We start from the raw sequence: 53,607 nt of genomic DNA on the forward strand, positions 1-53,607 counted from the left end.
CCGGTTTCGGCCATGACGCGGCTGGCGCTGGCGAAGGCCTGTTGGGGAGAGGCTTCGTAACTGCCGAAGGGCATGTCGACGAGGACGACGCTGTGATAGCTGCCGCGCACCACGGCGGCGCCATGGGCGATCATCATGTCGAGCGTGACCGGCAGGGTGGAGGGGAGGCCGTAGATCACCTGGCCCAGCGAATCGCCGACCAGCAGCATGTCGCAATGCGGATCGAGCAGTTGCGCCTGCCGCGCGGTATAGGCGGTCAGCATCACCAGCGGCTGTTCCGTCTTCCCCTCGAACTTGCGGCGCTGGATGGCGGGCACCGTCAGGCGCTTCATCGGCGCGGGGGTGGGGTTGGCGCGGCTGGTCGACGTGTCGAGCGTGAAGGTCGTGGACATGGGATGCGCTCTACCGCAGCGGGGCGCGGGGCGCAAATCGGGGCCGTCTCCAATCCGTCCAGGGCGGCATTGAAAAATGCGGGGAGCGACAGGGCCGTGTCGCTCCCCGCAGGGGGTGAACATCGTTGGATGCCAGCCCCTATCGAGAGGCCTTGGGCATCGTCAGAACGAGAATTTGATCGTACCGCCCCAGGTCTGCGGGTCGCCGGGCTGACCGGCGATCAGGCCGGTATTGCCCGGCGCGACCTGGAGATTTTCGATATAGTTCACGTCGAAGGCGTTGCGGACCCAGCCGAAGATGTCGAACCCTTCACCCCGGAAGCCGGCGCGGAAGTTGGTCAGGGCATAGCCCTTCACCTCCGTATAGATGGACGGCGAGGCGTTGGAATTCCAGTGCGACCGGTAATTGCCGTCGACGCCCAGATAGAGCTGGCCGTCCTTGTCCAGCAGCGTGACCGGAATGTTATATTCCGCGCCGTAGGAGAAGGCCCATTTCGACACGCCGGGGAGACGCTCGCCGGAAATGTCGACAAATGGGGGGCTGACCTGATTGGCCGTTGCTGCCGATCCGGGTGTGCCGGTGTAGGTGCACCTGCCGGTCACCGCAATCCCGGTGCTCGACCCGCCGCTCAGTTCCGGCGGCGGCGGCGCGTTGCAGAACTTCACATATTTGGCATCGGTGTAGGCGCCGTTGGCATAGGCGGTGAAGCGGTCGCTGGCGACGACCTTGAAATCTGCCTCGATACCCTGGGACCGTACCTTGTCGGCGTTGGCGAGATAGCCGCGCGTCGTGCCGAACTGGCCGCCGTTCACCGTCGCCTGGAAATTCTCGATCTCCGTGCGGAAGGCGGTGAGGTTGAAGGTCGCCCGACGGTCCCAGAACTGGGTCTTGAGGCCGACTTCGAAATGGTTGACCCGTTCCGGCTTCACCGTGCCCACGGCATAGTTCACCGTATTGTCCGAATTGAGCGGCAAGCCATTCTGGTTGATGCCCAGCGTCTTGAAGCTCTTGGCATAGGTCGCATAGGCAAGGATGTCCTGCGCGATCTTGTAGTTGACGTTGAAGTCGTAGGTGAAGTTCCAGGCGCTGTCGGACGGCGCGCTGAGTTGCGGTTGGTAGACGCCGCACTGCGCCGTCAGCACGGCATTGCCCTGCGTGGCGGTGGGTGCGCAACTGTTGATGACCGCTCCGGAGCCAGTGGTGACCACGCGCTGGTAGAAGCCCGACTTCTTGTCGTAGTTCAGACGCGCGCCCGACTGGATGGTCAGGGCGTCGGTCACCTTCCAGCTCAGCTGGCCGAACAGCGCCGCGCTGGTGCTCTTGAGCCACTGCGTGTTGGTGGCGGTCAGCCCCTGAAGGATGCTTGGATTCCCTGCATTCGCGCCGGTCAGGCTCCAGCGGCTGGCGTCCGCGCCCTGCTGCTCCGTGCCCTGCGTGTCGATCCGCTGCTTGAAGCCGAACAGGCCGACCACGAAGTCGATCTTCTGGCTTTCGTAATTATAGCGGAATTCCTGGCTGTACTGGTCCTGCTGCGAGGGGTTCTGCGATTTCGAAACGACCGACAGGCCGGTGAAGTCGCGGTCATTCTCCGGCTTCCAGTCCCAGAAGCGCCACGCGGTGACGGAGGTCAGCGTGCCGGGGCCGACATCCCACTTTATCCTGGCGGAGACGCCGCCGATCTTGTTGCCAGCGTTCAGGTTGCTGTCGAGATCGGTCAACCGGTCATAAGGATTGCGGCTGGGCACGGCATAGTTGCGGCCGGGATAGGCGGGGTTCGGGTTGGCGTTGATCGCCTTGACCAGCTCATCATATTGGCGCGTGATCGGGCGCTGCGTCGTGCCCACCCGCACGAACACGGTGCCGCAGCATTCCGGGTCCTGTTTGCTGTAGTCGCCCGACAGGGTCAGGCTGAAATTGTCGGTCGGCTTGAACAGCAGTTGTCCGCGAATGCCCAGATTGTCCTGCTCGTTGATCCAGCGCTGGGACGTGACGTTGTAGATCGTCCCCCGGCGGCTGGTCGCGGCGACGGCGATGCGGGCGGCGATCGTGTCGGACAGCGGGCCGGAAATGGCGGCCTTCGCCTGCTTGTAATTGAGATTGCCGACGGTCAGTTCGGCGCGGCCCTCAAAATCGAAGGTCGGCTGGTTGGTCGTGATGTTGATCGCGCCGGCCGTGGTGTTCTTGCCGTAGAGCGTGCCCTGCGGACCGCGCAGCACTTCGACCTGGGCGACGTCCAGAAAGTCGAAGGTCGCGGCGGCGACGCGGCTGTTGTAAACGTCATCGACATAGATGCCGACGCCCTGCTCGAAACCGTCGCTGGTCAGGCCGAACGGCACGCCGAGGCCGCGGATGTTGACCGAGGTGTTGCGCGGGTTGGTGGTGTAGACCTGAAGCGTCGGCGCCAGTTGCTGGAGCTTCACGACGTTGAAATTGCCGGTCGCCTCTATGCTGTCGCCGCGGATCACGGAGATCGCCAGCGGCACCTCCTGCGCGGTTTCCGCACGGCGGCGGGCGGTGACGATGATCACTTCCCCGCGGGCAGTGGCTTGTTCGGCGCTGTCCGCAACGGGTTGAGCCGCGTCCTGCGCAGATGCGGTGGACGCAATAAAGGATGCGCTCGCCACGCCGGCGAGCAACAGAAAACGCGCAATCATTGTATATTCCCCTTCCGGATGTCCGGTGAATGTTGATCGCGGCCCCTGCGGTGATCCGCTCAAAGCCGTTGGTCTGGGAATGGAAAATGTGGCCCACCCCTTGCCACCTGTTATCCGGCCCTTTGCGGGCCTTGTTCAGCAACCCTGAATCTTCTTGCTCCCCCCGCTGTTGTTTCAGGCGGTGAGGCGCGTCTTTTCCGTCACGTCGATCTGCACGACGCGTGCGTCATGCACGGTCAGCGTGACAGATCCGAAACGAAGCGCCTCCAGCACGCTGCGCACCTTTTCGATGCTGACCGCAATGTCGTGGCGCTGCCCGTCACTGCGGCCGTTGCGGGCGAATTCAATCGATCGGTTTTCACTCATAAACACCTCTTAGCCGCTCTTTATCTCAACTGTATTGATAGACAAAAAAGCAAATATAAGGGGCGCTCAAGTTTCTCTTGTCGCGCCCCAAAAGCATCGTTTGGAAAATGGGTCCGGTTTTCCGTGGAAACGATGCGATAACAAAAAACTATAGATTTAACCGTTGACCCGCAGCGCCGCCAATCGCCGCTCCTGATGCGCCAGCGGGATGGCGGGCCGTAACTGGCGCATTGCAGAAGCCTGCTCATGCGCATTGTCGATCAGTTTTTCGAGCAAAGCCTGGCCGAAGCGCCATTCGCCCAGGCCCGAATCCGCATTGATATGGCCGCAAAAGCCCGCATCGACAAAGCTGCTGCCCCAATTCTTGCCGATGCTGTGGGCGCGTTCGAAGAAGATATAGGGATCGTTGCGGCTCGCCACGACGATCGAGGGAAAGGGCAGTTGCGCGCGGGGCGTGGGGCCGAAGCCGCCGATCGTCTCGGGCGTTTCCATCCGGTCGCAATCGGGCGGCGCCACCAGCAGCGCGCCGGTCACGGGCCAGCCATAGGCCTGGCTCTGCAAGGCGCCCCACCAGGCGACCGCAAGGCAACCCAGGCTGTGCGCGGCCAGGATGATCGGCCCCTCCGCCGCCCGGATCGCAGCGTCCAGCCGCGTGACCCAGCTATTGCGGCTGGGGCTGGCCCAGCTTCCCAGGTCGACCCGCTCGCAATCACCGCGCGTCTTTTCCCACAGCGTCTGCCAATGACCCGGCCCGCTATTGTTGAGACCCGGTATGGTCAGCACGACCGGCTGGCGCGCGTCTCCCGAATGTCCGAATCGCTCCATGGTCAAATCCTCGTCCTATTGTCGAGGGAGAGATAATTCTATTTATCCGGTAGACAATGGTCAAGCGGCAAAATGTGTCGGAATTTGGGCAACCCGATTCATCTGAGGTTCATATAGTGGAAAGGGTCGGGGACTACCACCTTTGCGCCGCCCGAAACCGCCGGAACGCCCCTTACCAGGGGTAGATCAGCCCATAATAGTGAAAGACGCTGCGGCCGTAAGCGTCGTCATAATCGGGTCGTTCGTCCGGCAGATGGCGGGGCGCTTGGTCCAATATGTCCCTGGCCAGGTCCACCACATAGCCGCCCTTGTCCGTGTCGTAGCTCAGCATCGACCAGGGCAGCGGATAATGATCGTTGCCGATGCCCAGGAAGCCGCCGAAGGACAGCACGGCATAGCGGACCTGCCAGCTGCGCTTGTCGACCATGAAGTTGGAAATGTGGCCCAGCCGCTCCCCCTGGCGGTTGTAGACAGTGGTGCCTTCGATCCGGTCGGATGCGATCAGGTCGCCATGATTTTCCCTCGCCATGTCAGACATCGTCACTCTCCTGCGAAGAAATCGCGTTATGCTGACCGAACCAAGGGGGACCGGGCGGGTTCCCCGGGGCAGACGAGATGATATGCGAACAGGAGGACGGTCATGAAGATCAATCGCAGCGGATCGGCGGTATGGAGCGGCGGCCTGAAGGACGGCAAGGGCGCGATTTCGACCCAGAGCGGCGCGCTGGATGCGCATCCCTATGGCTTTGCGATGCGCTTCGAAGGGGTGCCGGGCACCAATCCCGATGAGTTGGTCGCGGCGGCCCACGCCTCCTGCTTCACCATGGCGCTGTCGCTGATATTGGGCGAAGCGGGGCTGACGGCCGAGAAGATGGAGACCAACGCCGTCGTGACGCTGGAACAGCAGGAAGGCGGCTTTGCCATCACGGCGAGCAAGCTGAGCCTGAAGGCGACCATCCCCGGCGCGGACGATGCGCGGTTCCAGGAACTGGCCGCCAAGGCGAAGGCCAATTGCCCCGTGTCCAAGCTCTTGAATGCGGAGATCAGCCTGGACGCGGAACTGCTAGGCTAAAGGCGTGCGCCTGGCGCGGACATGTTCGCGCCAGGCGATGTACAGGCCGCTCCCCACGATCAGCGCCGCGCCGATCCACGTCGTCGCGATCGGCCAGTTGCCCCAGATCGCCCAGCCGAGCAGCGTCGTCCAGACGATGGAACTGTAGTCCATCGGCAGCACCACGGAAACGGGGGCCCAGCGCAGCGCCGCGGTCATGCAGATCTGCGCGATGCCGCCGGTCACGCCGATCAGCAGCAGCAGGCCCCATGTCATGGCGTCATGGGCCTGCCCGTGGAACAGCATCGCCACGCCCAGCGGCGGCAGGGAGAGGAGGGTGAACCAGAAGACGATCACCCCGGCGCTTTCCGTGCGGCCCAGTTCGCGCAGGACCAGGCTGACGCAGGCGGTGACGAAAGCGGCGGCGAGCGCGACCGCGACGCCGATAGCGGGGAAGTGCCCGGCATCCGGCCGGACCATCACGATCACGCCGAGAAAGCCGATGAGCACCGCGCTCCACCGGTGGATGCCGGTAGCCTCGCGCAGGATGAGGGCGGACAGGATCGTGCCGAAGATCGGCATGGTGAAGCCGATGGTCACCGCTTCTGCCGGCAGCAGCAGGATATAGGACAGGAAGTTGAGCACCATGCCGGTCAGGCCGATGATCATGCGGGTGGCATGGACGCCGATGCGTCGCGTGCGGATCGATCCCATGCCGCTTGTCATGGCGATCCAGGCGAATACCACCGGCAGCGCCAGGGCCTGGCGGTAGAACAGCGATTCCACCACATGGACGCCGCGCGCGTCGGCCAGCCTGACCGTCACGAACATGATCGAAAGGCAGATCACCGCGACCAGGCGCAGGCCAATGGCGGTGAACGGACGATGTGGGCGATTGGATGGGGGTGGGGGCGGCATGCGAACGCCTTAGCCCCGCTGCGGGAGGACGCAACCGCCCAAGGAGGGATGGACGGGTCCGGAATGCGGGAAATTGGCCAAATCCAAGACATTCCCCTCCCGCAGGCGGGAGAGGTTAGGGGTGGGTGCGAGCGCAGCGAGCTTCTGACTTAGCCGTTGAAAATTCACGCTGATGTCGCGCCAGCCCATCCCTTAGCCCCCTCCCGCCTGCGGGAGGGGGAATGTCCGCAATCCACCCCAATCAGCCGCTCGGCGCGTTAAGGAGCGTGCGGCGTTAAATCGGACGCAGGCCGCGCTTCAGCTTTCCGTGTCGCATCCTTTCAAGCAGAACCGGTTCCCGTCCTTCGACGGGCTCAGGACAGGTTTTTCTGCACGATGCCCCCCATTTTGTCTGCGCCGTTTCACTTCACCGGTTTGCGAAAACGCAGCGTCATCCGGTCGCTTTCCCCGATGGCGAGATATTTCGCCTTGTCGACCTCTCCATTGCGCAGGGTCGGCGGGAGCGTCCAGACGCCCTTTTCCCAGTCGGCCGTGTCCTTGGGATTGGCGTTGACCTCCGACGATCCGGCATATTCGAAGCCGGCCGCTTCAGCGAGGCGGCGGATGGTCGATACCTTGAGGTAGCCGCTGGTCTTCTCCAGCGCCGTATCGCGCCCTTCGGGCAGGCGATGGTCGACGATGCCCAGCGTCCCGCCCGGCTTCAGCAGGTCGTAAAAGGTCTTGAACGTGGCCGTTTCGGTCCCGCCCATCACCATATTGTGCACGTTGCGGAAGGTCAGCAGCGTGTCGACGCTGCCCGCCGGAATGAGACCGGTCTGGTCGGGGAAGGGCACGACCTTCACCTTGTCATAGACGTCCGGCTTCGCCGCGAGGAACGCCTTGTAGCCGTCCAGAGAGCGGCCGGTCGGCTGCAGCGCGTAGAAGGTGCCCTTTTCGCGCAGCAGCGGCGCCAGGATTTCCGTGTACCAGCCGCCGCTGGGCGCATATTCGACCACTGTCTGGTCCGGCTTCACCCCGAAGAAGGCAAGGGTTTGGGCCGGATGGCGGTAGGCGTCGCGAGCGGCATTGGCCGGGGTGCGGCTGGGGGCGGCGACCGCAGCCGCGATCGGATCGGCCGCCTGATGATGGTGCGCATGCTGCGCGGCGAGGGGAAGCAGCGGCAGGGACAGGCCGGTCAGCAGCAGGGCGGCGCGGGCTAGACGGTTCATCGGCATTCCTCTCTTTCTGGGGAATGTCCGATGTGCCGGTGATGCAGGCTCCGCGCAAGCAGGCCGGCGGGAAATATGCCCGCCGGCAGCAGATTGTCGTAATATGCGCTTATGGGCAGGTCGTTACAGGCAGGCTTCCAGGAAAGGCTGGTCGAAGCCGAACTGCCGCGCCTTGTCCAGCGTGTAGGGACGCAGGCCCATGGAACGATATTCCCCGATGATCTTCCCGCTGTCGTCCTCGTCATGATATTCGAACTTGAACAGTTCCTGGGTGACGATGACGTCGCCTTCCATGCCGATCACCTCGGTCACGTTGGTGACGCGGCGGGAGCCGTCGCGCAGTCGCTTCACCTGCACGATCAGGTCGACGGAGTCGGCAATCTGCTTGGAAATCGCTTCCTTGGGGATCTTGATGTCGCCCATCAGGATCATGTTCTCCATACGGCCGAGGCATTCGCGCGGGGAGTTGGAGTGGAGCGTGCACATGGAGCCATCATGGCCGGTGTTCATCGCGGCGAGCAGGTCGAAGCACTCCGCGCCGCGGATTTCGCCCAGGATGATGCGGTCGGGGCGCATGCGCAGGGCGTTCTTGACGAGGTCGCCGATGGTGATCGCGCCCTGGCCCTCCAGGTTCGGCGGGCGGGTTTCAAGCGGCAGCCAGTGCGGCTGTTGCAGGCGAAGTTCGGCCGCGTCCTCGATGGTCAGCACGCGCTCGCCGGGGTCGATCATCTTGGAGAGGGCATTGAGCATGGTCGTCTTGCCCGAACCCGTACCCCCCGAAATCACGATGTTGAAGCGGCAGGCGCCGGCGATCTTCAGCGCGGTGCACATCTTCTGGCTCATCGCGCCCCATTGGGCGAGCATGTCGAGCGTGATCGGCTTGGCGGAGAATTTACGGATGGAGATGGCGGTGCCGCGCAGGGATAGCGGCGGCACGATCACGTTGACGCGGCTGCCGTCGGGCAGGCGGGCGTCGGCCAGCGGCGTGGTCTGGTCGACGCGGCGGCCTACCTTGTTGACGATGCGCTGGGCGATCTGGAACAGATGCTCTTCGTCGCGGAACTTGATGGGCGCGATCTGGAGCTTGCCCTTCTTTTCGATATAGGTCTGCTCCGGGCCGTTGACCATGATGTCGCTGACGTCCGGATCGGCCAGCAATTCCTCCAGCGGGCCCAGGCCGAGCAGTTCGTCCACCAGCACCTTTTCCAGCGCGAACTGCTCGCGGCGGTTGAGGGTCAGCTTCAGTTCCGCCAGCACCTCCATGATGATCGGGCGGAATTCCTCGGCCAGCTCATCCTTGGTCAGCGTGGCGGCGGCTTCGGGATCGACGCGCTCCAGCAGGCGGGGGAGCACCTGCTCCTTGATCTTGTGGACCGAGGCTTCGAACCCCTGCGGTCCGGCATCGGCGGCATGTTCGGCATTGGCGCGATCCGACAGGCGCTGCATCGCGTCGGCATTGCGCTGCATCTGGCTTGTGGGCGCGGAGAGCGGATCGAGCGGGGCTTCCGGGGGCAGGGCCGTCATGTCCAGGGGCGGGAACTGCTCGCCGCCCTTGATCTCTTCCTTGGGCGCGCCTCCCTGCATCGGTCGGGCAAGGCCGAAACCCGGCTTGATGCCCGCAGGTCCATTTTTCCGTCCAAACGCGCTCATAATTCTCCGCCGAAATGATGTGCATCAGCCATGGTTGTTAAAGGTGAATAGCGTGGAAACTTTGATAAATGGCTAATGCGTCGGGTGGCCGGGCGCCGCAGCGGGGCGGGGCCTGCTTGGACATTCGAATGGCGTCTGCATTCGGCTGGCGGGAGGATGATGCTTGCCCACAAGATGCGAACTGTTGGCGTGGTGGCTGACATCCAGTCTTCAACGATAGGGCATTTCGGTCGTTGATGATCCTGATGAGAGCCATGTTCGGCCAGTCTGGAATGCCAAAGGGCCCCGTTCCGACTTGGAACGGGGCCCTTTGACTTTTAGCAGCGGTCAGTTTGGCTTATCAGCCGGCATGCTCCGCAAGGACGGTGAGGCCCTTTTCGTTCACCTCGGCAAAGCCGCCGCGAACCGGGATGATTTCCGGGGCGGCGCCGGCGTTGGCGAAGATCTGGATCGTGCCGTCACGGACGGTCGACATGAAGGGCGCATGGCCCTCCAGCACGCCGAAGTCGCCATCGGTGCCGGGGACGACCACCTGATAGACCTCTTCCGAGCGGACGAGCTTTTCCGGGGTCACGAGTTCGAAATGCAGTGCCATTGTCTTACTGAGCCTTTGCTGCATCAAGGGCGACGGTCATGATCATCTGAATGCCCTTGCCTTCATTGTAAACGATGTTGGGACCATCAAGAATGACGATCATATGCCCGCCGGGACGTTCCGCATTGAGGACCAGCAAATCCCGCATGAAATTGCCTTGCATCCCAGATCGGCTTTTATCGATCGTCCAGCCTATGGTCGACCGCAATTTGGTCGTCCAATCATATCTTGCCGTCAGCGAGAGCATGGTGTCGGCCAGCGTCACCTTACAAGCCGGCACCGAGGCGGAAGTAGCCAGCCACATCTTGCCTTCGGGCACGGCGACGGAAGCGTAGATGCCTTCCTTGCCAAATAAGCGGCTAGCCATGGTCTCCACATCGGCCGGAGGAATGGCCAAGGTGATACCGACGTTCTTCAACAGCTTTTCGTTCTTCGCGGTCAAATGGTCCCGCTCGGTAAGCTGTTGCGCGCAGGCTCGAAATGCTGTTTCCAGCGCGCTGGTCAACTGGGAGGCCGTCGTCTTGGCCGGTGTTGCCGATTGCAGCAAAGCTAGTGCAAGGACGACGCCTCCCATCATTTGCCTTACGCCGCTTCCGCAGCCAGCTTCTTCGCCTTTTCGATGGCTTCGTCGATGCCGCCGACCATGTAGAAGGCGTTTTCGGGCAGATGGTCATATTCGCCTTCGACCACGGCCTTGAACGACTTCACCGTATCCTCGATCTGGACGAACTTGCCCGAAATGCCGGTGAAGACCTCCGCGACGTGGAAGGGTTGCGACAGGAACTTCTGGATCTTGCGGGCGCGGGCGACGGTCAGCTTGTCCTCTTCCGACAGCTCGTCCATGCCCAGGATCGCGATGATGTCCTGAAGCGACTTGTACTTCTGGAGGATCGCCTGAACCGCGCGGGCGGTTTCATAATGTTCCTGACCGACGACGCGGGGTTCCAGAACGCGGCTGGTCGAGTCCAGCGGGTCGACCGCCGGATAGATGCCCAGTTCCGAAATGGCGCGGTTGAGAACGGTGGTGGCGTCGAGGTGCGCGAAGCTGGTGGCCGGCGCCGGGTCGGTCAAGTCGTCCGCGGGGACGTACACGGCCTGCACCGAGGTGATCGAACCCTTGTTGGTCGAGGTGATGCGCTCCTGAAGGGCGCCCATGTCGGTGGCGAGGGTCGGCTGATAGCCCACGGCCGAAGGAATGCGGCCGAGCAGAGCCGACACTTCCGCGCCCGCCTGGGTGAAGCGGAAGATGTTGTCGACGAAGAACAGCACGTCCTGACCTTCCTGGTCGCGGAAATATTCCGCGATGGTGAGGCCCGACAGGGCGACGCGCGCGCGGGCGCCCGGCGGTTCGTTCATCTGGCCGTAGACCAGCGCCACCTTCGAACCTTCGCTGATTGCGTTGCCGTCGGCGTCCTTGGCGATGACGCCTGCGTCGAGGAATTCGTGATAAAGGTCGTTGCCCTCGCGGGTACGCTCACCGACGCCCGCGAAGACGGAAGTGCCGCCATGGCCCTTCGCGATGTTGTTGATCAGTTCCTGAATGAGCACGGTCTTGCCGACGCCCGCGCCGCCGAACAGGCCGATCTTGCCGCCCTTCGCATAGGGAGCGAGAAGGTCGATGACCTTGATGCCGGTGACGAGGATCGAGGCGTCGGTCGACTGGTCGACGAATTCCGGCGCCTTGGCATGGATCGGGGCGGAGAGGGTGGTGCCGACCGGGCCGCGCTCGTCGATCGGTTCACCGACGACGTTCAGGATGCGGCCGAGCGTGGCCGGGCCGACGGGAACGCTGATCTGCGCGCCGGTGTCGGTCACTTCCTGACCGCGGGTCAGGCCGTCGGTCGAGTCCATCGCGATGGTGCGGACGGTGTTCTCGCCCAGATGCTGGGCGACTTCCAGCACGAGGCGCTGGCCGTTGTTGCTGGTCTCCAGCGCCGAGAGAATGGCCGGAAGTGCATCGGGGAAGGTGACGTCGACGACGGCGCCGATGACCTGGCTGATGCGGCCTACATTGTTGGTGGTTGCCATGACTACTGTCCTTGCCTGCACTTAAAGGGCTTCGGCGCCCGAGATGATTTCGACGAGTTCGGTGGTGATCGCGGCCTGACGGCTGCGGTTGTACTGAATGGTCAGCTTGTTGATGAGGTCGCCGGCGTTGCGGGTCGCATTGTCCATGGCGGTCATCGACGCGCCCTGTTCGGACGCATTGTTTTCCAGCAGCGCCTTGAATATCTGCACCGTGACGTTGCGCGGCAGCAGGTCGTCGAGGATCGCTTCCTCGCTCGGTTCATATTCCACCGTCGCGCCGATGGCGTTGCGGTCGGCGTCGGCCGGGATCTTCACCGGAATGATCTGCTGCTCGGTCGGGATCTGGGCGAGCGCCGACTTGAAGCGCGAGAAAAAGAGATGCGCGACGTCGAACTTGCCGTTCAGATACATGTCGGTCAGTTCGCGGGCGATCTCCTCTGCCTGCGCATAGCCCGGTTCCTTGACGCCGGTGGTGTCGAACTGGGCGACGATCATGCCGGGGAAGGTGCGGTTGATGACCGGACGGCCCTTGCGGCCGATCAGGTAAAAGCGGACGGTCTTGCCTTGCTGGATCAGTTCGTCCGCCTTGGAGCGGGCGGCCTTGACGATGTTGGCGTTGAACGCGCCGGCAAGGCCACGGTCCGAATTGGCGACGACCAGCAGATGGACATCGTCCTTACCGGTGCCGGCCAGCAGCGGGGAGGCGCCTTCGCCCGAACCCCCTGCGATCTTCGAGGCGAGGCTGGCGACGACCGCTTCCAGGCGGCTGGAATAGGGGCGGGCGGCTTCGGCGGCGGCCTGCGCCTTGCGCAGCTTCGCGGCGGCGACCATCTGCTTGGCCTTGGTGATCTTCTGGGTCGATTTGACCGACCCGATGCGCAGCTTCAGTTCCTTGAGGCTAGCCATAGTTCAAACATTCCGAGCAAGGGCCAGACGGCCCGCGAGACCAAAGAAACCGACGCCCATGGCGCCTTCGAACCAGCGCATCGCGCTGCTCTGCCCGACCTTGCGCCCCGCCTTGGTGGCGAGGATCGCGAGAAGGGCGCACCAGAAGAAACCCAGTCCATAGACGATCGCGATCAGCAGCATGCCCTGCCATGGTGCGTCCGGACCGGTGCCGACGAACTGCGGCAGCGCGGCCAGGAAGAAGATCGCGACCTTCGGGTTCAGCACGGTGCTGATGAATCCCTGCGCGAAGGGCGATCCGCCGATCCGCAGCCTGGGCGCTTCCGATGCGGGCGACGGCTTCACCGCGCCGCGCAGCATCGAAAGGCCGAGCCATGCGAGATAGATCGCGCCCGCGATCTTCACCGCCATGAAGAGGCCCGGCACGGCGTTCAACACGCTGAGGAAGCCGAAGCCGCAGAGCGCCATGTAGAACAGCCCGCCAAGCTGGATGCCGCCGATCGCCGCCATTCCCGCCCTCAGCCCGCGCCGCGCCGCGTGACCAGCCACCAGCATGGTGTCCGGTCCCGGCAGCAGCACCAGACCGATTGACATCACGGTCCAGGCGAGGAGGGAATGGGCGGTGAGCATTGCGAACTAGCGGTTCTCTTCCTTTTTCACCCGTCATCCCCGTGGGGGGGCCATCTCCCTTGCGTTGCGTCTGGGCGCTCGGTCGGGAGATGGGTTCCCGCTTTCGCGGGAATGACGGGGTGGTGCGTTATGCGAAGGTCTTGCCGAACGAGTCCAGCGCGGCCTTCAGCTTCGCCTTGGGCTCGTCGCCCAGATCCTTGCTGTCGCGGATGGCGGCCAGCACCTCGGGATGGTCGTGGCGCAGATAGGCGAGCATCAGCTCTTCATAGCGCGTCACGTCCTTGACCGGGATGCTGTCCAGATAGCCATTGGTGCCCGCGAAGATCGACGCCGTCTGCTCTTCGAAGGGCAGGGGCGAGAACTGGGCCTGCTTGAGCAGTTCGGTCAGGCGCGCACCGCGGTTCAGCAGCTTCTGGGTCGAAGCGTCGAGGTCCGAGCCGAACTGGGCGAAGGCCGCCATTTCGCGATACTGGGCCAGCTCCAGCTTGATCGAGCCGGAAACCTTCTTCATCGCCTTGGTCTGCGCGGCGGAGCCGACGCGCGACACCGACAGGCCGACGTTGATGGCCGGACGGATGCCCTGATAGAAGAGGTTTGTTTCGAGGAAGATCTGGCCGTCGGTGATCGAGATCACGTTGGTCGGAATATAGGCCGACACGTCGCCCGCCTGCGTTTCGATGATGGGCAGCGCGGTCAGCGAGCCGGCGCCGTTGGCGTCGTTCATCTTCGCGGCGCGCTCCAGCAGGCGGCTGTGCAGGTAGAAGACGTCGCCCGGATAGGCTTCGCGGCCCGGAGGACGGCGCAGCAGCAGCGACATCTGGCGATAGGCGACGGCCTGCTTGGAAAGGTCGTCATAGACGATCACGGCATGCATGCCGTTGTCGCGGAAGAATTCGCCCATGGTGACGCCGGTGTAAGGGGCGAGATACTGGAGCGGAGCGGGTTCCGAGGCGGTCGCGGCGACGACGATCGAATATTCCATCGCGCCATTTTCTTCGAGCTGCTTGACGATCTGCGCGACGGTCGAGCGCTTCTGGCCGACGGCGACGTAGATGCAGTAGAGCTTCTTGCTCTCATCGTCGCCCGCGTTGATGCCCTTCTGGTTGATGAAGGTGTCGATCGCGACGGCGGTCTTGCCGGTCTGGCGGTCGCCGATGATCAGCTCGCGCTGGCCACGGCCGACGGGGACGAGGGCGTCGATCGCCTTGAGGCCGGTCTGCACGGGTTCGTGCACCGACTTGCGGGGAATGATGCCCGGCGCCTTGACTTCGACGCGCTTGCGTTCGGTGTACTGGATCGGGCCCTTGCCGTCGATCGGGTTGCCGAGGCCGTCGACCACGCGGCCAAGCAGGCCCTTGCCGACGGGCACGTCCACGATGGTGCCGGTGCGCTTGACGGTGTCGCCTTCCTTGATCTCGGCATCCGAGCCGAAGATCACGACGCCGACATTGTCGGCTTCCAGGTTGAGCGCCATGCCCTGCACGCCATTGGCGAACTCGACCATTTCGCCCGCCTGGACGTTGTCGAGGCCATGGACACGGGCGATGCCGTCACCCACGGTCAGCACGGAACCGACTTCGCTCACCTGCGCTTCGGTGCCGAAATTGGCTATCTGGTCCTTGATGACCTTCGAAATTTCTGCGGCGTTGATATCCATGTTCAGCCTTTCAGCCTTTCATCGCGTGGGCGAGACTATTCAAACGGGTGCGGATGGAGGAATCGATCATCTGGCTGCCGATCTTGACGACCAGCCCGCCCAGGATCGCGGGATCGACCTTGGCATCGAGCGCGACGTCGCGGCCGACGCGGGCGCGCAGGCCCTGTTGCAGGGCGTTGACCTGTCCGGCGTCGAGCGGATGGGCGCTCGTCACTTCGGCGCGAACCTCGCCCTTGTGATTCGACAGCAGCGTCTCATAGGCGCGGATGATCGCGGGCAGCTGGGAAAGGCGGCGGTTCTGCGCCAGCACGCCCAGGAAATTCGTCGTCAGCGGGTCGAGGCCCATGGAGGATGCGACGGCGGCGATCGTCTTACCCGCTGCGTCGCGGCTGAGGACGGGGCTGTTCACCAGGCCCTTGAAATCGGCCGATTCGGCTAGTGCCGCCTTGAGCGCAGCCAAGCTCGCCGCGACGGTGTCGAGCGTCTTGCCGTCGCGGGCCAGATCGAACAGCGCCACCGCATAGCGGCCGCTGAGGCTGGCCTGAATACCGCCGGTCGTCTCCACGCGCTTACCGTCCTCCACTTGATTCTGGCATTTTGAATTGCCGGTCATGCAAAAAGGGGGCGCGGTTCTGTCCGTCCCGGTCCCCTGTTGGGGGGCCGGTTAGCAGTGGGATTGTGACTATGCAAGCCATGGAACGCGATTCGACCGTCAGTATGAAATCATCGCGATTTGACTGAGTTTTTATATGGGACGAATCGTTGGTCGCCGCCCCGCTTTTATTTCCCCTCGGGGGTGAGCCGACCCTTTTGGCAATGGTAGACGATCCGTTCATTGGGTTGGGCCGGAAGCAGAGCGGCGAGATCGTTCTGCAGCGTGGCGATTTTCCCCAGCAGGGCAGAATCGCTCCCGCAGCCCTTGATCGCGCCGCCGCCCAGCGCGCGGGCCTTTGCCATGGTGTCGATGTCGGGCAGCCAGCGCTGGACCCGAAGCGTGCCCGTTGCCGGATCGAAGCGGCTGACGGTCACGAAATTATGGTCGTCGGGAACGGCCGCGCGCTGCCAGCCGGTGCCGGAGGAGACATATTGGGTGTCGCCGTCGACGCAGCCTCCCTCCGCCCAGTGGAATCCGATGTCATTGGGTTGGGATATGGTGAGCCGGCTGCGATTCACGTCCACCCGGCAGACATTGTCGCCGGCCCAGGCATAGGCGTTGTTGCCCATGACGTTCGCGTCCTGCGGCAGTTCGATGCGTTCTTCGATACTGGAGAAGCTGGGCTTCAGGAAGAACAGTCCGATCGCCGCGAACAGCAGGACGCCGCCGCCCGCCAGCCACCAGGTGGCGCGCCGTTCCCGGCCCTGGCTGTAGAACAGGCCGCCTGCGCCGAGGCCGAGCACCGCCAGCGCCAGCAGCACGGCGGCGCCCGCCATCGCATTTTCCCGGGCGGAAATGACGTCGCGTTCGGCCGTGTCGCGGGCCTTGTCCAGCGCGGCTTCGCGAGCGTCCGCGCGGGCGCGTTCGGATTGCTCGCTCCGCGCTTCCTCCCGCTGGGCGAGGGCGGCTTCGGCGGCGTCCGCCTCCGCCATCGAGCGGCAGGGAACGACGGTGTGCAGCGACGATATGCCGGCCTGCCGCAGGAAGGAGGCGACTTCCCGCCAGGACACGGCGAAGCCGAACTCCGCATCATTGCCGTCGGAGACCGATCCGAAACTGTTGACCCCCAGCACCCGGCCGCAATCGTCGACCAGCGGCCCGCCGCTATTGCCTGCGGCCAGCGGCGCGGTGTGCAGCACCGTATCGAAATTCTGGCTGGCCCTGCCTGAGGACACAGTGCCGCTGGTCTTCACCGTGCCGAGCGGTTCCACCAGTTGCTTGAGGCCAAGGCCCTGCGCGCGGTCCACCGTGCCGGGATAGCCGATGGCGGTGACATGCTGCCCGTCGCTCACCGCCCCGGCGTAGAAGGTGCTGACCGGCAGGCTGCCTTCCTCCAACTGGATCAGCGCCAGGTCGTTGCCGGGCGAGAAGGCGATGATCCGGCCGCCATAGGTCTTTGTCCCCTCCGAAGGGATGACGCCGATGACAAGGTCCTTCTCCTCCCGCGTCAGTTCGACCACATGGGCGTTGGTGATGATCTTGTCCGGCGCGACCGCGAAGCCGCTGCCATGGCCCACGAAATAGGCGTCGGAGCCGTTGGTCGCGACCAGCACGACGCGGACAACGCCGCGGGCGGCGGCTGCGATGTCCTGCTGTTCGGCATGCGCGCCGGAGGGCCCGGCAAGAGCCAGGAGCGCGGCCAGAACAGGGGCGAGGCGACGGAATAGTGCGACCATGGTTGGCGGCATTCATATGCGATGGTGGGATTGAGGCAATGCGCAAAAAAGCGTGGAGCCGCTTTTTGAGCGCAAGCGGCGGGAAGGCTGATGCGTCGGGCGCGGCTATCCCTTATTCATGACCGAGATGAGACAGCCCGAAGCCCCGATCCACGCCATGCCGGACGCAGATGCCTGCTGGGACGCCTTTCTGGGGCGCGACCGGAGCTTCGACGGGCGGTTCGTGGGCGCTGTGCTGACCACCGGCATCTATTGCAAGCCGAGCTGCGCGGCGCGGCATCCCCGGCGGGAGAATATGATCTTCCTTGCCGACCCGGAGGCAGCGCGGGCGGCGGGTTTCCGCGCCTGCCTGCGCTGCCGCCCCGACGAGGTCGGGCGCGACCGGCTGGCGGTGGAGGCGGCCATCGCCTTCATCGCTGCCGCCGAGACCCCGCCCTCGCTGGAGGAGGTGGCGGCGCATGCGGGCTATGCGCCGCATCATTTCCACCGGCTGTTCAAGCGCGAAACGGGGATGACGCCGGCCGCCTATGCCCGATCGCTGCGCACCGAACGGCTGAAAAGCGCGCTGGAGGAGGGGAGCAGCGTCACCGGCGCGATCTATGAGGCGGGCTATAATGCGCCCAGCCGCGCCTATGCCGATGCGGAACGGCATCTGGGCATGACGCCCAGCGCCTGGAAGGATGGCGGGCGGGGCGTGGCGATTCGCCATGCGGTGGTGCAGACCGGCCTGGGGCCAGCGCTGGTCGCGGGGACCGAGCGGGGGCTTTGCCGGATCAGCTTCGACGAGGATGAGGCGGATTTGCGCCGGCGCTTCCCCAAGGCGGAGATCCTGCCCGCCGACGAGGGGCTTTCGGCCCTGGCGGCGCAGGTCGTGCGGTTGATCGACGATCCGTCGGAGCCGCCGGACTTGCCGATGGATGTGTGTGGGACGGCGTTTCAGCAGGCGATATGGGCGGCCTTGCGCGCGATCCCGCCGGGGGAGACGCGCACCTATGGCGAAATTGCGGCGGCCATCGGCAGGCCAGGCGCCGTGCGGGCCGCCGGGACGGCTTGCGGCGACAACAATCTGGCCGTGCTGATCCCTTGCCATCGAGTGTTGCGGAGCGATGGGAGCCTGGGCGGATACGCCTATGGCACGCCGCGCAAGCAGGCCCTGCTGGAGCGCGAAAGCCGGGGCTGAAACCACGCTTTTCGCTTTTCTTTCAGCAGACTGTCGGCCATGAGTGCCGCCGGGGTTCAACGCCGTTGCAGGGGGTGGCGTGACGATTCGGGTGTTGAAGGGGCTGCTGCTCCTGGCGGGCGCGTTGGCGATCATGCCGGGTACGGCGCAGGCGGCGTGGTTGCAGGCGAACAGCCGGCATTTCACCATCATGAGCGACGGCAGCGAAGCCAGGCTGCATGAATTTGCCGAGAAGCTGGAAAAATTCGACGGCCTGTTGCGCCGCGTGACCGGCGTCGACGATCCGGAGGCGGGCAGCCCGGTCCATGTCTATCTTCTGTCCAACGACGCCAAGGTGAAGGCGCTGGCGCGCAATCCCAATATCGGCGGTTTCTACACGACGTCGGATCGCTTCGCTTATGCCGTCCTGGCGCGGGGCGCGAAGACGAGCGATTATGATGTGGGTGCCGAGGACATATTGTTCCACGAATATACCCATCATTTCATGCTGCATCATTTCCCGGCGGCTTATCCGGCGTGGTATGTGGAGGGTTTCGCGGAATTTTTCTCCGCCGTGAAATTCCCCAAGGACGGGTCGATCCAGTTCGGCCGCATCCCGATGGCGCGGGCGCCCACGCTGGTGCAGGATTCGCCCTATCCGCTGAAGGACCTGTTCGCCCGCGATACGGACGGGCTGGGGCTGCGGGACGGAGATCGCTATTATGGCACGGCCTGGCTGCTCACCCATTATTTCCAGTATAAGGCCGACCGGCGGGCGGAAATCAGCCATTATCTGAAGGATCTGGCGGCCGGCGTGCCGGATATGAAGCTGGATGGCTATTTTGCCGGGGGCGTCGAGGGGCTGGAAAAGGACCTGAAGGCCTATATGCGCCGTCCCTTGTCGGCATCGCGGCTCGATCCCAGCGCAGTGACGGTGGGAGCCATCGCGATCGGCCCGGTCGATCCGGCGCAGGGTGCGCTGATCGAGGATGAATTGCGGCTGATGAACCATCCCCGCACCGAAGATTTGCCCGACATCGTCCGTGCGATCCGCGCCACCGCCGCCAAATTCCCGTCCAGCGCCTATGCGCTGGCGCTGCTGGCGGAGGCGGAGTGGGAGGCGGAGGAGAAGGCCGCGGCGCTGGCCGACGCCGATCGCGCGATCGCGCTCGATCCCGGACTGTCGCGGGCCTATAGCGCGCGGGCGCGGGCATTGCTGGAGCGGGCGCAGGACGATGACAAGGAGGAGGATTGGAAGGCTGCGCTGAAGGCCATCGTCAAGGCGAATCGCGCGGATACGGAAGACCCGGTGCCGCTGGCGCTGTTCTACCGCTATCATGCGATGAAGGGCGGGCTGATGCCGGACATCGGCTATGACGGCCTGGCCAAGGCCTTTCTGCTGCTGCCGCAAAGCCCGGAATATCGGATGACCTATGTGCAGGCCCTCGCATTCCGGGGGGACTATGCCAAGGCATCCCAACTGCTCGACCCGCTGGCCTATTCGCCGCACCCCTCCGGCACGCGCGACGCCGCGCTGGCCCTCAAGAAGCGCTTCGATGCCGAGGCCGCTAGGAAGAAAAGCCCTTCAACCGCTCCATGATCGCGCGGCGCTGGGCCTTGCTCATCCCTGCCCAGCGTCGGATTTCGTCCGTCGTCCGTCCGCAACCGGTGCAGATCCGCCCGGGCTTGTCGAGCTTGCAGATGTTGACGCAGGGGCTTTCCATGGGTGTTCGGGCCATCACATGAAGCTGTACGGGTCGACGTCGACCGCCACCCTTGTGCCTGATTTCCAGCTGAGGTTGCCCAGCCATTCCCGGATCGCGTCCTGCACGTCGACCTGCCGCGTCGCGTGGATCAGCAGGCGGTGGCGGTGCCGCCCGCGCAGCACGGAAAGCGGGGCCGGGGCGGGTCCGTAGACGCGCATCCCCTCGATCGAGGGCGCGGACTTGCCGATCAGCCGCGCGACCTCGGCGGCTTCGTCCGCATCCTCGCTGGACACGATGATCGCGGCGAAGCGGCCGAAGGGCGGGGCGTTGGCGTGGCGGCGATTCTCCGTCTCCACCTCGTAGAAGCGCTCTGCATCGCCTGCGATCAGGGCCTTGATGACCTCTGCCTCCGGCATGCGGGTCTGGATGAAGACGCGGCCCGGTTTCTGCCCGCGCCCGGCGCGTCCGGCGACCTGCACGATCTGCTGGAAGGTGCGTTCCGACGCGCGCAGGTCGCCGCCTTCGAGGCCCAGATCGGCATCGATCACGCCCACCAGCGTCAGGTTGGGGAAGTGATAGCCCTTGGTGACGAGTTGCGTGCCGATGATGATGTCGACGGCGCCCGCCTCCACCGACTTCACGAATTCCGCGACCTTGGCGGGCGACCAGAGCGTGTCGGAGGTGACGATGGCGGTGCGCGCATTGGGCCAGAGCGCCTTCACCTCGTCGGCGATGCGCTCCACGCCGGGACCGCAGGCGACCAGCGAATCCTCCTCCTTGCATTCCGGGCAGAAGCGCGGGGCGGGGATGACATGGCCGCAATGGTGGCAGGCAAGGCGGTGGGTCAGCCGGTGCTCGACCATCCAGGCGGTGCAATTGGGGCATTGGAAGCGATAGCCGCAATGACGGCAGAGCGTCAGCGGCGCATAGCCCCGGCGGTTGAGGAAAAGCAGGCTCTGCTCGCCCTTTTCCATCGTCTCGTCGATGGCGCGGACCAGCGGCGGCGCGATCCAGCGGCCACGCTCCGGCGGGTCGGTGAGCAGGTTGATGCCCTCTATGTCCGGCATGGCCGCGCCGCCGAAGCGGGAAGGCAGCTTGATTTCCCTGTAGCGGCCAAGCTCGACCTGATGCCGCGTCTCTATGGCGGGGGTGGCGGAGGCGAGGATGACCGGGAATTTCTCGATGAGGCCGCGCATCACCGCCACGTCGCGGGCATGATAGTGGACGCCATCCTCCTGCTTGAAGCTCGCCTCATGCGCTTCGTCCACCACGATCAGGCCCAGATTGGGATAGGGCAGGAACAGGGCGGAGCGGGCGCCGACCACCACCGACGCCTCGCCCGCCGCGATCGCCCGCCAGGCGCGCCGCCGCTCGCTCTGGCGCAGGCCGCTGTGCCAGTTGACGGGGACCGTGCCGAAGCGCTTTTCGAAACGTTCCAGAAAGGGCTCGGTCAGCGCGATTTCGGGGAGCAGCACCAGCACCTGCCGTCCCTCGCGGATAGCGGCGGCGATAGCTTCGAAATAGACTTCCGTCTTGCCCGATCCGGTCACGCCGTCGAGCAGGAAGGGGGCGAAGGCCCGTTCCCTGACCGCTTCGATGAACTGGTCGGCGGCCGCGCCTTGCCCATCGGACAGCAGCGGCGGGGCATGATCGGGATTCGGCATGGGGAAGGGGGTGTCGACGCTGACCTCCACCGCTTCGAAGGCGCCCGCCTTGATGAGGCCGCGGATCACCGCGTCGCTGACTCCCCCGATCATCGCCAGCTCGCGGATCAGCCCCTGCCGCTCGCCGATGCGCTCCATCGCCTGGGTGCGCTGTTCGGTCATGCGGTCAGGAAGGTCGCCCGTGGCGCGATATTCGATGACGGTGCGCGCGCCCTCCAGCGCCGCCATGGATGCCAGCGTCATGCGCAGCACGGCGGCGATGGGGGCGAGATAATAATCCGCCGTCCACTCGATCAGGCGGCGCAGCGTCTCCGGCACCGGGGGCGCGTCGACCGGGCCGACGATGTTGCGCAGGCGGTTGTCGCCCACCGTCTCGATTTCGGGAAAGCTGTCCTCGTCCCACACCACGCCGACGATCTGGCGCGGACCCAGCGGCGCGACGACGATGCTGCCGGGCTTGACGTTCATCCCATGCGGCACGCGATAGTCCAGCGGCCCCAGGGCGGCGTTCAGCAGGATGACACGGGCGCGCGAACTCATTGCCCTCTCCCTAATGGCAGGGGCGGTTGAGGCAAGCCCTGGAGCGCGTCAGATTTTCCAGCTCAATGTCAGCCAGGGGATGTGCGCCACCGCATCCGGGCGGCCGTCGCGGAACGTCTGCTGCCGCATATAGAGCAATTGCGCGTCCAGCGCCCTGGCGATCGGATGGCGCAGGCCGATCTGGTTGCGCATCACGGCAAGGCCCGGCCTGTCGCCGGGGCGGGCGCGGTTCAGGTGGAACATCAGCTCGGCCGCCGCGATCAGCGTCCACCGTTTCGCCGCATCCAGCGGCACCGAAGCCTGCATCCGTTGTCGCAGCCGCCAGCTTGCCCTGTCGGTGGTATCGAAAAAGCGCTGTTCGATGCGGGTGCGGCTCATCCAGATGCCTTTCGTCAGCGTCACCTGCTGGAACAGCCGCATTTCCTGTTCCGGTTCGGAGCGGAAAAAGGCGACGCCGCCGCCGATCTGCACCGCCCCGGCGACGCGATGGTCGATCAGGACGCGCACCGTCTGCTGCCCGCCATTGGAGGATGCCTGGCGGAAGCGCTGGCTGAGGTCGAGCGACACAAGGTCCGAATCGCTTGCCTGCACGACCAGCGATTCGGTCGTCCACAGTTGATTTTCCTGGCTGGCGGCGAAGGCGGGCGAGGCGGCCAGGAGGCCGACGGAGATCAGCGCGTCCGATATGTGGCGGGGACGCTGGCGGCGGGGCATGGATCGGTCCTTTGGAAAGGTGCCGCCGTCATAATGTTGCGCCGGGCGGAAGGTAAAGGGGCAGCCTCCGGCAATAATGGCTAATCCGTCATGGAGCCGCTAAAGGAAACGCGATTCGTCCCTTCCTCTGCCGGAGCAGATCCATGAAGTTCTTCGTCGACACCGCCGACACCAATGAAATCCGCGAACTCGCCGCCACCGGCCTGCTGGACGGCGTCACCACCAACCCCTCGCTGATCCACAAGTCGGGCCGCAAGTTCCTGGAGGTGGTGGAGGAAATCTGCGGCATCGTGGAAGGCCCCGTGTCGGCGGAGGTCGTCGCGCTCGACCATGAGACGATGATGAAGGAAGCCGCGGTCTTGCGGAAGATCGCCGGCAATGTCTGCATCAAGGTGCCGCTGACGATCGATGGCCTCAAGACCTGCAAGGCGCTGACTGGGGATGGCGTGATGGTGAACGTCACCCTCTGCTTCTCGGCCAATCAGGCGCTGCTGGCGGCCAAGGCGGGCGCGACCTTCATCTCGCCCTTCGTCGGGCGACATGACGACAATGGCTTCGACGGCATGAAGCTGATCGAGGACATTCGCCTGATCTACGACAATTATTCCTTCGCCACGGAAATCCTGGTCGCAAGCGTGCGTCACCCGATCCATGTGCTGGAAAGCGCGAAGATCGGCGCCGACGTGATGACCGCGCCGCCGTCCGTCATCAAGGCGCTGTTCAACCATGTGCTGACCGAGAAGGGCATTGCCGGCTTCCTGGCGGACTGGGAAAAGACCGGCCAGTCGGTCCTCTGATCCGAGTTGGGGGTTTGAGGAAGGGCGCGCAGGCCGGTCCTGCGCGCCTTTTTTGTCGCAACCTTCGCCGGGGAGCGTCATTCTCCTGCGCAAAGGAGAGGCACGATGTTCGTCGCGGTCTATTGGTGGCGCGTTCACCCCGGCAAGGAGGATCAGTTCCGCAAGGCCTGGCGCCGGGGAACCGACCTGATCCGCGAAAAATATGGCAGCTACGGTTCACGCCTGCATCGCGATGCCGACGGGCGCTTCGTCGGCTATGCCGAATGGCCGGACGAAGCGAGCTGGCGCGCGGCTTTCGATCAGAAGATGGTCTATGACGATCCCGAGACGCGCGCCGCCTTCGTCGACGCCATAGCGGAGGTGCCGCCGGACGCCGATCCCATCTTCACCATGACGGTGACCGACGACCTGCTGTTGCGTTCAGCGGAGGGGCGTGGCGGCGGCGACTGACCGATCGGACTAGGCGCGCCTCCCTTGCGCGTCCCTTCCTTGCGTCTTCCAGCCAGCCCCCTAACACCTTTGACCCTGGCGGCTGTCCCGATGCGCCGATGCGCCGGTCGAGACAGGCTCTATCACCATCAGCGCCTGCCAGATCCCGGAAAAGAGGAGGGAAAGCATCGCCGCCAGCGCATCCTGTCCGGCCTTGCCCGCGCCGACCGCGCTGGAGGCCAGCCCGTCCGTTGCCTATCGGCGCGACATCGATGGGCTGCGCGCATTGGCGGTGCTGCCGGTGCTGTTCTATCATGTCCGCCTCTGGCCCTTTTCCGGAGGTTTCATTGGCGTCGACATCTTCTTCGTCATCTCCGGCTATCTGATCGCCTCGATCATTGCGCGGGAGCTGGCGGAAGGCCGGTTCAGCCTCACCGATTTCTATGTGCGGCGCATCCGCCGGATATTCCCCGCCCTGTTCGCGACCATCGCCGTCACCATCATCGCCGGCAGCCAGATCCTGCTGCCGCTGGACTATCGCGCGCTTGGCCTGAGCGCCGCGGCGACGGTGCTGTTCGCCAGCAACCTCCATTTCGCGCGGCATAGCGGCTATTTCGGCAGCGCCGCGGAAGAAGCGCCGCTGCTGCACACATGGTCGCTGGCGGTGGAGGAGCAATTCTACATCCTCTTCCCGCTGCTGATGCTGTGTGCCTTTCGGGCGGGCGGGCGGACGCGGCTCCTGCTGGGGGTGGCGGCGCTTCTGTCCTTCGCCACGGCGCTGCTGCTGGTCGACCGTGCGCCGGTGCTGGCCTTCTACCTTCCCTTTCCCCGCGCCTGGGAGTTGCTGGCGGGCGCGTTGCTGGCGACGGATATGCTGCCGCCGCTGCGGAACCGTTGGGCGGCGCAGCTCTGCGCGCTGGCGGGGGTGGCGTCGATCGGCTGGGCGCTGTTCGGCTTTTCCAGCGCGACGGCCTTTCCGGGGCTGAACGCGCTTTACCCGGTGCTGGGGGCGCTACTGATCCTGCATGCGGGGCAGAGCGGGTCGGCGGTCAGCCATCTGCTGGGCGGCGCGATGCCCGTGGCGGTCGGCCGCATCTCCTATTCGCTCTATCTGTGGCACTGGCCGCTTGTCGTCTTCTGGACCTATCGCACGGACGGCGACTGGCGGTTGCGGGAGCAGTTGCTCATCATCCTGCTCTCACTCCTCCTCGCCGCTTTCTCCTGGCGCTTCATCGAGGAGCCGTTCCGCCGGGCCCGTCGCTTCACGGCAGGCCGCGCCTTCGCGCTCGCCGGCGCGATGATGGCGGCGGGGTGCGGAGCGGGCGCGCTGCTCTACCTGTCCGGCGGCCTGCCTGCGCGAGTGGCGCCCTCCGTCGCCGCGCTCGATGCGGCGAGCCGGAGCATGGCCTATCTGCCGGAGCGCTGTTCGGGCATGGCGGCGGTGCGGCACCGGGCGCTGTGCGCGGTGGGCGCGCATAACGGCACGGCGCCCAGTTTCCTGCTCTGGGGCGATTCCCACGCCCATGCGCTGAAACCCGCATTCGATCAGGCAGGCGATGCGCTGGGTCTGTCCGGACGGATCGCATCCTATCCTGCCTGCCCCACCCTGCTGGGGCTGGATCGGCTGGACCAGCCCGCCAGCCATGATTGCAGCGCCTTCAACGCGCAGGTGCTGGCGATGCTGCGCGACAGTCCGACGATCCACACGGTCTTCCTGGTGTCCCGCTGGGGTCTGTGCGCCAACGGACGCCGCCCCGAAGGCGGCACGCCCTGCTATCTCGGCCGGGACGGGAATGACGACCGGAGCCTCAAGCGCGACGCTTTGCTGTTTCGCGCGGGGCTGAAGGAAACGGTGCGGACACTGACCGGCATGGGCAAGCGGGTCATATTGGTCGCGCCCATTCCGGAATTCCGCCGCAACGTGCCGGAAAGCCTTGCGCGGGCGGAACTCTACAGCGAACCGGCGCAACTGGACCTGCCGCTGGCGGATTATCTGCGGCGGCAGCGCGACGTGTTCGGCGCCTTTGACGAGATGCGGCGGCGCTTCGCGGCCGGCGTCGTCTATCCGCACCGCCTGCTCTGCGGCACCGGCCATTGCGCGACGATGATGCATGGCGTGCCGCTTTATTCCGACGACGACCATCTGTCGCGGCAGGGCAGCCTGCTGCTGAGCGGCATGGTCCATGAAGCGATGCGGCCGATCCGGGAACGGGCCGGCCGCCCCGAAAAGCGCTGAACTGGCGGAAAATGGCGACCCCGACAGGATAGCCACAATTAGTCTGAAACAATGGCTTGCGTTGGCAAACGCCATTTTTCGACCCACGCATTCCCGCCGAGTCCCGCAGCAGTTGGCAAACCAATTTGGGCCGGAATCTGCGTCAACAGACCCGGCCCTGCATAGCGAAAGGAGGGTTCCGCTATGACTGATGTACAATACTGCGAAATCTGTGAGCAGGAAACCGAGTGGGATTATTCAAAGGAATTTGGCGATCACGATTGGTGTAAGTCGTGCGGCATCAGCAAGGAAATGCTGGAGGGGGTTAAGGCTCCAGGCGGATGCGAGCTGCACCCCGATGGCACGCACGAATTCGGATTTGGCTTAGCGGGCGGCGGGATGGGGAGCTACTCCGTGTGCAACGAGTGCTGCGCCATTTTCGATGTCGAACTGTGGCCGGAGGATGCAGCATGAAGGAACAATATCGCGTCTGGTGCCCAGACAACGGAGAAGCCGAGGACGATTGCGTCCTACTGATGGCCTACGACCATGAGGAGGCGGCGCGCGAAGTGGTCGAGAAATCATACCACGAAGAGCCGTTTGATTGTCCGATGACTGTTCATGTCCGCTGCACCTTTGGCGGCGATGATGGTGAGCTGAGAATTTTCAGCGTCCATCCGGAACCGACCATCAGCTTCTATTCGTATGAGGTACGGTCATGACCATCATTGATGACCCGCTCAGCAAAATCGCTGACGCCATCGCCATATCCGACGCCGCCGAGAAGGCCTGTCCTGTCAATAAGGGCCGGTGTGGCTTCAATGACAAATGCCCCCTTTGTGGCGCGAAGGCGAGCGAAACATGTTTCCGAACTGCGGCGGCCGACTATCGGGCCATGAAGATGGTTCGCGAGGCATACGCGCACCTGTCCTATCCCCCGCGAAAGGTCCGGCGGCATGGCTGATTGGACCCCGCTATCTCCTGCCTGCATGAAGTGCGAGCGCGTGACCGGAAAAGATACCTGCTTTCCCGGCCCATGCGTCTACTTCCATGAGCAGAACAAGCCCGGCACCAAGGCGAACCAAATCGCGCAGATCGATCGCATCCGTCGCGGCTTGATCTCCCACCCCCACAAGGATCACCCCCATGTCTGAGATGATGAAGCTGGCTGAGATTGTGGAAAAGGCGAACGGCCCGGATCAGGAGTTGGATGCTCGGATATGGTGCGTTCTCAACGGGGCGCGGTATAAGAGCCATTGGCAGGCATACCAAAGCGAAGAAACGCAGGTGGAGTATACTGAGCCGGGGAAACGGACATTATTCACCAGCAACAGGGGCAATCACGCCAAGCAATGGACGGGTTCTCTCGACGCGGCGATGACGCTCGCAGATGCTGCGGACGACCCTCTCGATATTCTGGAGGAGGCGCTCGCGTCGGCCCGCGAAGAACGTGACGGCATATATTTCCTGCCGCTTCATATCTGCGCCGCCGCCCTGCGCGCCCGCGCCCACCTTGAGGGGGAGTGAGATGGACGATAACGAGAAAGCCAAGGCGGAAGCTCGCTTCATGATGACCCGCCGCATCGGGCAGGCGCGCTTTGATGAGCAGAAGCGGATCGGGGACCGCATCGAACAGATGATTTACGAAGCTAAATCGATAGAGACGACTGAAGTCCTCGTTGCGCTGGCCCGGTACGTTTTTGAAGGTGGAAAGCCATGACCGGCACCCTATCCCAGAAAGGCCCTCATGATGGACGGTAAGGTGGATCAGGATGTGCGGGAGGCGGCTGCGGACTATGCTGATGAGCATATACGGCTGCTTGGCCTTTCTGATGACATTGTGGCCGGCAAAAAGGACGACACTGCGCTGGTCCAAACCTTCGCCCGCATGAAGGAAGCCGGTCGCCAAGCTGGGCTTAGGGAGGCTGCTGAGGTGGTAGAAAGCCTGCCATGGGACGAAAGTCGAGTGGGCAATGCGAACTTCGATGACACGAAGGAATATGCCGTGGAGGCCATCACCGCCCTTATAGAGCCAGAACCATGTCCGCCCCCACCCACTTCCTCCTAGGCGGCCTTCTCATGCTTGCCGCTATGGGGATAGCGATTATCGTTTATGGGGTGGGGCATTAGGGGTAGGGTGAGGGGATGATCATTCCAGCAACATGGAAGCTGCCAGAGGGCCACTTCAGTGTTGCCGCGTTCGCCACCGCTGAAGAAGCGCGGCAACATGTGCAGATGGATTTGGTGAACCGCGCTGATGGCAAATTCGCCTTCTACCTGACCGACAAGCGCGGTGCGTGGGAAGTGATTCGCTACCCGATATAAGCTATTCCGCCGAGTCGCGGTTTGGTATAAGGGGAGGACGCGGCGCTGTGGCCCAGCGTGACCAGCGGTATCCCGACCATCATCGCCTCCATGAAATTCAGCGTATAGCTGGCCGGATATGTGCCGAGCGAATAATAGACGCGGTGAGCGCTATAATATCGCTGCATGTCATCATATGTCGCGGTGGGGCGAGAGAACTCGGACGGGGGGTTGCCGTTCCCATAGAGGACGCGCGGGAAGGGGGCCGTTGCCTGCTCATAGAATTCAAAGTTGGCATGGGCCAAGCGACGGGTTGCCTGCTGGTAGAAACTGAGGACGGTCTTTTCATGCCCCGACCAGACCGGGAAATCTTCCTCGAACTTGCCGAACCTTATGAGTGCATCGGCGCCAGCGTATCCCGGTATATTGCTTTCATTCGGTGAGTACCGAACAATCTTTATCCTGTCTCGATGTTGAGACATCCAGCGTTCCAGCGGCGGGCTACTTTGCCCGATCGTGCGAAAAATAACCGGCTTTTTGTTGTCGGCCGGGATCGTCTCGACAATGCTGTGATCGTGTACGACGAGGATGACGTCGAAGAGATCAAGGAACGCTGCCGATTGCACGCAACTCTGGGGCGTCAGCTTATCCCTGTTCCATAGATCAAGGGCGCCCGGCACCTGGCGCGCGGAGGGGATTGGCGGGCGAACAGCAGAAACCGGCTGCAAAGGGTCGCTCCACCCACCCGTAGAAAATACTGAGAAACCGGCATGGCTCAGGATTTTGATATCGTCATATTCGAGATAGCCGTGACAGCCGATGTAAAGAATCTTCTTGTTCATCATGGACCTACGCTTAACGGTCCATACGGCAACTCGCTAGGGCTTACCGCAGAGCGTATCCCACTTGGCATTGTGCGCCATGATCTCATCGACAGTGGCTGGAGTATCGTAGCTGTTCGCTGCGGTCTCCGGCTTCGTCTTGCTAGGTGTTGCGAAGCTGATCGCCTTGAACGCGGTGCAGGAGGTATCAACAATCCTCGGGGTTTCGCGCGTGGCGCAGGCAGGCAGCATCGCGCACAGCAGGATTGTGACGAACGGCTTCCTCGGCATTGATCGCCTCCAGGGTTCGGTTGAGGGTTTCGTGCAGATCATCGCGCTGTTGGATCGCTCGCCCTGATGCGGTAGCATCTTTGACCGCTTGACGCTGCGCCTGGATAGCCCAGAGGTAGAGGCCGGCCGCGACCGCAGCCAGGACCAGAACGGCTAGGGCGATCTGTGCAGTCCGAGATCCTTTTACGAATTGATAGGCGGCCGAAATCCAGATCATGCACTCAAATCCTTCCAGATCGCGCAGGCGGCGAGGATCAGGATACCGATCACCGTCCCGGCGCCAATGAAGAAGCCTGCGACGAATATCATTGGCTGATCCTCTCGATAGTAGCCGCCTTGTCGGAACTGCCCTTGGACGAACCCAGCCAGAAGCCTACGGCCAGCATGACGACATTCTTGAGCGTCTCCTCCAGCCCTTCGGACCAGTGGTTGAACAGCGCGTAGCCGAAATAGACCATGATTACGGCGGTGATGATGGCGCGGGGGAGGTCTTTGACGGTCATATCCCGATCACCCCCTTGATGATGGCGAGCCGCGACTGTCGGTCGGCAAGGCCGTTCACCCCGCCGTTGATCTTCTTGGTGATCGTCAGAACGTCATCCGCGTCGGCCCAAGCGTTCAGCCCCTTGCGCTTCCAGTACTCGCAGGCGATGTGGAGGCCGATAGCCGGGATGGCGGCCAAGGTGGGCTTGTCAGTCAGCCACAGGCCGATGGCGTTACCATATTCCTCATAATTGGCCCTGCCGGTGATCTGGATAGGCCCGCGCCCCCTGAACAGGGAGCCATCGCCCTTGACGATATTACCGAGATCCTTGCGGCCCTCATAGCGCTTCTGCGCCTCAGTCGGCCCCCATATCTCCTCCATGTACCGGAAGCCGCCGCTTTCGTGCGCGACCTGGGCGAGGAAGTGGGCGAGGCGAAGGCCATTGTCGAGAATGCCGTAGGAGCGGAAATGGACATTGGCCGATATGCCAAGCTCAACCGCTCGCCCTGTATCCGCCCCAAGGCGCTGAAACAGAGCGCGCAATGTGCCACGGCCCACAATGCCGTCCGCTGTGACGCCCAGATTGCGCTGGAGAGGCTTCCAGTCTGTCATCCCTTATCCCCCAGCACCCGCTCTTCCGAAAGCGCTGCCTGTAGCTGCTGGCGCAACTGACCCGGCCCATGGAGCAACAGCAGCGTCTCAAGCTGGTTGATGCGCTGCGCCGATCGTTCGTCCCGCTTCTCGCACTCGTCCTTGAGTTCCCTGATCTGCTTCTTGAGCGGCCCCACCAGCACGGTTTGAATAAATCCCCATGTCGCCACGCACCCGGCGCCGAACGCCACAGCGAGTTGCCCCCCGCTCGCGCCTAGCCAATCGATCTCACTCACACGCGGCCCCGCTGCTTCCATGATTAAACCTCCGGCGCATTAAAGCTGCCGACCCTCATTTCCTTGATCCTGTCCGGCCAGACCGCCGTCCTGCCGCCCACGTGAAAGCTGCCGTCTTGGTTCACCGCAGACACCACGTGCCAGCCGTCAGGGACGATGCAGCCGGGGCCGAAGCCGGCCAGGAGGACAAAGGCGCCCGGGTGGGGATGCGTCATAATCATGCCGCCCGATAGGTGCCGGTAATCATGATTACCGCCCCGTCCGCAGCCGGGTAGCTGTTGTCATAATTCTTGATGTCGAGGGTGCTGCCTCCAGCAACCAGCGTAGCCGTGAGCGCCTTCCCGCTGACGCCACGATCGCGGCCAATGAAGACATTGTCGTTGCCGGTGCTGGCGAAAGGCAGTGTGGCGCGAAGCGTCCCCGCACCAGTGCCATTGGTCGTTATCGTTATCGAGATCGCGAAATGAACATTCGCGCCCTCGCGCTTATACTGGCATGTCGCAGCCGAGGTTGTGATCGCACCGCTGGTCGCCGTGATTGTGGGAACGAAGCTCGTGACCCAGGCATTGACCTGCGTCCGCGATACTTCGTACCAGTTGGAGCCATCCGACAGCAGCGTCAGCGTATCCCCTGCCGCCATGGCGAAATTGACGGCGTCCTTCAGTTTGATATTGCCGCTCACAAGCACTGTGAGAGCGGAAGCGGTGCGGAGCGTGATCCGCCGCCCCACATAGCTCTGCGGGCCGCTAATCGTCCCTATATTGGTTGTGCCGGTGACGCTGAAGACATCATCAATACCATTGAGCGCGATTGTTGCGGCAGACGCGATGGCTGGCACAGCCGCGTTCGTGTTCTCTGCGCCGTTGCCGTTGGTGAACTTCGAACCAGGCAGGACAATGAAGCGTCCGCCGCCAGATACCACCTCGACGCCTGGATAGCCCAAGCCGGAATCATTCCAGTCTTTACACTGGATGCGGAGCGATATTTCGCTTCCGGTCGCCGTGGCTTCGTGGCGGACCACGTTGCCGCCGACATTCGAGCCATCAAAGTCACCGACGATGCGGGTGTTGGGACCATGTATCTCCACTAGCGGCTGATTGGTAGGTGTGTCGCGGCCTTGACCGCTCACATTCGCCCAGGACGCGGTGTGGCCGTCCGCCGCCGGTGCCACGTAGTACGCTGTATCACCTATATCGAGATCAGCGTTGCTCAGCTTTAGCTTAGACACAGTACCGGCTGGCTTGAACGGGCCATCACCGGCAAAGTGGCCGATGCTGAATGCCTTGTTGTGCCAGATGGAAAAGATGTTGGAAAACATCGGATTATCGACGCGGTTCAACTGGAACGCAACCATTTGATCTTGCATGTAACTCCTTACTTCGGAGTCCATCTTGTCAAACGGCCACAGGTGAACCCGGTCGACCTGGAGCGTGTCATAGGACCAATCTACATGGAGGCCCTTCTGGAAGCACTGGCCCGCCCAATCCTCAAGCGTGTTCCGGTTGCCGTTGCAGTAAATGCCCTTGCTCGCGTTGAGCGTGAGAAAACGCGCCAGATGAAGGCCGCTGACATCTGGAAAATAGAAGTCGTAATCGAAGTCACCGCAGGTGTACGTAACACCAGGGACAACTGCTGGTTGATTGCGGCTTGTCGAAAAATCGTACATCTTGATACGGCCATTCGTGCCGGTCGTGCTTCCTGCGTTTGTGAACCCCTTGCCGCTATGGCCGATTACAAACATCGTTGTGCGCGTCTGATCTGCACCAAGTTCGCCGTCAGCGGCGCCCAAGAAATAGTGCGCGCCAGGCAGGATGACTGTGCTGCCCAGCAATATCTTTGCTCCCTGCGAAACCACAGGAACGCCAGCAATCGCAGCCTGATTTATGAGCGCCTGATAGCCGGTCGCCATGTCGTTTGCGCCAGTGCCGTCCCAACCGGAAATGTCGAGGACATTGGCCTCGCGAGAACCCAGAGTGCCTTGCAGGACGGCAGGCGTTACAGCCGCGTTCGCCGTCGCGGCCACTTCCTCTATCGCCGCCTCGCTCTCCTGAAACCACTGCTTCGCCGTCCCGTTGTCCGAGAGGATGGAGCCGGGGGTGGTGCCCATGTTGGCGGCTGCATCATCGACCCCAACGGCTGTAGCGTTGGCCTTCCCGCCGATGGAGGCAACCGCATCATAGGCAAGGTCAGCCGTTTCCTTCAGGTTCAGGAAATTCTGGTCCACCTCATCGTGGGTGAGAGGTGCCCCCTTGCCGGCGCGGGTGGTGATGTCGGTCACGGATCAATACCCCACCGCGATATAGTAGGCCGTGCACGTCTCGCTGGCATTGTAGGCGGAGAAGCCGCTGGCCGAAGTGGATGAGACAGTGGGATAGTTGTCCTGTGCCGTGCTGCTGAACTCGCCCACTCCATTGCAGACCGCGAACGATGCGTTCGGGAACGCGGCGGCGTAATTGACCGAAGTGGAAGCGCCGGACGTGGCCGTGAAAGTCCCCCACGCCACCTGAAAGACGTTGGTTGTGCCAGGGAGGTTGAACCGGATATAGCCGGGATTGGCCAAACTCAGCGCGGTAATGCCCACCGCCCCGATACCGTCCAGCGCACCATCCGCTGTCGTCGCGCCCGTGCCGCCCTTGGCTACCGGGACAGTGCTTTCCGTGGCCGCAGAGCCAAGGCCAAGCGCCGTCCGCGCATCGGCCGCCGTGGTCGAACCCGTGCCACCGCTGGAGACAGGGAGGGCAGCGGTGCCAGCCAGAAAATTCTGAAGCGTGCTGGAGAAGGACTGACGGATGATGGCAAGGATGGAGCGCAGGGCGTTATCCGTGTTTTGCACTGGCATGCCGGTGTTGATGTTGATGCCATCAACGGTCGTGTTGCTGCCGGCCGTGGGCGACCAGTCGAAGATCGATGCCATATGTTCTCCGGGCACAAAAAAAGGCCCGTTGCGGGCCTTGGTTGGTGGACTCGACTCCCCGCCGACGATCTGGCCTAGTCAGCCGATCGATTCGGGGGTGATTTATGTCAGAACAGCAGATTGCGAATGCGATCAGGCACAAGCTGGTCTTGTCGATCCGCTACAAGGAAGAAGTGAGGGTTATTGAACCCCATCTTCTGGGCTACGACCGTGACGGGCACCTAACCTTGAGCGCATGGCAGATAAGTGGGATAAGGCCGGGATGGCGAGATTTTCATGTAGAAAAACTGCGCGCCATGTCCACAACTGGGCAAACCTTCGCCATGCCGAGGAAGGGCTATAACCCGATGGATACGACCTTGACCCGCGTGGTTTGCCGTCTATGAAGCCGCCGCAGTTGCACTGGCGTGGCCAGCGGGCGGGGCCGCTGTGAAGCGAACAGTCGGACCAATGCTCAGACATTCTCGCCTCCTTGTTAGGGCGGGGGATTCAGGTTAGGTTCTGCGGCTTATGGAGGACAACACCGTACAGATTGCATTGGTCACCGCGATCAATGGGGCAATCATCGCATCCTGGCCGTGGCTGAAACGGCAAATTCGGCGCCACTCAAAGACTGCCCTCTATAACTCAGGGAAGGTTGCTGGTCGTTGCTACCGCGCCGCCCGCTCCTATCGGAGCAGCAAGGCGTAGGAGATCAGCAAGGCCGCTCGCTACCGGACCCTGCCTGCCTGTAAGGAGCCAATCCGCCGCGCGCCCGCCAGCCTGAGTGTAAGGAAGCATGGCAAGGCCGCCTGCAATGGCTGCGTTAGGTTCAATATATCCCGCGCCACCAAGAAGGGCAGCCAATCGCCCTGCTGTGCCACTGTCCGGCACATCCGATGGAAGAATAGCCTGCGCATCGTCCGCAAGCTGCTGCATCAGAGCAGACCCGCGTGCCGATGCGCCCTTTCGCGTCGAGCTATCCATGACGCGGGACGCGGTGCGGAGTTGGCCGGGAGTAAAGATGCCCTCATTCGCTTTTGCGGCGGCGTTCTGAACGCGGGTGAATTTAGCGAACCCTTCGTTGATCTGGCGTAGCCTGTCGGCCTGCGACGGGTTTTGGCGCGCCGCCATGTCGCGAAGGCTTGATTGAACCTGGCGCAGCAACCCAGCCATATCCGTAGCGTCTGGGTCGGTGCTGGTCCCATAAGTGCGGATGCGCTTGCCGAGACGGCTTTCCATGGCCTTCAGGCCTTCGCCGGTCAGATTGCCCGAAGCATCGAAATGCTTGCCGACATCGCTCTGCATGATGCGCCCGAATTGCGCCGCGCGTTCAGGCAGTAACGTGTCAGCCTCCTGCGCATAGCGGGCAAGATCATCCATAAATGGTTGATCAGCCCGCGCGCTCAGTTGGGGGAGAATGTCGTCATAGGCCGACCCCAACTGCTGTTCGACCGCCGCGATTCCATCATGCCCGACCGCGCCCTTGGGCAGCGTCTTGCCGATTGATTGCAACGGTTGGTTGAGTGCGGCTTGGTTGAAGCTTTCAATGCTCCGGCGGCGGGCATTGGCAACAAGATCGCCCACCACAGGAACACTCCCAAGACGGTCTTCGGCGGCTTTTAGAACCTGCCCGACACGACTGTTGCCCGCACCAAGAATTTGCCCCGGGGTCATGATGACACCGGCGTCTTTCAGACGTTGAACCGCTGGAGCCACGCGGGGGCTTACCGCCGCCGCAACCGCTTTGGTAGCCTTTTCCCCAACCTTGCCAGCAATGGCGCCGATTATGGCATCGCGGGCGATGGTCGAGGGATCACGACCTTTTGTCAGCAAGGCCCCGGATGCAGCCCCTTGCGCGAGAACGCCGCCAGGGAGCGCCGCCGTGGGGAGCGTGCCGACCACATTGCCGATAATCCTGCCGGCGGTAGACCCGCGAGTTGGCGCAGATGCTGCCTTCCGCCTTTGGCTGGCTTCCGCAGCATCAACCGATGGAGCCATGCCCAGCGACGCGCCCAACTGCTGAATTGGCTTGGCGATGCCCACCTTATCCAGCCCATATTCGAGCGCACGCGCCGCATTGTTCAGCGGCTCCATGACGCCCTCACCTACGCCACGCCAGAAAGAGGTCGGGCGATTGTCCTGCTTGGGCTGCTGAACTCTCCCTACGCGCGCCATAAGCTGTGAACGCGTCGTTCCTTCGGGAACATTCCGAATGATAGTGCCATCCGGGAGCCTTACATCGGGCATCTGTTTACTCCGGAAGGTCGTTGAAGTCGATCACGCGCGGCTGTTTCTTCTGTCCGCCGCCGCCCTGCGGCTTCACGCCCATGGCCGAGTAGGTCTGCTTGAGGCGGTTCTGAAGGTTGCGCAGCTTTTCTTGAATCTGCACGTCATAGTCTGACGACGATGGCCTGTTGGCTTGTATAAAGGCGCGCAACTCCGCGTCGGACTGCGACCCAGAGCCGGGAACACGAAAAGCGGCCAGGCCGATCTCCCCAAGGCCCGCACCCGCTGCATCAAACTGCTTATTCACGGGCGTCGGGAGGTAATCGAGCAAACCTGAAATGCCTTTAGTAGCGCCCGGTCCTGTCTTGTAAAGCTGCTGAACCCGGTTGATTTGGTCCTGCAACGAACGAAGCTGGCCCAACTTCGCTGGATCGATAGGCTGGTTGCCCTGCGCCTTCGCGGTATTCACGCGCGCGCTCTTGATCTGCTCTTGCAACAACTGGCGGCGCAGCGGGGCGAGTTGAGATTCTGTGTCGATCTGCTGCCGTGCGCGAGCATTGCCAAGTTGCGCGCCCTCTACTTGTGCTGGCAGGCGAGGGTCAGGCGGCGCGATCTGGGTCATGCCCTGCTGCTGATATTTTTCCCAAGGACCAGCCATTATTGCACCTTCCGCCAGCTAGATGGCGACGCCGGATCGCCACCGACATATTCATGACCATCCTCAATCGAACCAGGGCGAATGGCCGGCGGCTGCGCAATGCTCTGGCGGATGCGGCCGCTTTTCGCAGAATGATCCGAATTTCATGTGCGAATACTGCGAAGCCAAGGCCCTTTGGGGAACCCATCCGGACCAAGGCGACCCAGATTGCTCAATCTGTAGCGGCCGGGGCTGGTGGATGGACGGCGATGTGATCGCAGGCGTCCAATGGAAAGAGACATGCCAGTGCATGCGGGGAGATCACCCATGACCGATAAAGCACCCGTGACGGTGGGGCAGGGGGACGTGGTTCTACGCAAGGCCATCCTGACATTCATAGTGGAAGAGATAGGCAAGCCCTGCTCTGAAGGCGACATGCCGGATGACCGAAACGATCGCTTGGACGCGATCATCGCCGCCCACCGCCTCCAGTCCACCGCCGCGCTGGAAGAGGAGATAAAGCGGCTGAGGGAGGCGCTTACCCCGAGCGGATCGACCAAGGCCGCATATCACGGTGAGTTCTCATTCAATCTGCACCGCATCGATGATTGCGGCGACGAATATGTCGAGAAGGTCTACGTGCCTTGGGATACCGTCAAGCAGATCATGAAAGCGATCCTCGCCCGCACAGCACTTGAAGGGCGCGGATCATGAGCGTGGTGGAGAAGGTGGCCGCCGAGATTAAGGCCGAGCGCATCAAATGGGGCTGGGACATTCTCAAGGGGACGCGGCGCCCCAGCGCTATCGATGAACTGCTTGCCGTCGCCGTCCTAAAAGCCCTGCGCGAGCCTTCTGTGGAAATGCTCAAAGCCGTCGATGATGATCCCTACGACGATCCGATGGTTGCTCGCGGTCGCGCTTATTCCGCTTGGGTCAGCATGATCGACGCGGCACTGGATGGGGAGGGGTAGGGTGACTGCACCGGCTCGCATCACTCAGGCGGATATGGACAGAGCGGTGAAATCCGTGAAGGCCGCTGGCGTCGAGCGAGCGCGCATCGTCATGGATTTGAAGAACCAGCGGATTGATATCATCATCGGCGATTTGAAGGCCAACGCCGATTCGGAAGGCCCGAACCCGTTTGATGAGGATTGAACATGGCCCGCCGCTGGCTGCCTGACAATGTGACTGCCTTCAAGGACAAATGCGGACGCACGCGCTACCGTTTCCGCAAGAAGGGGTTGCCTCAATATCTGTTCCGGCACGACCCGGGGACGCCGGGGTTCATGGAGGAATACAACAGCGCCAAGAAGGCAGCGCCCGTCATAAAGACCCGCCATGCGGAGGGCAGCTTCCACGTTCTGATAGAAAGCTATTACCGCTCGAAAAATTGGGTGCGCATGATGGATTCGACCAAGCAGGCGCGACGGGGAGTGATCGAACGGTTTAGGGCCAAGCACGGTGACAAGCCGGTAAATAGGCTGGAGGCCCGCCACGTCGACCGTTGGATGTCGGATATGGCCGATACGCCACATGCAGCCAACACGCTCCGCAAGGCGCTGATCCAGTTGATGAAGCACGCGATCCTGTTGGGCTGGAGGCGAGACAATCCGGCCCTTGTGATCGATGCCATCGAAACGGACAGCGAGGGGTTCCATTGCTGGACCGAGGAAGAGATCGCGCAATATGATGAACGCTGGCCGCTAGGCACCCGCGAACGGCTCGCCAAGGAATTGCTGCTCTATACCAGCCTGCGCCGGGGCGACATGGTGAAGGTGGGGCGCCAGCATCGGAATGGCGGCAAACTGGTGCTGCGGCACTCCAAGAATCGCAGCGATACCATCATTACCATCCTTCCGCCCTTGGCCGCCGCGCTCGATTCGCTCGACAGCGAACATCTGACCTATCTTGTCACACAATTAGGCAAGCCGTTCACGGCAGCAGGCTTCGGCAACTGGTTCCGCGAACGCTGCAATATGGCCGGACTACCCCACTGTACGGCACACGGATTGCGTAAGGCGATGGCGCGAAGGCTCGCGGAAAGCGGCGCGACATATCTCCAGGGAAGGGCTGTCACTGGGCACCGATCCGACGCCATGTTCGCCCACTATGCGGCCAAGGCAAATGCTACCGCGATGGCGGAGGAAGCGCTGGAGCAGATGGCCGAAAGAATCGGAATAGGTGGCAAACCCGTTGACATGTTTGCCAAAAACGGGGATAAAAATGGCTGATTTCTGCGGTTTTTGGGAATGTGGTGGCGACCCCGACAGGATTCGAACCTGTGACCATTCGCTTAGAAGGCGAATGCTCTATCCAGCTGAGCTACGGGGCCGTCGGCGCGTTCGATAGCGGGGCTTTGACCGGCTTGCAATCATGGGCGGCATTGCATTTGCGCGCCGGCCCGATATGCAAGGGCGCATGAGCGATGCGGGGGTAAGGAAAATCGACGCCTATGCGCTGGGTGCGCGCCCATTGCGCTATTTCGATTTCTGCATGGCCGGTTTCGTCGCGATCCTGCTGCTGTCCAACCTGATCGGCGCGGCGAAGCTGTCGACGCTGGGCGGCTTCACCTTTGGCGCGGGCATCCTCTTCTTTCCTTTGGGCTATGTGCTGGGCGACGTGCTGACGGAAGTCTATGGCTATGCGCGGGCGCGGCGATGCGTCTGGGCGGGCTTTGGCGCGATGCTGTTCATGGCGCTGATGAGCTGGGTAGTGGTGAAGCTGCCTCCGGCGGAGGGATGGCCGGACCAGAAGGCCTATGAGGCCGTGTTCGGCAGCACGTGGCGCATCGTCTTTGCCTCCGTCACCGCCTTCTGGGCGGGTGAGTTCGCCAACAGCTTCGTCCTCGCCAAGATGAAGCTGCTGACGCAGGGCAGGCACTTGTGGATGCGGACCATCGGATCGACGGTAGTGGGGCAGGGGGTGGACAGCCTGCTTTTCTATCCGCTCGCCTTTTATGGAGACTGGACCAACGCGCAGGTGGCGACGGTGATGGTCACCAACTGGCTGATGAAGGTGACGTGGGAAGCGGTGCTGACGCCCGTGACCTATGTGGTGGTCAATCGCCTCAAGCGCGCGGAGGGGTTGGACGTTTTCGACGAGGGCACGAATTTCACGCCGTTCCGGGCAAGCCTCTAGGATGTAGTGTTCCTGCCTGCGCAGGAGCATGATTACTCGCCCGGGTAACGCGCCCTCACGAAGTAGAGTCCGTCGGGCGGCGCGTTCAATCCCAGGGCCGCCCGGTCCTTCGCGTCCCGCGCCGCCTCCAGATCGCCTATCGACCAGCGCCCCATGCCCACCATGGCAAGGCATCCCACCATCGACCGCACCTGATGGTGCAGGAAGGACCGCGCCTCCGCATGGATGGCGAGGCGGTCGCCCGCACGCTCCACATCCAGCCGGTCCAGCGTCTTCACCGGACTTTCCGCCTGGCAGTGGACCGAGCGGAAGGTCGTGAAGTCGTGCCGACCGACCAGCAGTTGCGCGGCCTGCTGCATCGCGTCCGCATCCAGCGGCTGGATCACCCGCCAGACCAGCCCATTTTCCCAGGTCAGCGGCGCGCGGCGGTTGGCGATGCGATAGACATAGGAGCGGCCGGTGCAGGAGAAGCGCGCATGCCAGTCGTCCGCCACGGCCTCGCAGGCAAGGATCGCGACCGGCGCCGGCCGGAGAAGCGCGTTCAGCGCCTCCATCAGGCGGAAGGACGCGATGTCCTTCGCAATGTCGGCATGGGCGCGCATGCCAAGGCCGTGGACGCCGGCATCGGTCCGCCCCGCCGCATGGACGGCGACCTGTTCGCCCGTGACGGCGAAGATGGCGTCCTCCATCGCCTGCTGCACGCTCGGCCCATGGGCCTGCCGCTGCCAGCCCATGAAGGGTCGGCCATCGAATTCGACGGTGAAGGCGAAACGGGTCATGGGGTCAGGCGTCGATCCGGCTGCCGGCAGGCATGTCATAGCCGCGCAGCAATTCGCCCGCCGACATCGCGCCCTTGCCAGCGCGCTGGATCAGCGTCGGGCGGATGCTGCCATGGCCGCAGCCGATCAGCAGGCTGTTGTCGAGCAACTCGCCCGCCGGGCCGTCATTCTCCTCGACATGGGCGGCGAGGATGCGGAACCGTTCGCCGCGATATTCGAAGAAGGCGCCCGGCATGGGGTTGAAGGCGCGCACCTGCCGTTCGACCTGATGCGCGTCGCGGCTGAAATCGATCCGCGATTCCGCCTTTTCGATCTTGGAGGCGTAGGTGACGCCTTCCTCCGGCTGGGCGACAGGCGGGTGGAGAGAGAGGTCGTCCAGCACCTCCACCATCAGTTCCGCGCCGGCTTCGGCCAGTTCCTGCGTCAGCGCGCCGGCGGTCTTGTCCTCTATGGGCGTCACATGCTTGGCGCGCATCGGGCCGGTGTCCAGCCCTGCCTCCATGTCCATGATGGTGACACCCGTGACATTGTCGCCAGCGAGGATGGCGCGCTGGATCGGCGCAGCGCCGCGCCAGCGAGGCAGGAGGGAAGCGTGGATGTTCATGCAGCCCAGGCGCGGCGCCTCCAGGATCGGGCGCGGCAGGATCAGGCCATAGGCGGCGACCACCGCCACATCGGCGTTCAGCGCGGCGAAGGCGGCCTGCACCCCGGCATCCTTCAGCGAAACCGGCGTGCGCGCCTCTAAGCCCATTTCCAGCGCCCTCGCATGGACGGGGGACGGACGGAGCGCCTTGCCGCGTCCGGCCGGGCGGGGCGGCTGGCTGTAGGCGGCGACGATGTCATGCCCGGCCTTTGCCAATGCCGCCAGGGCCGGCACGGCGAAATCCGGGGTTCCCATATAAACGATGCGCATGGCGGGCCTTTTGTTGGGTTTCGGCGCCGGCCGGCGCCGCCTCTGAAATGCGCTGGGAGGCGTATTTCCGAAGACGCCTCTCAAACCCCTTGTGTCCGCGACTTGCAAGCCCTTATTCCGGTTCCATGGCTTCTCCCGAGATCGAAGCGCTGACGCAGGCGCTGTCCCGCCTGCCCGGCCTTGGCCCGCGTTCGGCGCGGCGTGCCGTGCTGCACCTGCTCAAGAAGCGGGAATCCGCGCTGGAGCCGCTGCTGCGCGCCCTGGATGCGGTGAACGAACGGCTGGAGACATGCAGCCTGTGCGGCAATGTCGATACCCTCGATCCCTGCGGCATCTGCGCCGATCCGCGCCGGGATGCGCGGGCGCTTTGCGTCGTGGAGGATGTTGCGGACCTGTGGGCGCTCGACAAGTCGCGACTGTTCCCGGGGCGATTCCATGTGCTGGGCGGTCGGCTGTCTGCGCTGGAAGGCGTGCGTCCGGAGGACCTGTCCATCGATGCGCTGGTCGCGCGGGTGGAGGCCGGCGGCATAGACGAGGTGGTGTTGGCGATGAACGCGACGCTGGAGGGACAGACCACCGCCCATTATCTGGCCGAACGGCTGGAGCGTTTTCCCGTGCGCCTGACGCAACTGGCGCATGGCGTGCCGGTGGGCGGGGAACTGGACTATCTGGACGAGGGGACATTGGCCCAGGCGCTGAGGGCGCGACGCCCCGTCGGGTGAATGTGGCGGTCGCTTGAAATTTTCCGGCCGTCCGATTATTTTGGTTCCATGGCCATTCTTCCCATCCTGGAGGCGCCCGATCCGCGCCTGCGTACCATCTCGTCTCCGGTGGAGGCGATCGATGAAGATTTGCAGCGTCTGATCGACGACATGTTCGAAACCATGTACGACGCGCCGGGCATCGGCCTGGCCGCGATCCAGGTGGGCGTGCCCAAGCGGGTGCTGGTGATCGACCTGCAGGAACCCGAATCCGATGAGGAGGGCGCGCCGCCGGTCAGGAAGCCGATGGTGTTCATCAATCCGGAAATCCTGGAAGGATCGGAGGACCTGTCGGTCTATAATGAGGGCTGCCTGTCCGTCCCCGACCAGTTTGCGGAAGTGGAGCGGCCGGCGAGCATCCGCGCGAGCTGGATGGACAGGGACGGACGCATCCATGAGGAGCGGCTGGAAGGGTTGCTGGCCACCTGCCTCCAGCATGAGATGGATCATCTGCAGGGCGTGCTGTTCATCGACCATCTGTCGCGGTTGAAGCGGGACATGCTGATGAAGAAGCTGACCAAGGCGCGCAAGGCGGCCTGATCCCAGCGGCAGAGCTAGAGCGTTTTCCAAGCAGATGGAATCATCTGCTGACTCGGAAAACGCGACAAAACAAAAACTGAGAGCAGTCGAGCCGATGCAATCGGATCGGAATCTGCTCTAAAACGAAATGCCCCGGCCTTGGCCGGGGCATTTCGTTTTTGGGCGGGAGGCGGAGGGTGAGCGTAGCGAGTTTCCGGCCTGGCGGTTGGGAATCTCCGCAGATGTCGCGCTGGCTCACCCCCTCCCGCCTGCGGGGTGGAAGGGCTGGATTCATCCAAAAAGAGGTCAGCCGATCAGCGCACGGGCGTCCATGTCTGGGTCTTGCAGAACATCATGATGCAACCCTGCACCTTCAACGTGCCGTCGCCGTTTCGGCTGACCTTGCTGTTATAGGTCTTGCCGCTTTCCGGATCGTAGATCGACCCTTTCCACAGATCGCCCGCGTCGGCAAAGCCGGTGAGCAGCGCCAGGCCGGTCAGCGGCTTGCCGCGCTGGGCCGGATCGGGGTTCTTGATGTCGGTCTGGGGGCGGCCGGGGGTGGGTTTCACGATCTTTTCTATCCGCCCGCAGAGCGTCTTGCCGCAGGGGGCGATCTGGACGATGGCCTTGCCGTCGACCGTGGCCCAGCGGCCGGTGATGGGCTGGGCGGCCTGCGCGGGCAGGGCGGCGAACAGGGGCAGGATGGGCAGCGCGGCGCGGGCGGCGATGCGGGTGATGGCGACCATGGACCTCTCCGGATTTGCGTCTTTGCAAAAGGGGATAGGGCAGGATCGGCCGCTTCGCCAAGGCGGAAAATCAGCGGCTTTCGCGGGCGTTCGAAGGGACGCTACGGCAACGCGCCTGCGCCCCTTCAAAATTTTAGAAGGCCTGGCTGATCGAGCAGGCGGCCGGACCCAGGATGACGACGAACAGGGTCGGCAGGATGAAGAGAATCAGCGGCACGGTCATGATCGCGGGCAGGCGCGCGGCCTTTTCCTCGGCACGCATCATGCGTTCGTGGCGGAATTCGGCGGACAGCACGCGCAGAGCCGAAGCCAGCGGCGTGCCGTATTTTTCCGTCTGGATCATGGTCGTGACCACGCCCTTGATCGCGTCCAGCTTGACGCGGGTGGCCAGGTTCTCGAAGGCCATGCGCCGCTCCGTAAGGAAGCTGAGTTCGATGGCGGTCAGGTGGAATTCATCGCCCAGTTCCGGATAGGCCTTGCCCAGTTCACGGGCGACGCGGCTGAAGGCGGCGTCGACGGTCAATCCAGCCTCGGCGCAGATCACCAGCAGGTCCAGCGCGTCGGGCAGCCCCTTGCGGATCGCGGCGGAACGCTTCTGGATCTTGTTGTCGATGAAGATGTCGGGCGCCTTGTAGGACAGCAGCAACGCGCCGGCGAACGCCATGAAGCGCTTCGCGCCGCCCCATTCGGGGAAGATGCCCACCGCATAGAGCAGCAGCGCCGCCATGCCGCCGATGACGATCGGCAGGATCATGCGGCCGAAGATCACCGCGACCGCCCAGTCCTTCGACCGGATGCCGGCCTGGGCCAGCTTGATCTGCGCTTCCTTGAGCTGATCGTCCTGCAGCACCTTCAGGCTGGAGAGGAGCGACCGCATCTGGTCGGTCGTCTGGTTCTTCTTCACCAGCTTGGCGCGGCGGCGCGCGGTGGAGGCGGTGATGCCGGCCTTCAGCTGTTCGCGCCGTTCGTTGAGCGCCTTGACGCGCTTTGCCATCGGATCGCGCACGGTCATGACCGCATAAAGCGCGAACAGCGTCGCCAGTGTCGCCAGGGCGGCGAGCAGCGTGCCGAAATCGGTGGCGGTCAGGCCGAAGAGGGTGCCGGCGGGGACGGGTGTGCTTTCCATCTTGTCGGCTTCCTCAGATTTCGAAGTTGATCATCTGCGCCATGATGAAGGCGCCGATCGCCATCCAGCACATGCCGCCGATGCCGACCACCTGCATGGTCGAAAGGCCGAATATCCCGGCTGGGTCGGGCGTGAAGAAGGGCGACATATAGTTGTAGTTGATGTAGCAGATCAGGCCGAAGACCAGGAACGGCAGCACGCCGATAATATAGGCCGACGCCTTGGATTCCGAGGACATCGCCCGGATCTTGAGCTTCATCTGCGCGCGCTGGCGCAGCACGTTGGCGAGGTTGGACAGGGTTTCCGCCAGATTGCCGCCGGTTTCGCGCTGGATCGCCAGGCTGATGACGAAGAATTGGAACTCGGGCGTGCCCAGCCGGTCGGCGGTCTCCTGCAACGCCTGATCCATGGTCTTGCCGATCTTGATGCGTTCGGTGATCAGCTTGAATTCCTCGCCCACCGGTCCCGGCACTTCGCTCGACACGACGTTCAGCGTCTCGGCAATGGGGAGGCCCGAGCGCAGGCCCCGGGTCAGCAGTTCCAATGCGTCTGGAAACTTGGCGTTGAATTTCAGCACGCGGCCCTTGATGAGCCGGCTGATCCACATATGCGGCAGGCCAAGCCCCGCCGCGAGGCCCAGCATCACGGCGAACAGCGGCGGGAATCCGCGCAGCATCAGCACGGCGGACAGCAGCAGGAAGATGACGGCGCAGGCGGTCATATACTGGCTGACAGTCCATTTCTTGCCGGTCATGCGGATACGCTTGGCGAGGTTTTCCGGATTGGGCACCAGGGACACCAGCATCGACGATTCATTGCCGGCCGGGCGGTTCGAGATCGCCTTGCGCATGCGCGCTTCCAATATGACGTCGGTGGAATCGCTGTGCCGGCCGCGGATCAGTTCCATGCGGCGCTTCTGCGCCTTTTCGGGCGATGGGCCGCCAAAGGCCATGACGATCAGGCCCAGCATGGTTGCGAGCAGCACCGCCATCAGGATGATATTGCCGTTCATGTGCCTGCCCGTTTCTTATCCGGTTCCATCAAAGCGGCCATGCCGCCCCCAGGCGGCACGGCCCATCCTGTTCAGGCCGAAGCCTTGCCCTTGCGGCGCGAAGGGATCATGCTCTTGAGATCGCTGATCTTGCCCAGCAGGGAATCGCCCTTCTTCGACGAGGTCGCGCGGCCTTCATCGGCTTCCGCCTCCTCCGCCGCGCCCAATACCGCATCCAGCAGGGTGTTGCAGGCGGCCCCGACCTTGCTGCCCTTGGCCGTCTCCGCCAGCGTCTTGCCCAGCTTGGCGGCCTGCGAGGCGACCTTGAGGTCGAAGGGGATCAGCACGTCCACCTTGCGCTCGATCGACTGTTCGAAATCCTTGCGGCTGATTTCCGGCGCGCCGGGGTGGACGCGGTTGGCGACCACCAGCACGCGCGACTGCGGGGCGTTGGTCTTGAGCCAGGACAGGATGCGGATCGAATCCCGCGCCGCCGCCAGCGTCAGTTCCGTGACCACGACGGTGACGTTCACGTCGCTCATCAGATGCGGATGCTGGATCAGCATGGCGCGCGGCAGGTCGATGACGCTGCATTCGAAAGCCGCGCGGAACTCCTCCAGCAACTGGTAGAAGGCGCCGCCATCGGTCAGCAGGGGCTGGCTGATCGGCGCTTCGGCCGACAGGATCGCCAGCGTGTCGCTCGCGCGCACCATGGCGCGTTCGATGAACAGACCGTCGATGCGGCTGGGATTTTCGATGGCGTCGGTCAGGCCGCGCCCTGGCTCCAGGTCCATCGCCAGCGCGTTGGTGCCGAAATGGACGTCCAGGTCGAGAAGGGCGGTCGGGCGCTGCTTCTTGTCGCTGAGCAGCCAGGCGAGCGAGGTTGCCAAGCTGGACGCGCCCACGCCGCCGCGCGTGCCGATGACCGCCATGGTCATGTGCGGCCGTTCCGGCCCCGCATCGCGTGGCGCGAAGAATACGGCCTGCGCCTGCGCCAGCGCGTCGCGCAACTGGTCCGCGCCGAAGGGCTTCAGCAGATAGTCCTGGATGCCGCTGGCCAGCAGGTCGCGATAGAGGCGCACGTCATTGACCTGGCCTGCCGCGATGACGACCGTGCCGGGCTCGCACACTTCGGCCAGGCTGTTGATGTCATTCAGCGGATCGCCGCTTTCCGACATGTCGATGAACAGGATCTGCGGCGAAGCGGTGATCGACAGGGACTGCACGGCGTTCCGCATGCCGCCCTTGTTCACCTTTTCCGGCGCCCAGCCCATTTCCGCCGCGACGACGCGCAGCAGGTCGAAACTGTGATCGTCGCAGACGAAGGCATGGAAGGGGTCACGCTGGCCGGATGCGCCGGGTTTCCAGGGTGCGTTCATGTCAATTGCCTCCCGACAGGGTCTTGAGGTCGCCGGAACCGGTCGGCGCCTTTTCGCGATAGGTCGAAATCGCGCGGTTGGACGTGGCGGTGCGCAGGTCGCTGTCGGTGGTCTGGCCGCGCACCAGATCCTCCGGATTGGCGATCATCGCGGCCAGATTGCCGTTCACGCCGCAGCCGAAATTGGTCGATGCGCCCAGTTGCTGGTCGGTTTCCGGCTTGTCCGACCAGTCGGGGCAGCCGGGCACGCTGGCGGTGGCGCGGCGCACGATCAGGCGCACGGCGCCCTGTGGCGCGGTGCCGGCGACGGCGGTGCCGTCTTCGCCCACCAGCATGCCGTGGCGCGCCACCACATCGGCTATGCCTTCGCGCAGGGCAGGGCTGTAATAGCCCGCATCCGTCGCCACGGCGACCTGATCGCCATAGCCAAGGCCGATGGAAACGAACCAGTCGTCCAGCCGGCGCGCCTCCGATGCAGTGAGGCCGCCATCGGGGCCCGCCTGCACATCATAGGTGAAGGCGGTGTGGCTGACGACCGGCTGATGGACCGACTGCACGCCGCGATTGGCGGCCTGGTCGGTCTGGCAGGCCGCGAGCGGCAGGGCCATCAGCGCGAGCGCGCCAAGGCGGATAAGGCCGCGGAGGACGGGGGTCTTGCGAGACTGGAAAGTCATGTCTTTCGTCCTTCGGATCAGAAGCTGAAGCCGGGCGCGGCGTCCTTCGAACGCTTGCCGGTGTCACGAGAGGCGACCGGCGGCAGAGCGGCCGAGCTTTGCGGACCCGGCGCAGGTGCCGGAGCGCCCGGCGCGCGGCTCGGCATGGGGGAGCGGGCCCCGCTGACGCCGTCGTGCATCTGCTGCAGGAAGAGTCCCTGACCTTCATTGGCGTTGCGGAACCCGTCCGTCGGCAGGCGCACGTCCGAAGCATTCATCGGCTTCACCAGATAGGGGGTGACGAGAATAACGAGTTCCGTCTCGTTGCGCTGGAAGCTGCGCGACTTGAAGAGGCTCCCCAAGATCGGCAGATTGCCCAGGCCGGGAACCTTGTTGATATTGTTCGCCGTTTCGCTGCTCAAAAGCCCCGCGATCATGAAGGCCTGACCTGAACCCAGTTCCACCGTCGTTTCGGCGGTGCGGCTCTTGAGGGCCGGAACGCTGGAATCAACGGAGAAGTCCAAGCTCGACACGGTTGGGCGGACACGCAGCGAAATGCGGCCATCAGCAAGTACGGTTGGTGTAAAGGCCAACTGCACGCCATATTGCTTGAACTCGATGCTGTTACCCTGCGTGCCATTGCTGATTGTGTAGGGATATTCGCCGCCTGCCAGGAAGCTGGCGGTTTCACCCGAGAGCGAGGTCAGGTTGGGTTGGGCCAAGGTGGTGGCAAGACCACTCGATTCCGCAAGGTCCAGAGCGGCACCGATGTCCATGCCCAGGATACGGGCGACGCCGCCGAGCGTGTAGCTGCCATCGTAGAGGTTGTTGAACGTCCCGCCGCCATCGGCATTGAAGGTCAGCGGATTACGGATGCCGCCGCCAATATTGCCGACGACCTTGCCCAGTCCAGGATCGCGGGAGGCAAGGCTGATGCCGATCTTATGGCCAACATCCTTGCTGACTTCGGCAATCTTGACCTGCAGGTTGACTTGAAGCGGCGTCGCGGTGCGCAGGCGGCTGACCACGGTCACTTCCTTGCCGACGAAGGCCTGGGTCAGCCTTTCGGCCTCCGCCGCGTCTTCCGGCGCGGCGATGGTGCCGGTCAGCAGGACCATGCCGTTCATCTTGTTGACGGCGATGTCCGCGTTCGGCATCGCCAGCTTCAGCATGTCGTCGATGCTGGTCAGGTTGTTGCCGACCCGCACCGTCCCGGAAAACAGCACCTTGCCGTTCGTCGCCGTCGCGAAGACGGTGGTTTCGCCCGCCTTCTTCGCGATCAGGTAAAGCTGGTTCTGCGAACGGACATGAACGTCGACCACATCCGGATCGCCGATCACCACGTCCGACATCTTGGCCGGCAGGTTGATGACCTTGCTGCCGCCCACGGAGAGCAGGATCGCATTGTCCTGCATGGAGGCGGGCGCGGCGTTGAGCGCGGTGGTCGGCGCGGCAGCGGCTGCAACCGCCAGGCCGAGCGCGATGGCGGGGCCGAGCAGCGGCTTGGCCGCAAGAGCCGAGAGGGTGTGCGGCCTGGCCGCACGGGTGTGAACAGTGAACCCCTTCATCTTACTTCCCCCCGACCGGAACGACGGTCACGCTGGTTCCGCGGGCGACGCGGATCACCGGCCCCTGGCCGACAATGCCTCCGCCGACCGGCGCGCCGATGACGGGAGCGCCGCCAGCAGCCATGGCCTGCAAAGGCTTGGCGGGGACGCTGCTGCGCTGATAGCGCGAGACGTCGGCGCCCGTGGAATAGGTGCTGCCCTTGTCGACGGGGCGAGCGGCGATGCTGGCCAGCAGCTTCTTTTCCGCATTGGGATTGCTGCCGTCCGGCAGGTCGACGTCGCTGCCGGCAATGGCCGCGTCCAGTTCGGAACTGTTGTCCGCGAGCGAGCGCAGCGAGAGCGAGAGCGAGCCGATGGTCTGGGCCACCGCGATCTTCTCCGCAATCTTCGGCGTCACTTCGATGGTGACGTTGGAATAGGTCTGAACCACCGGCTTGCCGTCGGCGCCCAGCGCGTCCATGCGCTGGTCGGTGGCGAGCACGCGCAGATTGCGCAGAATGGTTTCAGAGACCTTGAGCGGTTCGCCTTCGCCGCCGCCGCTGACGCTCTGCGTCAGCATCAGGTCGACGCGGTCGCCTGGAAAGACGAAGCCTGCCACTGAATTCTGCGCCGACACTGGCACGGTCACGGCGCGCATGCCCGGCCCGAGGGCCGCGGCCAGGAAACCGCGATCGCCCGGCTTGATCACCGACCCCAGGGTCATCGGCTGACCGGCGGAAATGGCGGTGCGGATGACGCTGCCCACCAGCTTCTGCGGATCGGCCTGGCCTTTGATATAATAGGCCTGCTCGACCAGATCCTTGGGCCAGGGCTGGAAGCGGAAGCTCTCCGCATCCAGGATGGTGCCCACCGGCAGGGCCTTGGTCGCGACCAGCACATGGGGCTGGTCAGCCTCGACCGGCATGGACGATGCGCCCGCTTGCGGTGCGCTCGACGAACTCAGCATGTTGCGTGCAAGCAGGGCTGTAGTGACCGCTATGATCAGCGCCCCCACCAGCAGCACGATCTTCTTGGCATCCATGATGAAATTCGCCTCCCTCAATCGGACGAGTTGCGCCCGAGCCCCCGTTTATTCACGCAAATTGGTTAATATATCGTTCGCCAAGCAGCCAAAGCGCCGCGAACGAGATGGCGATGCCATAGGGGATTTGCGGCTGGCCCAGCCGCCGGGTCATGCGATGGTGCACGACGGTCACGATGGTGACGATGCCCCCCAGCACCGCCATCAGCATCAGCATCGACAGGGTCGCCTGCCAGGGAAACCAAAGCGCCAGCGCGCCCAGCAGCTTCACGTCGCCGCCGCCCATGCAGCCGAGCGCGAACAGGGCGGCGAACGCCATGAACACGATCAGCGCCACCAGCAGCTGCACCGCCATGCCCGGCCAGAAGGGCAGGCCGCAGGCCAGCCACCAGAGCGGCGCCAGCGCGGCCACCGTCAGGTTGAGCCGGTTGGAGATGATGCGCGACCGCAGATCGGTGACGGACGCCACGATCAGCAGCACTGTCAGGGCGCCGATCAGCGCCATTTGGAAAATATCCCCCGTCATGGGTTCGAAACTATAGACCGCATGGCTTACCAAAGCGTAACCATGCGGCGCATGGATTCGCCCCGTTTCGTTCCCGTTGCCTTCGACCGGCGCGCCTGGCCGATGGACGGGCGGCTCGATTACTGGACCGCGCCCGATGGCTGGCGCCTTCGCCGCTACCGGCTGGGCGAAGGTCGTCGCGGCCGGATGCTGGTGCTGGGCGGACGCGGCGACATGATCGAGAAATATCTTGAGGTCATCCGCCACTGGGCCGACCGGGGCTGGGCGGTCACCGGCTTCGACTGGCGCGGTCAGGGCGGATCGGGCCGCACGACCGGCGATCCGCTATGCGGCCATATCGACGATTTCGGACAGTGGATCGCCGACCTTGAAGCCTTCGCCACCGATTGGCGCGGGCAGGGGGTGGGGCCGAGCGTGATCGTCGGTCACAGCATGGGCGGCCATCTGTTGCTGCGCGCGCTGGCGGAGGGGATGGCTCCGCCCGATGCCGCCGTGACGGTCGCGCCGATGATGGGACTGCACACCGCGCCCCTGCCGCGCTGGCTGGCGGTGGCCATTGCCGAAGCGATGTGCGCCCTGGGCTTTGCCGAAAAGCAGGCGTGGACGCAGAAGGAGGAGTCGGAACGCCAGCGGCGCATGCGGCAGAAGCGGCTGACCCACGATCCCGAACGCTATGCCGATGAGCTGTGGTGGCGCGACCATAGCAGGGAGGTGGCGCTGGGCCCGCCGAGCTGGAAGTGGGTGGCGCAGGCGCTGCATTCGACCCGCGCGCTGGAGCAGGGGGGCGCAATCGAGCGGATTGCCATGCCCTTGCTCATCCTGGCGGCGCGGACCGACCGGCTCGTCTCCACGCCTGCCATCGCGCGGATCGCGGCGCGGATTGCCGGCGCGCGGCTGCATGTCTATGGGCGGGAGGCCGCGCACGAGATATTGCGGGAGCTGGACCCGGTGCGGCTGGATGCCCTGGCGCGGATCGATTGCTTTCTGGATGAAGTCGCCCCCGACCGGGCCGGACTGGAATGAACCGGCCCGACATCGTGATTGTCGGCGGCGGGATCGCCGGAGCGAGCCTTGGCGCGGTGCTGGCGGACCGTGCCAGCGTGCTGATGCTGGAGATGGAGCCGAGCGCCGGCTATCACGCGACGGGGCGGGCGGTTTCCTTCTGGGAGGAGACCTATGGCGGGCTGGCGGTTCAGCCCCTGACCACGGCGTCGGGACCGATGCTGGCCGCGCCCGATCCGGACTTTTCCGACACCCCTTTCCTGACGCCGCGCCGGACGTTGCATATCGGGCGGGCAGGCGATGCGGCGGCGCGGGACCGCCTGCTGGAGCAGTTCGGCGGCAAGGTGGACCTGGTTCCGGTCGAGCCTGCCGGGCTTGTCCCCGGACTGCGGCCGGAATGGACGCTGGGCGTGCTGGAGCCGGGTGTGCGCGACATCGACGTGGCGGCGTTGCATCAGGCCTGGTTGCGGCTGTTCCGTCGCCTGGGCGGCGAGGTGCGGCTGGCGACGGCGTTGCGGCGTGCCGAGGCGCGGGACGGCGGCTGGCGGGTCGAAACGGACAGGGGCGCGATCGATTGCACCATGATCGTCAACGCGGCGGGGGCTTGGGCGGACGATGTGGCGCGGGCCTGCGGGGTCGTGCCGATTGGCATTGCGCCGCTGCGGCGGACAGTGGTGCAGTTGCGCGTGCCTGCCATGCCTGCGGCCGATCTGCCGCTGGTCATGGACCTTGCCTCGCAATTCTATTTCAAGCCGGAGGGGGAGGGCCGGGTCTGGCTCACGCCCCATGACGAGGAGCCTTCGCCGCCCTGCGACGCCGCGCCGGAGGAAATGGCGGTGGCGGAAGCGATTGCCCGCTTCGAGGCGGTGGTCGACTGGCCGGTCGAGGCGGTGGAACGCAAATGGGCCGGGCTGCGCAGCTTCTCCCGCGACCGGGCGCCGGTCTATGGCTTCGATCCGGCGGCGCGGGGCTTTTTCTGGTTTGCGGGGCAGGGCGGGTTCGGCATCCAGACCTCGCCCGCTGCGGCCTTGCTGGGCGCTGCCCTTCTCAGGGGAGAGGCTTTGCCGCCGCAGATCATGGGGATCGATCCGGCGCCTTATTCTCCGGCGCGGTTCCGTTAGTTCAGCCTGCTTCCTTCATGCCGGGCCGTGTCAAAACCCGTCGGCTCGCCAGCCCCATCATGGCAAAGCCCGCGATCGCGGCGACGATATTCGCGCTTGCCGCCCCGACCGTGCCATAGATCGGCAACAAGGCCGCCTGCATCCCCAGCAGCAAGGCGGTCGAAACCAGCGTGATGCGCAGCGACAGGCTGGCCCGGTCGGTCGCCATCAGCAGCGGACGATAGCTCACCCCGACCAGGTCGATGCAGGCCGCGATCCCCAGCAGCAGCAGCAGCGGATAGGCCGGCAGAAATGCCTTGCCGGCGATCAGCCCCAGCAGCGGATGGCCGATGGTCAGGATGAGGGCGATGATCACGGCCCCTGCGATCAGCGCCAGCCGGTTG

At 63.9% G+C, this 53,607-nt stretch carries 64 protein-coding genes and 1 tRNA gene (2 of these 65 cut by a window edge); 24 read left to right on the top strand and 41 right to left on the bottom strand.

Annotation, left to right across the window (positions count from 1 at the left end):
* From panB to H5V43_RS01575, 5 genes are all read right to left on the bottom strand, one after another.
* On the bottom strand, nt 1-392 hold the 5' portion of the coding sequence (panB, locus tag H5V43_RS01555; RefSeq protein WP_025549909.1) for a 3-methyl-2-oxobutanoate hydroxymethyltransferase. It extends 481 nt beyond the left edge of the window; the window shows 392 of its 873 coding nt (coding positions 1-392); its start codon is at nt 390-392; its stop codon lies beyond the left edge, outside the window.
* A gap of 162 nt (nt 393-554) precedes the next feature.
* The gene (locus H5V43_RS01560; RefSeq protein ID WP_193666731.1) at nt 555-3,047 is read right to left on the bottom strand and encodes a TonB-dependent receptor; all 2,493 of its coding nucleotides are present in this window, start codon (nt 3,045-3,047) and stop codon (nt 555-557) included.
* Between the two features lie 174 nt (nt 3,048-3,221).
* On the bottom strand, nt 3,222-3,413 hold the full coding sequence (locus tag H5V43_RS01565; protein WP_025549910.1) for a YezD family protein: 192 nt from the start codon (nt 3,411-3,413) through the stop codon (nt 3,222-3,224).
* A gap of 156 nt (nt 3,414-3,569) precedes the next feature.
* The gene (locus H5V43_RS01570; RefSeq protein ID WP_025549911.1) at nt 3,570-4,238 is read right to left on the bottom strand and encodes an RBBP9/YdeN family alpha/beta hydrolase; all 669 of its coding nucleotides are present in this window, start codon (nt 4,236-4,238) and stop codon (nt 3,570-3,572) included.
* A gap of 172 nt (nt 4,239-4,410) precedes the next feature.
* Nucleotides 4,411-4,776, bottom strand: a complete 366-nt coding sequence (locus H5V43_RS01575; RefSeq protein ID WP_025549912.1) for a PRC-barrel domain-containing protein — start codon at nt 4,774-4,776, stop codon at nt 4,411-4,413.
* Between the two features lie 102 nt (nt 4,777-4,878).
* Between H5V43_RS01575 and H5V43_RS01580 the strand changes: the two genes are divergently transcribed.
* Nucleotides 4,879-5,310, top strand: coding sequence for an OsmC family protein (locus tag H5V43_RS01580; RefSeq protein ID WP_025549913.1), 432 nt, complete (start codon nt 4,879-4,881; stop codon nt 5,308-5,310).
* Here the strand turns inward: H5V43_RS01580 and H5V43_RS01585 are convergent.
* The 11 genes from H5V43_RS01585 to H5V43_RS01635 all read right to left on the bottom strand — a co-directional run bounded on the left by H5V43_RS01585 (nt 5,302) and on the right by H5V43_RS01635 (nt 17,212).
* Nucleotides 5,302-6,207, bottom strand: coding sequence for a DMT family transporter (locus H5V43_RS01585; protein WP_025549914.1), 906 nt, complete (start codon nt 6,205-6,207; stop codon nt 5,302-5,304). The genes H5V43_RS01580 and H5V43_RS01585 overlap by 9 nt on opposite strands.
* 401 nt (nt 6,208-6,608) lie before the next feature.
* Entirely contained in the window at nt 6,609-7,415 is an 807-nt protein-coding gene (locus tag H5V43_RS01590) for a class I SAM-dependent methyltransferase (RefSeq protein ID WP_025551236.1), read from the bottom strand.
* Between the two features lie 123 nt (nt 7,416-7,538).
* On the bottom strand, nt 7,539-9,065 hold the full coding sequence (locus tag H5V43_RS01595) for a TadA family conjugal transfer-associated ATPase (protein WP_025551234.1): 1,527 nt from the start codon (nt 9,063-9,065) through the stop codon (nt 7,539-7,541).
* Nucleotides 9,066-9,405: 340 nt separating this feature from the next.
* The gene (locus tag H5V43_RS01600) at nt 9,406-9,660 is read right to left on the bottom strand and encodes an ATP synthase F1 subunit epsilon (protein ID WP_044661760.1); all 255 of its coding nucleotides are present in this window, start codon (nt 9,658-9,660) and stop codon (nt 9,406-9,408) included.
* A gap of 4 nt (nt 9,661-9,664) precedes the next feature.
* Nucleotides 9,665-10,237, bottom strand: coding sequence for a hypothetical protein (locus tag H5V43_RS01605; RefSeq protein ID WP_128830856.1), 573 nt, complete (start codon nt 10,235-10,237; stop codon nt 9,665-9,667).
* 5 nt (nt 10,238-10,242) lie between these two features.
* Nucleotides 10,243-11,688: a F0F1 ATP synthase subunit beta gene (gene atpD / locus H5V43_RS01610; RefSeq protein WP_025551231.1), complete on the bottom strand. Its 1,446-nt coding sequence runs from the start codon at nt 11,686-11,688 to the stop codon at nt 10,243-10,245.
* A gap of 21 nt (nt 11,689-11,709) precedes the next feature.
* Nucleotides 11,710-12,594, bottom strand: coding sequence for a F0F1 ATP synthase subunit gamma (locus H5V43_RS01615; RefSeq protein ID WP_025551229.1), 885 nt, complete (start codon nt 12,592-12,594; stop codon nt 11,710-11,712).
* A gap of 3 nt (nt 12,595-12,597) precedes the next feature.
* The gene (locus H5V43_RS01620; RefSeq protein WP_025551227.1) at nt 12,598-13,224 is read right to left on the bottom strand and encodes a LysE family translocator; all 627 of its coding nucleotides are present in this window, start codon (nt 13,222-13,224) and stop codon (nt 12,598-12,600) included.
* Between the two features lie 127 nt (nt 13,225-13,351).
* A complete protein-coding gene (gene atpA / locus H5V43_RS01625; protein ID WP_044661763.1) occupies nt 13,352-14,881 on the bottom strand; it encodes a F0F1 ATP synthase subunit alpha in 1,530 nt (509 codons plus the stop codon).
* Between the two features lie 10 nt (nt 14,882-14,891).
* The gene (locus H5V43_RS01630) at nt 14,892-15,446 is read right to left on the bottom strand and encodes a F0F1 ATP synthase subunit delta (protein ID WP_025551226.1); all 555 of its coding nucleotides are present in this window, start codon (nt 15,444-15,446) and stop codon (nt 14,892-14,894) included.
* Nucleotides 15,447-15,661: 215 nt separating this feature from the next.
* Nucleotides 15,662-17,212, bottom strand: a complete 1,551-nt coding sequence (locus tag H5V43_RS01635; RefSeq protein ID WP_025551224.1) for a S1C family serine protease — start codon at nt 17,210-17,212, stop codon at nt 15,662-15,664.
* A gap of 118 nt (nt 17,213-17,330) precedes the next feature.
* Between H5V43_RS01635 and ada the strand changes: the two genes are divergently transcribed.
* Together ada and H5V43_RS01645 are read left to right on the top strand one after the other, a co-directional pair.
* Nucleotides 17,331-18,392, top strand: a complete 1,062-nt coding sequence (gene ada / locus H5V43_RS01640; protein ID WP_048576179.1) for a bifunctional DNA-binding transcriptional regulator/O6-methylguanine-DNA methyltransferase Ada — start codon at nt 17,331-17,333, stop codon at nt 18,390-18,392.
* A gap of 133 nt (nt 18,393-18,525) precedes the next feature.
* A complete protein-coding gene (locus tag H5V43_RS01645) occupies nt 18,526-19,971 on the top strand; it encodes a tetratricopeptide repeat protein (protein WP_052816772.1) in 1,446 nt (481 codons plus the stop codon).
* Here the strand turns inward: H5V43_RS01645 and H5V43_RS23845 are convergent.
* Genes H5V43_RS23845 through H5V43_RS01660 form a run of 3 tightly spaced genes read right to left on the bottom strand, consistent with a single transcriptional unit; the run spans nt 19,940 to nt 22,995 of the window.
* The gene (locus H5V43_RS23845; RefSeq protein WP_306812478.1) at nt 19,940-20,182 is read right to left on the bottom strand and encodes a DUF1289 domain-containing protein; all 243 of its coding nucleotides are present in this window, start codon (nt 20,180-20,182) and stop codon (nt 19,940-19,942) included. The genes H5V43_RS01645 and H5V43_RS23845 overlap by 32 nt on opposite strands.
* Nucleotides 20,110-22,281, bottom strand: coding sequence for a primosomal protein N' (locus H5V43_RS01655; protein ID WP_099186344.1), 2,172 nt, complete (start codon nt 22,279-22,281; stop codon nt 20,110-20,112). The genes H5V43_RS23845 and H5V43_RS01655 overlap by 73 nt, the downstream gene beginning before the upstream one ends.
* Before the next feature lie 48 nt (nt 22,282-22,329).
* Nucleotides 22,330-22,995 carry a DUF2490 domain-containing protein gene (locus H5V43_RS01660; protein ID WP_025550463.1) on the bottom strand — a complete coding sequence of 222 codons (666 nt, stop codon included), beginning with the start codon at nt 22,993-22,995 and terminating at the stop codon, nt 22,330-22,332.
* Nucleotides 22,996-23,138: 143 nt separating this feature from the next.
* Between H5V43_RS01660 and fsa the strand changes: the two genes are divergently transcribed.
* From fsa to H5V43_RS01715, 11 genes are all read left to right on the top strand, one after another.
* Nucleotides 23,139-23,792: a fructose-6-phosphate aldolase gene (gene fsa / locus H5V43_RS01665; RefSeq protein WP_025550461.1), complete on the top strand. Its 654-nt coding sequence runs from the start codon at nt 23,139-23,141 to the stop codon at nt 23,790-23,792.
* Between the two features lie 105 nt (nt 23,793-23,897).
* Nucleotides 23,898-24,242, top strand: coding sequence for an antibiotic biosynthesis monooxygenase family protein (locus tag H5V43_RS01670; RefSeq protein ID WP_025550459.1), 345 nt, complete (start codon nt 23,898-23,900; stop codon nt 24,240-24,242).
* A 193-nt stretch (nt 24,243-24,435) separates the two neighbouring features.
* Entirely contained in the window at nt 24,436-26,457 is a 2,022-nt protein-coding gene (locus H5V43_RS01675; RefSeq protein ID WP_244968645.1) for an acyltransferase family protein, read from the top strand.
* A gap of 183 nt (nt 26,458-26,640) precedes the next feature.
* Entirely contained in the window at nt 26,641-26,910 is a 270-nt protein-coding gene (locus H5V43_RS01680; RefSeq protein ID WP_025550457.1) for a hypothetical protein, read from the top strand.
* Nucleotides 26,907-27,158, top strand: coding sequence for a hypothetical protein (locus H5V43_RS01685; RefSeq protein ID WP_025550455.1), 252 nt, complete (start codon nt 26,907-26,909; stop codon nt 27,156-27,158). The genes H5V43_RS01680 and H5V43_RS01685 overlap by 4 nt, the downstream gene beginning before the upstream one ends.
* Nucleotides 27,155-27,400: a hypothetical protein gene (locus H5V43_RS01690; protein WP_025550453.1), complete on the top strand. Its 246-nt coding sequence runs from the start codon at nt 27,155-27,157 to the stop codon at nt 27,398-27,400. The genes H5V43_RS01685 and H5V43_RS01690 overlap by 4 nt, the downstream gene beginning before the upstream one ends.
* Complete coding sequence (locus H5V43_RS01695) at nt 27,393-27,590, top strand: hypothetical protein (protein ID WP_128830821.1); 198 nt, start codon at nt 27,393-27,395, stop codon at nt 27,588-27,590. Before H5V43_RS01690 ends, H5V43_RS01695 begins: the two co-directional genes overlap by 8 nt.
* Before the next feature lies 1 nt (nt 27,591).
* Nucleotides 27,592-27,963, top strand: coding sequence for a hypothetical protein (locus tag H5V43_RS01700; RefSeq protein ID WP_037483426.1), 372 nt, complete (start codon nt 27,592-27,594; stop codon nt 27,961-27,963).
* Nucleotide 27,964: 1 nt separating this feature from the next.
* Nucleotides 27,965-28,156 carry a hypothetical protein gene (locus H5V43_RS01705; protein WP_025550449.1) on the top strand — a complete coding sequence of 64 codons (192 nt, stop codon included), beginning with the start codon at nt 27,965-27,967 and terminating at the stop codon, nt 28,154-28,156.
* 27 nt (nt 28,157-28,183) lie between these two features.
* On the top strand, nt 28,184-28,504 hold the full coding sequence (locus H5V43_RS01710) for a hypothetical protein (RefSeq protein ID WP_025550447.1): 321 nt from the start codon (nt 28,184-28,186) through the stop codon (nt 28,502-28,504).
* 77 nt (nt 28,505-28,581) lie between these two features.
* Entirely contained in the window at nt 28,582-28,761 is a 180-nt protein-coding gene (locus H5V43_RS01715; RefSeq protein ID WP_040261860.1) for a hypothetical protein, read from the top strand.
* Here H5V43_RS01715 and H5V43_RS01720 read toward each other — a convergent pair.
* The 8 genes from H5V43_RS01720 to H5V43_RS01755 form a co-directional block, all read right to left on the bottom strand.
* Complete coding sequence (locus H5V43_RS01720) at nt 28,749-29,585, bottom strand: hypothetical protein (RefSeq protein WP_025550445.1); 837 nt, start codon at nt 29,583-29,585, stop codon at nt 28,749-28,751. The genes H5V43_RS01715 and H5V43_RS01720 overlap by 13 nt on opposite strands.
* A gap of 184 nt (nt 29,586-29,769) precedes the next feature.
* A complete protein-coding gene (locus H5V43_RS01725) occupies nt 29,770-30,069 on the bottom strand; it encodes a hypothetical protein (protein ID WP_128830820.1) in 300 nt (99 codons plus the stop codon).
* 88 nt (nt 30,070-30,157) lie between these two features.
* Entirely contained in the window at nt 30,158-30,355 is a 198-nt protein-coding gene (locus H5V43_RS01730; RefSeq protein ID WP_025550443.1) for a hypothetical protein, read from the bottom strand.
* Nucleotides 30,352-30,948 (bottom strand): glycoside hydrolase family 19 protein, encoded by a 597-nt coding sequence (locus H5V43_RS01735; RefSeq protein ID WP_025550441.1) that lies wholly within the window; start codon nt 30,946-30,948, stop codon nt 30,352-30,354. The genes H5V43_RS01730 and H5V43_RS01735 overlap by 4 nt, the downstream gene beginning before the upstream one ends.
* Complete coding sequence (locus H5V43_RS01740; RefSeq protein ID WP_128830819.1) at nt 30,945-31,223, bottom strand: hypothetical protein; 279 nt, start codon at nt 31,221-31,223, stop codon at nt 30,945-30,947. The genes H5V43_RS01735 and H5V43_RS01740 overlap by 4 nt, the downstream gene beginning before the upstream one ends.
* A gap of 23 nt (nt 31,224-31,246) precedes the next feature.
* Nucleotides 31,247-31,438: a hypothetical protein gene (locus H5V43_RS01745; RefSeq protein WP_037483425.1), complete on the bottom strand. Its 192-nt coding sequence runs from the start codon at nt 31,436-31,438 to the stop codon at nt 31,247-31,249.
* A gap of 2 nt (nt 31,439-31,440) precedes the next feature.
* A complete protein-coding gene (locus tag H5V43_RS01750) occupies nt 31,441-33,501 on the bottom strand; it encodes a hypothetical protein (protein ID WP_025550435.1) in 2,061 nt (686 codons plus the stop codon).
* A 3-nt stretch (nt 33,502-33,504) separates the two neighbouring features.
* Nucleotides 33,505-34,137, bottom strand: coding sequence for a gp53-like domain-containing protein (locus H5V43_RS01755; RefSeq protein WP_025550433.1), 633 nt, complete (start codon nt 34,135-34,137; stop codon nt 33,505-33,507).
* Nucleotides 34,138-34,241: 104 nt separating this feature from the next.
* Here H5V43_RS01755 and H5V43_RS01760 point away from each other — a divergent pair, with 104 nt between their 5' ends.
* Nucleotides 34,242-34,523, top strand: a complete 282-nt coding sequence (locus H5V43_RS01760) for a WYL domain-containing protein (RefSeq protein ID WP_025550431.1) — start codon at nt 34,242-34,244, stop codon at nt 34,521-34,523.
* Nucleotides 34,524-34,764: 241 nt separating this feature from the next.
* Here the strand turns inward: H5V43_RS01760 and H5V43_RS01765 are convergent, their stop codons facing one another.
* Both H5V43_RS01765 and H5V43_RS01770 read right to left on the bottom strand, forming a co-directional pair.
* A complete protein-coding gene (locus H5V43_RS01765) occupies nt 34,765-36,213 on the bottom strand; it encodes a hypothetical protein (protein WP_128830818.1) in 1,449 nt (482 codons plus the stop codon).
* Nucleotides 36,214-36,370: 157 nt separating this feature from the next.
* Nucleotides 36,371-36,967, bottom strand: coding sequence for a hypothetical protein (locus H5V43_RS01770; RefSeq protein ID WP_025550427.1), 597 nt, complete (start codon nt 36,965-36,967; stop codon nt 36,371-36,373).
* 342 nt (nt 36,968-37,309) lie between these two features.
* Here H5V43_RS01770 and H5V43_RS01775 point away from each other — a divergent pair, with 342 nt between their 5' ends.
* Genes H5V43_RS01775 through H5V43_RS01790 form a run of 4 tightly spaced genes read left to right on the top strand, consistent with a single transcriptional unit; the run spans nt 37,310 to nt 39,213 of the window.
* A complete protein-coding gene (locus tag H5V43_RS01775) occupies nt 37,310-37,696 on the top strand; it encodes a hypothetical protein (protein WP_025550425.1) in 387 nt (128 codons plus the stop codon).
* Nucleotides 37,693-37,953, top strand: a complete 261-nt coding sequence (locus H5V43_RS01780; RefSeq protein WP_025550423.1) for a hypothetical protein — start codon at nt 37,693-37,695, stop codon at nt 37,951-37,953. Before H5V43_RS01775 ends, H5V43_RS01780 begins: the two co-directional genes overlap by 4 nt.
* 1 nt (nt 37,954) lies before the next feature.
* The gene (locus H5V43_RS01785) at nt 37,955-38,137 is read left to right on the top strand and encodes a hypothetical protein (protein WP_128830817.1); all 183 of its coding nucleotides are present in this window, start codon (nt 37,955-37,957) and stop codon (nt 38,135-38,137) included.
* 2 nt (nt 38,138-38,139) lie between these two features.
* Nucleotides 38,140-39,213, top strand: coding sequence for a tyrosine-type recombinase/integrase (locus H5V43_RS01790; protein WP_025550421.1), 1,074 nt, complete (start codon nt 38,140-38,142; stop codon nt 39,211-39,213).
* 24 nt (nt 39,214-39,237) lie between these two features.
* Here H5V43_RS01790 and H5V43_RS01795 read toward each other — a convergent pair.
* Nucleotides 39,238-39,314 (bottom strand) — tRNA-Arg (locus H5V43_RS01795).
* Nucleotides 39,315-39,400: 86 nt separating this feature from the next.
* Here H5V43_RS01795 and H5V43_RS01800 point away from each other — a divergent pair.
* Nucleotides 39,401-40,120: a queuosine precursor transporter gene (locus tag H5V43_RS01800; protein ID WP_025550419.1), complete on the top strand. Its 720-nt coding sequence runs from the start codon at nt 39,401-39,403 to the stop codon at nt 40,118-40,120.
* 32 nt (nt 40,121-40,152) lie between these two features.
* On the opposite strand, the gene truA is transcribed toward H5V43_RS01800, so the two are convergent.
* On the bottom strand, nt 40,153-40,899 hold the full coding sequence (gene truA / locus H5V43_RS01805; protein ID WP_025550417.1) for a tRNA pseudouridine(38-40) synthase TruA: 747 nt from the start codon (nt 40,897-40,899) through the stop codon (nt 40,153-40,155).
* A 4-nt stretch (nt 40,900-40,903) separates the two neighbouring features.
* Entirely contained in the window at nt 40,904-41,812 is a 909-nt protein-coding gene (gene fmt, locus H5V43_RS01810; RefSeq protein WP_025550415.1) for a methionyl-tRNA formyltransferase, read from the bottom strand.
* 125 nt (nt 41,813-41,937) lie between these two features.
* Here fmt and recR point away from each other — a divergent pair, with 125 nt between their 5' ends.
* Complete coding sequence (gene recR, locus H5V43_RS01815) at nt 41,938-42,534, top strand: recombination mediator RecR (RefSeq protein ID WP_025550413.1); 597 nt, start codon at nt 41,938-41,940, stop codon at nt 42,532-42,534.
* Nucleotides 42,535-42,582: 48 nt separating this feature from the next.
* The gene (gene def, locus H5V43_RS01820; RefSeq protein WP_025550411.1) at nt 42,583-43,113 is read left to right on the top strand and encodes a peptide deformylase; all 531 of its coding nucleotides are present in this window, start codon (nt 42,583-42,585) and stop codon (nt 43,111-43,113) included.
* A gap of 293 nt (nt 43,114-43,406) precedes the next feature.
* On the opposite strand, the gene H5V43_RS01825 is transcribed toward def, so the two are convergent.
* The 8 genes from H5V43_RS01825 to H5V43_RS01860 all read right to left on the bottom strand — a co-directional run bounded on the left by H5V43_RS01825 (nt 43,407) and on the right by H5V43_RS01860 (nt 51,080).
* Nucleotides 43,407-43,838 (bottom strand): DUF2147 domain-containing protein, encoded by a 432-nt coding sequence (locus H5V43_RS01825; protein WP_025547804.1) that lies wholly within the window; start codon nt 43,836-43,838, stop codon nt 43,407-43,409.
* A gap of 133 nt (nt 43,839-43,971) precedes the next feature.
* The gene (locus tag H5V43_RS01830) at nt 43,972-44,964 is read right to left on the bottom strand and encodes a type II secretion system F family protein (RefSeq protein ID WP_025547806.1); all 993 of its coding nucleotides are present in this window, start codon (nt 44,962-44,964) and stop codon (nt 43,972-43,974) included.
* A gap of 13 nt (nt 44,965-44,977) precedes the next feature.
* Nucleotides 44,978-45,976, bottom strand: coding sequence for a type II secretion system F family protein (locus H5V43_RS01835; RefSeq protein WP_099186343.1), 999 nt, complete (start codon nt 45,974-45,976; stop codon nt 44,978-44,980).
* Between the two features lie 71 nt (nt 45,977-46,047).
* The gene (locus H5V43_RS01840) at nt 46,048-47,334 is read right to left on the bottom strand and encodes a pilus assembly protein CpaE (protein WP_025547808.1); all 1,287 of its coding nucleotides are present in this window, start codon (nt 47,332-47,334) and stop codon (nt 46,048-46,050) included.
* 1 nt (nt 47,335) lies between these two features.
* Nucleotides 47,336-48,007, bottom strand: coding sequence for a CpaD family pilus assembly protein (locus H5V43_RS01845; RefSeq protein WP_025547810.1), 672 nt, complete (start codon nt 48,005-48,007; stop codon nt 47,336-47,338).
* 17 nt (nt 48,008-48,024) lie between these two features.
* Nucleotides 48,025-49,554, bottom strand: a complete 1,530-nt coding sequence (locus H5V43_RS01850) for a type II and III secretion system protein family protein (protein ID WP_044661774.1) — start codon at nt 49,552-49,554, stop codon at nt 48,025-48,027.
* A 1-nt stretch (nt 49,555) separates the two neighbouring features.
* On the bottom strand, nt 49,556-50,575 hold the full coding sequence (gene cpaB, locus H5V43_RS01855) for a Flp pilus assembly protein CpaB (protein ID WP_025547811.1): 1,020 nt from the start codon (nt 50,573-50,575) through the stop codon (nt 49,556-49,558).
* 52 nt (nt 50,576-50,627) lie between these two features.
* The gene (locus H5V43_RS01860; RefSeq protein WP_082166087.1) at nt 50,628-51,080 is read right to left on the bottom strand and encodes an A24 family peptidase; all 453 of its coding nucleotides are present in this window, start codon (nt 51,078-51,080) and stop codon (nt 50,628-50,630) included.
* A 63-nt stretch (nt 51,081-51,143) separates the two neighbouring features.
* Between H5V43_RS01860 and H5V43_RS01865 the strand changes: the two genes are divergently transcribed.
* Together H5V43_RS01865 and H5V43_RS01870 are read left to right on the top strand one after the other, a co-directional pair.
* Nucleotides 51,144-52,124 carry an alpha/beta hydrolase gene (locus H5V43_RS01865; RefSeq protein ID WP_099186342.1) on the top strand — a complete coding sequence of 327 codons (981 nt, stop codon included), beginning with the start codon at nt 51,144-51,146 and terminating at the stop codon, nt 52,122-52,124.
* A complete protein-coding gene (locus H5V43_RS01870) occupies nt 52,121-53,224 on the top strand; it encodes an NAD(P)/FAD-dependent oxidoreductase (protein WP_025547816.1) in 1,104 nt (367 codons plus the stop codon). The genes H5V43_RS01865 and H5V43_RS01870 overlap by 4 nt, the downstream gene beginning before the upstream one ends.
* 1 nt (nt 53,225) lies before the next feature.
* Here H5V43_RS01870 and H5V43_RS01875 read toward each other — a convergent pair whose 3' ends face one another.
* Nucleotides 53,226-53,607, bottom strand: partial view of a lipopolysaccharide biosynthesis protein gene (locus tag H5V43_RS01875; protein ID WP_025547817.1) — the end only. 950 nt of this gene lie beyond the right edge of the window; the window shows 382 of its 1,332 coding nt (coding positions 951-1,332); its start codon lies off the right edge, out of view; its stop codon occupies nt 53,226-53,228.

The sequence above is a fragment of the Sphingobium fuliginis genome (assembly GCF_015074805.1).
Classification (GTDB): Bacteria; Pseudomonadota; Alphaproteobacteria; order Sphingomonadales; family Sphingomonadaceae; genus Sphingobium; species Sphingobium fuliginis.

Bases quoted from the DNA above. Each gene is read 5' to 3' on its own strand.
- H5V43_RS01560 (WP_193666731.1), bottom strand. From the start codon at position 3,047: ATGATTGCGCGTTTTCTGTTGCTCGCCGGCGTGGCGAGCGCATCCTTT.
- H5V43_RS01565 (WP_025549910.1), bottom strand. From the start codon at position 3,413: ATGAGTGAAAACCGATCGATTGAATTCGCCCGCAACGGCCGCAGTGAC.
- H5V43_RS01570 (WP_025549911.1), bottom strand. From the start codon at position 4,238: ATGGAGCGATTCGGACATTCGGGAGACGCGCGCCAGCCGGTCGTGCTG.
- H5V43_RS01575 (WP_025549912.1), bottom strand. From the start codon at position 4,776: ATGTCTGACATGGCGAGGGAAAATCATGGCGACCTGATCGCATCCGAC.
- H5V43_RS01580 (WP_025549913.1), top strand. From the start codon at position 4,879: ATGAAGATCAATCGCAGCGGATCGGCGGTATGGAGCGGCGGCCTGAAG.
- H5V43_RS01585 (WP_025549914.1), bottom strand. From the start codon at position 6,207: ATGCCGCCCCCACCCCCATCCAATCGCCCACATCGTCCGTTCACCGCC.
- H5V43_RS01590 (WP_025551236.1), bottom strand. From the start codon at position 7,415: ATGAACCGTCTAGCCCGCGCCGCCCTGCTGCTGACCGGCCTGTCCCTG.
- H5V43_RS01595 (WP_025551234.1), bottom strand. From the start codon at position 9,065: ATGAGCGCGTTTGGACGGAAAAATGGACCTGCGGGCATCAAGCCGGGT.
- H5V43_RS01600 (WP_044661760.1), bottom strand. From the start codon at position 9,660: ATGGCACTGCATTTCGAACTCGTGACCCCGGAAAAGCTCGTCCGCTCG.
- H5V43_RS01605 (WP_128830856.1), bottom strand. From the start codon at position 10,237: ATGATGGGAGGCGTCGTCCTTGCACTAGCTTTGCTGCAATCGGCAACA.
- atpD (WP_025551231.1), bottom strand. From the start codon at position 11,688: ATGGCAACCACCAACAATGTAGGCCGCATCAGCCAGGTCATCGGCGCC.
- H5V43_RS01615 (WP_025551229.1), bottom strand. From the start codon at position 12,594: ATGGCTAGCCTCAAGGAACTGAAGCTGCGCATCGGGTCGGTCAAATCG.
- H5V43_RS01620 (WP_025551227.1), bottom strand. From the start codon at position 13,224: ATGCTCACCGCCCATTCCCTCCTCGCCTGGACCGTGATGTCAATCGGT.
- atpA (WP_044661763.1), bottom strand. From the start codon at position 14,881: ATGGATATCAACGCCGCAGAAATTTCGAAGGTCATCAAGGACCAGATA.
- H5V43_RS01635 (WP_025551224.1), bottom strand. From the start codon at position 17,212: ATGGTCGCACTATTCCGTCGCCTCGCCCCTGTTCTGGCCGCGCTCCTG.
- ada (WP_048576179.1), top strand. From the start codon at position 17,331: ATGACCGAGATGAGACAGCCCGAAGCCCCGATCCACGCCATGCCGGAC.
- H5V43_RS01645 (WP_052816772.1), top strand. From the start codon at position 18,526: ATGCCGGGTACGGCGCAGGCGGCGTGGTTGCAGGCGAACAGCCGGCAT.
- H5V43_RS23845 (WP_306812478.1), bottom strand. From the start codon at position 20,182: ATGGCTGGGCAACCTCAGCTGGAAATCAGGCACAAGGGTGGCGGTCGA.
- H5V43_RS01655 (WP_099186344.1), bottom strand. From the start codon at position 22,281: ATGAGTTCGCGCGCCCGTGTCATCCTGCTGAACGCCGCCCTGGGGCCG.
- H5V43_RS01660 (WP_025550463.1), bottom strand. From the start codon at position 22,995: ATGCCCCGCCGCCAGCGTCCCCGCCACATATCGGACGCGCTGATCTCC.
- fsa (WP_025550461.1), top strand. From the start codon at position 23,139: ATGAAGTTCTTCGTCGACACCGCCGACACCAATGAAATCCGCGAACTC.
- H5V43_RS01670 (WP_025550459.1), top strand. From the start codon at position 23,898: ATGTTCGTCGCGGTCTATTGGTGGCGCGTTCACCCCGGCAAGGAGGAT.
- H5V43_RS01680 (WP_025550457.1), top strand. From the start codon at position 26,641: ATGACTGATGTACAATACTGCGAAATCTGTGAGCAGGAAACCGAGTGG.
- H5V43_RS01685 (WP_025550455.1), top strand. From the start codon at position 26,907: ATGAAGGAACAATATCGCGTCTGGTGCCCAGACAACGGAGAAGCCGAG.
- H5V43_RS01690 (WP_025550453.1), top strand. From the start codon at position 27,155: ATGACCATCATTGATGACCCGCTCAGCAAAATCGCTGACGCCATCGCC.
- H5V43_RS01695 (WP_128830821.1), top strand. From the start codon at position 27,393: ATGGCTGATTGGACCCCGCTATCTCCTGCCTGCATGAAGTGCGAGCGC.
- H5V43_RS01700 (WP_037483426.1), top strand. From the start codon at position 27,592: ATGATGAAGCTGGCTGAGATTGTGGAAAAGGCGAACGGCCCGGATCAG.
- H5V43_RS01705 (WP_025550449.1), top strand. From the start codon at position 27,965: ATGGACGATAACGAGAAAGCCAAGGCGGAAGCTCGCTTCATGATGACC.
- H5V43_RS01710 (WP_025550447.1), top strand. From the start codon at position 28,184: ATGATGGACGGTAAGGTGGATCAGGATGTGCGGGAGGCGGCTGCGGAC.
- H5V43_RS01715 (WP_040261860.1), top strand. From the start codon at position 28,582: ATGATCATTCCAGCAACATGGAAGCTGCCAGAGGGCCACTTCAGTGTT.
- H5V43_RS01720 (WP_025550445.1), bottom strand. From the start codon at position 29,585: ATGATGAACAAGAAGATTCTTTACATCGGCTGTCACGGCTATCTCGAA.
- H5V43_RS01725 (WP_128830820.1), bottom strand. From the start codon at position 30,069: ATGATCTGGATTTCGGCCGCCTATCAATTCGTAAAAGGATCTCGGACT.
- H5V43_RS01730 (WP_025550443.1), bottom strand. From the start codon at position 30,355: ATGACCGTCAAAGACCTCCCCCGCGCCATCATCACCGCCGTAATCATG.
- H5V43_RS01735 (WP_025550441.1), bottom strand. From the start codon at position 30,948: ATGACAGACTGGAAGCCTCTCCAGCGCAATCTGGGCGTCACAGCGGAC.
- H5V43_RS01745 (WP_037483425.1), bottom strand. From the start codon at position 31,438: ATGACGCATCCCCACCCGGGCGCCTTTGTCCTCCTGGCCGGCTTCGGC.
- H5V43_RS01755 (WP_025550433.1), bottom strand. From the start codon at position 34,137: ATGGCATCGATCTTCGACTGGTCGCCCACGGCCGGCAGCAACACGACC.
- H5V43_RS01760 (WP_025550431.1), top strand. From the start codon at position 34,242: ATGTCAGAACAGCAGATTGCGAATGCGATCAGGCACAAGCTGGTCTTG.
- H5V43_RS01765 (WP_128830818.1), bottom strand. From the start codon at position 36,213: ATGGAGCCGCTGAACAATGCGGCGCGTGCGCTCGAATATGGGCTGGAT.
- H5V43_RS01770 (WP_025550427.1), bottom strand. From the start codon at position 36,967: ATGACCCAGATCGCGCCGCCTGACCCTCGCCTGCCAGCACAAGTAGAG.
- H5V43_RS01775 (WP_025550425.1), top strand. From the start codon at position 37,310: ATGACCGATAAAGCACCCGTGACGGTGGGGCAGGGGGACGTGGTTCTA.
- H5V43_RS01780 (WP_025550423.1), top strand. From the start codon at position 37,693: ATGAGCGTGGTGGAGAAGGTGGCCGCCGAGATTAAGGCCGAGCGCATC.
- H5V43_RS01790 (WP_025550421.1), top strand. From the start codon at position 38,140: ATGGCCCGCCGCTGGCTGCCTGACAATGTGACTGCCTTCAAGGACAAA.
- H5V43_RS01800 (WP_025550419.1), top strand. From the start codon at position 39,401: ATGAGCGATGCGGGGGTAAGGAAAATCGACGCCTATGCGCTGGGTGCG.
- truA (WP_025550417.1), bottom strand. From the start codon at position 40,899: ATGACCCGTTTCGCCTTCACCGTCGAATTCGATGGCCGACCCTTCATG.
- fmt (WP_025550415.1), bottom strand. From the start codon at position 41,812: ATGCGCATCGTTTATATGGGAACCCCGGATTTCGCCGTGCCGGCCCTG.
- recR (WP_025550413.1), top strand. From the start codon at position 41,938: ATGGCTTCTCCCGAGATCGAAGCGCTGACGCAGGCGCTGTCCCGCCTG.
- def (WP_025550411.1), top strand. From the start codon at position 42,583: ATGGCCATTCTTCCCATCCTGGAGGCGCCCGATCCGCGCCTGCGTACC.
- H5V43_RS01825 (WP_025547804.1), bottom strand. From the start codon at position 43,838: ATGGTCGCCATCACCCGCATCGCCGCCCGCGCCGCGCTGCCCATCCTG.
- H5V43_RS01830 (WP_025547806.1), bottom strand. From the start codon at position 44,964: ATGGAAAGCACACCCGTCCCCGCCGGCACCCTCTTCGGCCTGACCGCC.
- H5V43_RS01835 (WP_099186343.1), bottom strand. From the start codon at position 45,976: ATGAACGGCAATATCATCCTGATGGCGGTGCTGCTCGCAACCATGCTG.
- H5V43_RS01840 (WP_025547808.1), bottom strand. From the start codon at position 47,334: ATGAACGCACCCTGGAAACCCGGCGCATCCGGCCAGCGTGACCCCTTC.
- H5V43_RS01845 (WP_025547810.1), bottom strand. From the start codon at position 48,007: ATGACTTTCCAGTCTCGCAAGACCCCCGTCCTCCGCGGCCTTATCCGC.
- H5V43_RS01850 (WP_044661774.1), bottom strand. From the start codon at position 49,554: ATGAAGGGGTTCACTGTTCACACCCGTGCGGCCAGGCCGCACACCCTC.
- cpaB (WP_025547811.1), bottom strand. From the start codon at position 50,575: ATGGATGCCAAGAAGATCGTGCTGCTGGTGGGGGCGCTGATCATAGCG.
- H5V43_RS01860 (WP_082166087.1), bottom strand. From the start codon at position 51,080: ATGGCGCTGATCGGCGCCCTGACAGTGCTGCTGATCGTGGCGTCCGTC.
- H5V43_RS01865 (WP_099186342.1), top strand. From the start codon at position 51,144: ATGCGGCGCATGGATTCGCCCCGTTTCGTTCCCGTTGCCTTCGACCGG.
- H5V43_RS01870 (WP_025547816.1), top strand. From the start codon at position 52,121: ATGAACCGGCCCGACATCGTGATTGTCGGCGGCGGGATCGCCGGAGCG.